This window comes from Micromonospora sp. NPDC049359 (assembly GCF_044466585.1).
Classification (GTDB): Bacteria; Actinomycetota; Actinomycetes; order Mycobacteriales; family Micromonosporaceae; genus Micromonospora.
The window spans coordinates 343,444-401,004 of sequence record NZ_JBITMW010000006.1 but is presented as its reverse complement, the minus strand read 5'-3'; the positions used below and the strand labels follow the sequence as shown (position 1 = coordinate 401,004).

At 71.0% G+C, this 57,561-nt stretch carries 48 protein-coding genes; 31 read left to right on the top strand and 17 right to left on the bottom strand.

Annotated elements, in window-relative coordinates:
* Positions 1–371: 371 nt before the first annotated feature.
* Complete coding sequence (locus tag ACIBTX_RS17255; RefSeq protein WP_357133201.1) at positions 372–4,778, bottom strand: S8 family serine peptidase; 4,407 nt, start codon at positions 4,776–4,778, stop codon at positions 372–374.
* 290 nt (positions 4,779–5,068) lie between these two features.
* On the opposite strand from ACIBTX_RS17255, the gene ACIBTX_RS17250 reads away from it, so the two are divergent.
* Both ACIBTX_RS17250 and ACIBTX_RS17245 read left to right on the top strand, forming a co-directional pair.
* Positions 5,069–5,623, top strand: a complete 555-nt coding sequence (locus ACIBTX_RS17250; protein WP_357133199.1) for a winged helix-turn-helix domain-containing protein — start codon at positions 5,069–5,071, stop codon at positions 5,621–5,623.
* Between the two features lie 178 nt (positions 5,624–5,801).
* Positions 5,802–7,358, top strand: a complete 1,557-nt coding sequence (locus ACIBTX_RS17245; RefSeq protein ID WP_357133197.1) for an OFA family MFS transporter — start codon at positions 5,802–5,804, stop codon at positions 7,356–7,358.
* A 37-nt stretch (positions 7,359–7,395) separates the two neighbouring features.
* On the opposite strand, the gene nrfD is transcribed toward ACIBTX_RS17245, so the two are convergent.
* The 4 genes from nrfD to ACIBTX_RS17225 all read right to left on the bottom strand — a co-directional run bounded on the left by nrfD (position 7,396) and on the right by ACIBTX_RS17225 (position 13,604).
* On the bottom strand, positions 7,396–8,346 hold the full coding sequence (gene nrfD, locus ACIBTX_RS17240; protein ID WP_357133195.1) for an NrfD/PsrC family molybdoenzyme membrane anchor subunit: 951 nt from the start codon (positions 8,344–8,346) through the stop codon (positions 7,396–7,398).
* Entirely contained in the window at positions 8,343–9,386 is a 1,044-nt protein-coding gene (locus ACIBTX_RS17235) for a 4Fe-4S dicluster domain-containing protein (protein ID WP_357133193.1), read from the bottom strand. Before ACIBTX_RS17235 ends, nrfD begins: the two co-directional genes overlap by 4 nt.
* 3 nt (positions 9,387–9,389) lie before the next feature.
* Positions 9,390–12,665 carry a formate dehydrogenase gene (gene fdh / locus ACIBTX_RS17230; RefSeq protein WP_396832709.1) on the bottom strand — a complete coding sequence of 1,092 codons (3,276 nt, stop codon included), beginning with the start codon at positions 12,663–12,665 and terminating at the stop codon, positions 9,390–9,392.
* A gap of 147 nt (positions 12,666–12,812) precedes the next feature.
* Positions 12,813–13,604: a PrsW family glutamic-type intramembrane protease gene (locus ACIBTX_RS17225; protein ID WP_357133189.1), complete on the bottom strand. Its 792-nt coding sequence runs from the start codon at positions 13,602–13,604 to the stop codon at positions 12,813–12,815.
* 59 nt (positions 13,605–13,663) lie between these two features.
* Between ACIBTX_RS17225 and ACIBTX_RS17220 the strand changes: the two genes are divergently transcribed.
* Positions 13,664–14,860 carry a low temperature requirement protein A gene (locus ACIBTX_RS17220; RefSeq protein WP_357133187.1) on the top strand — a complete coding sequence of 399 codons (1,197 nt, stop codon included), beginning with the start codon at positions 13,664–13,666 and terminating at the stop codon, positions 14,858–14,860.
* Positions 14,861–14,973: 113 nt separating this feature from the next.
* Positions 14,974–15,384: an NUDIX domain-containing protein gene (locus ACIBTX_RS17215; protein ID WP_357133185.1), complete on the top strand. Its 411-nt coding sequence runs from the start codon at positions 14,974–14,976 to the stop codon at positions 15,382–15,384.
* A gap of 42 nt (positions 15,385–15,426) precedes the next feature.
* On the opposite strand, the gene ACIBTX_RS17210 is transcribed toward ACIBTX_RS17215, so the two are convergent.
* Positions 15,427–15,987, bottom strand: coding sequence for a dihydrofolate reductase family protein (locus ACIBTX_RS17210; protein WP_357133182.1), 561 nt, complete (start codon positions 15,985–15,987; stop codon positions 15,427–15,429).
* Positions 15,988–16,113: 126 nt separating this feature from the next.
* Here ACIBTX_RS17210 and ACIBTX_RS17205 point away from each other — a divergent pair, with 126 nt between their 5' ends.
* The 3 genes from ACIBTX_RS17205 to ACIBTX_RS17195 all read left to right on the top strand — a co-directional run bounded on the left by ACIBTX_RS17205 (position 16,114) and on the right by ACIBTX_RS17195 (position 20,080).
* Positions 16,114–17,133, top strand: coding sequence for an RNA polymerase subunit sigma-70 (locus ACIBTX_RS17205; RefSeq protein ID WP_357133180.1), 1,020 nt, complete (start codon positions 16,114–16,116; stop codon positions 17,131–17,133).
* An 18-nt stretch (positions 17,134–17,151) separates the two neighbouring features.
* Positions 17,152–17,865: a permease-like cell division protein FtsX gene (locus tag ACIBTX_RS17200; protein WP_357133178.1), complete on the top strand. Its 714-nt coding sequence runs from the start codon at positions 17,152–17,154 to the stop codon at positions 17,863–17,865.
* A 685-nt stretch (positions 17,866–18,550) separates the two neighbouring features.
* Positions 18,551–20,080, top strand: a complete 1,530-nt coding sequence (locus ACIBTX_RS17195) for a TROVE domain-containing protein (protein WP_357133176.1) — start codon at positions 18,551–18,553, stop codon at positions 20,078–20,080.
* A 39-nt stretch (positions 20,081–20,119) separates the two neighbouring features.
* Here ACIBTX_RS17195 and ACIBTX_RS17190 read toward each other — a convergent pair whose 3' ends face one another.
* Positions 20,120–21,004, bottom strand: a complete 885-nt coding sequence (locus ACIBTX_RS17190; protein ID WP_357133174.1) for a LysR family transcriptional regulator — start codon at positions 21,002–21,004, stop codon at positions 20,120–20,122.
* A gap of 81 nt (positions 21,005–21,085) precedes the next feature.
* Between ACIBTX_RS17190 and ACIBTX_RS17185 the strand changes: the two genes are divergently transcribed.
* Complete coding sequence (locus ACIBTX_RS17185) at positions 21,086–22,333, top strand: MFS transporter (protein ID WP_357133172.1); 1,248 nt, start codon at positions 21,086–21,088, stop codon at positions 22,331–22,333.
* A 40-nt stretch (positions 22,334–22,373) separates the two neighbouring features.
* Here the strand turns inward: ACIBTX_RS17185 and ACIBTX_RS17180 are convergent, their stop codons facing one another.
* A complete protein-coding gene (locus ACIBTX_RS17180; RefSeq protein WP_357133170.1) occupies positions 22,374–23,123 on the bottom strand; it encodes a glyoxalase in 750 nt (249 codons plus the stop codon).
* Between the two features lie 163 nt (positions 23,124–23,286).
* Between ACIBTX_RS17180 and ACIBTX_RS17175 the strand changes: the two genes are divergently transcribed.
* Genes ACIBTX_RS17175 through ACIBTX_RS17160 form a run of 4 tightly spaced genes read left to right on the top strand, consistent with a single transcriptional unit; the run spans position 23,287 to position 26,529 of the window.
* The gene (locus tag ACIBTX_RS17175; RefSeq protein WP_357133168.1) at positions 23,287–24,210 is read left to right on the top strand and encodes a hypothetical protein; all 924 of its coding nucleotides are present in this window, start codon (positions 23,287–23,289) and stop codon (positions 24,208–24,210) included.
* Positions 24,207–24,659, top strand: a complete 453-nt coding sequence (locus ACIBTX_RS17170; protein ID WP_357133166.1) for an ABA4-like family protein — start codon at positions 24,207–24,209, stop codon at positions 24,657–24,659. Before ACIBTX_RS17175 ends, ACIBTX_RS17170 begins: the two co-directional genes overlap by 4 nt.
* A 5-nt stretch (positions 24,660–24,664) precedes the next feature.
* A complete protein-coding gene (locus ACIBTX_RS17165; RefSeq protein ID WP_357133164.1) occupies positions 24,665–25,906 on the top strand; it encodes a histidine kinase in 1,242 nt (413 codons plus the stop codon).
* Complete coding sequence (locus ACIBTX_RS17160; RefSeq protein WP_357133162.1) at positions 25,903–26,529, top strand: response regulator transcription factor; 627 nt, start codon at positions 25,903–25,905, stop codon at positions 26,527–26,529. The genes ACIBTX_RS17165 and ACIBTX_RS17160 overlap by 4 nt, the downstream gene beginning before the upstream one ends.
* A gap of 10 nt (positions 26,530–26,539) precedes the next feature.
* Here ACIBTX_RS17160 and ACIBTX_RS17155 read toward each other — a convergent pair whose 3' ends face one another.
* The 5 genes from ACIBTX_RS17155 to nhaA all read right to left on the bottom strand — a co-directional run bounded on the left by ACIBTX_RS17155 (position 26,540) and on the right by nhaA (position 37,453).
* The gene (locus ACIBTX_RS17155; protein ID WP_357133160.1) at positions 26,540–28,330 is read right to left on the bottom strand and encodes a gamma-glutamyltransferase; all 1,791 of its coding nucleotides are present in this window, start codon (positions 28,328–28,330) and stop codon (positions 26,540–26,542) included.
* Between the two features lie 60 nt (positions 28,331–28,390).
* On the bottom strand, positions 28,391–32,425 hold the full coding sequence (locus ACIBTX_RS17150) for a discoidin domain-containing protein (RefSeq protein WP_396832708.1): 4,035 nt from the start codon (positions 32,423–32,425) through the stop codon (positions 28,391–28,393).
* Positions 32,426–32,574: 149 nt separating this feature from the next.
* Positions 32,575–34,359: an alpha/beta hydrolase gene (locus ACIBTX_RS17145; RefSeq protein ID WP_396832707.1), complete on the bottom strand. Its 1,785-nt coding sequence runs from the start codon at positions 34,357–34,359 to the stop codon at positions 32,575–32,577.
* Positions 34,360–34,471: 112 nt separating this feature from the next.
* Positions 34,472–35,458 carry a LuxR C-terminal-related transcriptional regulator gene (locus ACIBTX_RS17140; protein ID WP_396832706.1) on the bottom strand — a complete coding sequence of 329 codons (987 nt, stop codon included), beginning with the start codon at positions 35,456–35,458 and terminating at the stop codon, positions 34,472–34,474.
* Positions 35,459–35,521: 63 nt separating this feature from the next.
* On the bottom strand, positions 35,522–37,453 hold the full coding sequence (gene nhaA / locus ACIBTX_RS17135; RefSeq protein ID WP_357169361.1) for a Na+/H+ antiporter NhaA: 1,932 nt from the start codon (positions 37,451–37,453) through the stop codon (positions 35,522–35,524).
* A 139-nt stretch (positions 37,454–37,592) separates the two neighbouring features.
* Between nhaA and ACIBTX_RS17130 the strand changes: the two genes are divergently transcribed.
* Genes ACIBTX_RS17130 through ACIBTX_RS17115 form a run of 4 tightly spaced genes read left to right on the top strand, consistent with a single transcriptional unit; the run spans position 37,593 to position 39,812 of the window.
* Positions 37,593–37,991 carry a YbaB/EbfC family DNA-binding protein gene (locus ACIBTX_RS17130; RefSeq protein WP_396832705.1) on the top strand — a complete coding sequence of 133 codons (399 nt, stop codon included), beginning with the start codon at positions 37,593–37,595 and terminating at the stop codon, positions 37,989–37,991.
* A complete protein-coding gene (locus ACIBTX_RS17125) occupies positions 37,978–38,298 on the top strand; it encodes a type VII secretion target (protein ID WP_357392687.1) in 321 nt (106 codons plus the stop codon). The genes ACIBTX_RS17130 and ACIBTX_RS17125 overlap by 14 nt, the downstream gene beginning before the upstream one ends.
* Positions 38,295–39,578: a WXG100 family type VII secretion target gene (locus ACIBTX_RS17120; RefSeq protein ID WP_396832704.1), complete on the top strand. Its 1,284-nt coding sequence runs from the start codon at positions 38,295–38,297 to the stop codon at positions 39,576–39,578. Before ACIBTX_RS17125 ends, ACIBTX_RS17120 begins: the two co-directional genes overlap by 4 nt.
* A 3-nt stretch (positions 39,579–39,581) precedes the next feature.
* Positions 39,582–39,812, top strand: a complete 231-nt coding sequence (locus tag ACIBTX_RS17115) for a hypothetical protein (protein WP_357392685.1) — start codon at positions 39,582–39,584, stop codon at positions 39,810–39,812.
* A gap of 185 nt (positions 39,813–39,997) precedes the next feature.
* Here the strand turns inward: ACIBTX_RS17115 and ACIBTX_RS17110 are convergent, their stop codons facing one another.
* Entirely contained in the window at positions 39,998–40,444 is a 447-nt protein-coding gene (locus ACIBTX_RS17110) for a hypothetical protein (RefSeq protein WP_396832703.1), read from the bottom strand.
* 338 nt (positions 40,445–40,782) lie between these two features.
* Between ACIBTX_RS17110 and ACIBTX_RS17105 the strand changes: the two genes are divergently transcribed.
* Positions 40,783–41,040, top strand: a complete 258-nt coding sequence (locus tag ACIBTX_RS17105; protein WP_357133142.1) for a hypothetical protein — start codon at positions 40,783–40,785, stop codon at positions 41,038–41,040.
* 45 nt (positions 41,041–41,085) lie between these two features.
* Here ACIBTX_RS17105 and ACIBTX_RS17100 read toward each other — a convergent pair whose 3' ends face one another.
* Positions 41,086–41,337 carry a hypothetical protein gene (locus ACIBTX_RS17100; protein WP_363660715.1) on the bottom strand — a complete coding sequence of 84 codons (252 nt, stop codon included), beginning with the start codon at positions 41,335–41,337 and terminating at the stop codon, positions 41,086–41,088.
* A complete protein-coding gene (locus ACIBTX_RS17095) occupies positions 41,334–41,636 on the bottom strand; it encodes a DivIVA domain-containing protein (protein ID WP_396832702.1) in 303 nt (100 codons plus the stop codon). The genes ACIBTX_RS17100 and ACIBTX_RS17095 overlap by 4 nt, the downstream gene beginning before the upstream one ends.
* 230 nt (positions 41,637–41,866) lie before the next feature.
* On the opposite strand from ACIBTX_RS17095, the gene ACIBTX_RS17090 reads away from it, so the two are divergent.
* The 12 genes from ACIBTX_RS17090 to ACIBTX_RS17035 all read left to right on the top strand — a co-directional run bounded on the left by ACIBTX_RS17090 (position 41,867) and on the right by ACIBTX_RS17035 (position 53,389).
* Positions 41,867–42,754 (top strand): helix-turn-helix domain-containing protein, encoded by an 888-nt coding sequence (locus tag ACIBTX_RS17090; RefSeq protein WP_396832701.1) that lies wholly within the window; start codon positions 41,867–41,869, stop codon positions 42,752–42,754.
* Positions 42,747–42,950, top strand: a complete 204-nt coding sequence (locus ACIBTX_RS17085) for a DUF397 domain-containing protein (RefSeq protein ID WP_357169343.1) — start codon at positions 42,747–42,749, stop codon at positions 42,948–42,950. Before ACIBTX_RS17090 ends, ACIBTX_RS17085 begins: the two co-directional genes overlap by 8 nt.
* Before the next feature lie 267 nt (positions 42,951–43,217).
* Positions 43,218–43,721 (top strand): hypothetical protein, encoded by a 504-nt coding sequence (locus ACIBTX_RS17080; RefSeq protein WP_357392681.1) that lies wholly within the window; start codon positions 43,218–43,220, stop codon positions 43,719–43,721.
* A 67-nt stretch (positions 43,722–43,788) separates the two neighbouring features.
* Positions 43,789–44,124 carry a nucleotide pyrophosphohydrolase gene (locus tag ACIBTX_RS17075; RefSeq protein WP_357169337.1) on the top strand — a complete coding sequence of 112 codons (336 nt, stop codon included), beginning with the start codon at positions 43,789–43,791 and terminating at the stop codon, positions 44,122–44,124.
* A gap of 140 nt (positions 44,125–44,264) precedes the next feature.
* Positions 44,265–46,172, top strand: a complete 1,908-nt coding sequence (locus ACIBTX_RS17070; protein ID WP_396832700.1) for a DNA/RNA helicase domain-containing protein — start codon at positions 44,265–44,267, stop codon at positions 46,170–46,172.
* A 227-nt stretch (positions 46,173–46,399) separates the two neighbouring features.
* Positions 46,400–46,876, top strand: a complete 477-nt coding sequence (locus ACIBTX_RS17065) for a hypothetical protein (RefSeq protein WP_357133072.1) — start codon at positions 46,400–46,402, stop codon at positions 46,874–46,876.
* Positions 46,877–46,904: 28 nt separating this feature from the next.
* Complete coding sequence (locus ACIBTX_RS17060) at positions 46,905–48,707, top strand: glycoside hydrolase family 15 protein (protein WP_396832699.1); 1,803 nt, start codon at positions 46,905–46,907, stop codon at positions 48,705–48,707.
* A 46-nt stretch (positions 48,708–48,753) separates the two neighbouring features.
* Positions 48,754–49,422, top strand: a complete 669-nt coding sequence (locus ACIBTX_RS17055; RefSeq protein ID WP_363660711.1) for a response regulator transcription factor — start codon at positions 48,754–48,756, stop codon at positions 49,420–49,422.
* A gap of 43 nt (positions 49,423–49,465) precedes the next feature.
* A complete protein-coding gene (locus ACIBTX_RS17050; RefSeq protein WP_396832698.1) occupies positions 49,466–50,617 on the top strand; it encodes a sensor histidine kinase in 1,152 nt (383 codons plus the stop codon).
* 92 nt (positions 50,618–50,709) lie between these two features.
* A complete protein-coding gene (locus tag ACIBTX_RS17045) occupies positions 50,710–51,204 on the top strand; it encodes a DUF2231 domain-containing protein (RefSeq protein WP_357133064.1) in 495 nt (164 codons plus the stop codon).
* Positions 51,205–51,270: 66 nt separating this feature from the next.
* A complete protein-coding gene (locus tag ACIBTX_RS17040) occupies positions 51,271–52,107 on the top strand; it encodes an aldo/keto reductase (RefSeq protein WP_363660709.1) in 837 nt (278 codons plus the stop codon).
* Positions 52,108–52,153: 46 nt separating this feature from the next.
* Positions 52,154–53,389, top strand: coding sequence for a hypothetical protein (locus ACIBTX_RS17035; RefSeq protein ID WP_357392662.1), 1,236 nt, complete (start codon positions 52,154–52,156; stop codon positions 53,387–53,389).
* Between the two features lie 272 nt (positions 53,390–53,661).
* On the opposite strand, the gene ACIBTX_RS17030 is transcribed toward ACIBTX_RS17035, so the two are convergent.
* Entirely contained in the window at positions 53,662–55,731 is a 2,070-nt protein-coding gene (locus tag ACIBTX_RS17030; RefSeq protein WP_357133058.1) for a phosphocholine-specific phospholipase C, read from the bottom strand.
* 117 nt (positions 55,732–55,848) lie between these two features.
* Here ACIBTX_RS17030 and ACIBTX_RS17025 point away from each other — a divergent pair, with 117 nt between their 5' ends.
* Together ACIBTX_RS17025 and ACIBTX_RS17020 are read left to right on the top strand one after the other, a co-directional pair.
* A complete protein-coding gene (locus ACIBTX_RS17025) occupies positions 55,849–56,862 on the top strand; it encodes an SEC-C domain-containing protein (protein WP_357133056.1) in 1,014 nt (337 codons plus the stop codon).
* Positions 56,863–56,962: 100 nt separating this feature from the next.
* Positions 56,963–57,448, top strand: a complete 486-nt coding sequence (locus ACIBTX_RS17020; protein WP_357133054.1) for a DUF2231 domain-containing protein — start codon at positions 56,963–56,965, stop codon at positions 57,446–57,448.
* The last annotated feature ends 113 nt before the right edge of the window (positions 57,449–57,561 follow it).

Sequence of the window (57,561 nt, the reverse complement as noted above, 5' to 3'; positions counted from 1 at the left end):
GGCCTTCCTGCATCACTACAATCACCACCGACCCCACACCGCCACCGGCGGCCTACCACCCATCACCAGGTTGACCAACCTCCCTGGACAGCACACCTAGGCAGTGTCCTCAAGGTTCACCACCATTGGAGTGGCTCTGCGACCAGCGCGGTCGGGGCGGGGTGCTGAGCGGCGGCGGTAATGCTGATGAGCGTGATGCCGGTGAGTCATCTAGATGACTCACCGGCATCACGCTCATCAGGTGGTGTCGCCGTCGGTCGCCTGGCGTGGCGGTCGCGAAGACGCGCGGCGTGGCACTGCGTGAGCCGGTTAAGGCCGGCCCGCCTGGTCGAGGACCAGGCGGGCCGGATCACTGCGTCAGCGCTTCGGGGTCAGCACCGAATCGGCGCCAACCCGAAGTTCTCCACCGTGGGAGTGGTGGTGCTGATCTTCGTCTGACGGGTCTGGGGCTTCCAGCCGTCCTTGGCGACGATCAACGTGAGCGGGTTGTTCCGGCGGTCCATCCAGTAGGCGTAGTTGCCGGCGGCGTCGGTCGCGAAGGTGAACGACATCGCCCACGAGTCGACCTGCACCACCGCACCGGCGATCGGCGCGGTCGCGCCCGCGCAGCTCGTCCCGGTCACCGTACCCATCAGCTTGCCCCAGGTCTTCGGGGGCGTCACGATCATGGTCACCGCCACCGGCGGCACCGAGTACGGCGTGTTCTCCCGGATCGTGACTCCGGCCGAGTAGGTGCCCGGCTGGTCCACGTTCGCGGTCAACCCGACGGTGACCGTGACCTTCTCCCCCGGCGCGAGGGTGGCCGTGGTCTTGTCGATCGTCATCCAGCTGACGTCGGCCGCCGCCTCGGCGCACCCCTCGAAGCCCGGCAGCGCCTCGCTGTCCGGCGCCGCGTCGAAGCTGCCGGACGAGCCACCGATCTTGTAGAAGCCACACGCCGCGCCACCCCGGTACCGGGCGGTGTTGGCGTTCGGCAGGTTCGACCACGAGCTGGTGGCCGGGTCGAAGGCGAAACCGGCGTTGGTGATGGCGCCGCCCTGCGAACCGCCCACGACCAGCAGCTTGCCGCTGGCCACCGCGTACGAGCTGGCCCAGTTGTCGGTCGGCGCGTCCGCGATCGCGGTCCAGGTGTTGGCGCCCGGGTCGTAGGCGTAACTGGCCTTCTGCGCCGCGGTGCCGTCGTTGCCACCCGTGCAGTAGAGGACGCCGTCGATCCCGCCGCAGGAGGCGAAGGCCACCGACTTCGGGTAGTTGGCCACCGTCTCCCAGGTGTCGGTGCCGGGGGTGTAGCGGACCACGGTGTTCGACATCGGCACGCAGGCCGCGGTCGTGCACCCGCCCACGGCGTAGAGCTTGCCGTCGACGACCGCCTGCCCGGCCGCGGCCCGTGGCGCGGGGTTGTCGGCCAGCTCGGTCCAGGTGTTGGCCGCCGGGTCGTACGACCAGGTAGCGGCGTCCGGACCGGAGTCGCCCCAACCGCCCGTTGCGATGATCTTCCCACCGACCACGCCGACGGTCAGCGCGTTGCGGGCGCCGGGAAGGTCGGCGGCAGCCGTCCAGGCCTGCGCGACCGGGTCGTAGGCGTAGGTCTTCGCGGTGGAGGCGGTTCCGTCACCACCACCGATCGAGTACACCTTGCCGTCCAGGGTGACCACCCGGTTGTCCATGATGTTGCCCGGGTAGTCGGCGATGTCGGTCCACGGCGCGGCCTGCGGACCGGCCGCCGCGGGCGTCGCCGTCGCCGCCTTGCCGGACGACCTGGCCGCGACCGACGTCGGGACCGTCAGCCGTTGCTCGGCCGCACCAGCCGCGCCGAGCGCCTGCTGCCGGGTCACCCGCGAGCCGTCGGCCCGCAGCAACTCGAAGCCGTCGTCCCGCTCACCGAAGGCGACCTCCACGGGCGCGCCGCCCGTGTTGGTCACGGTGAACGTCCTGGTCGCCTTGCCGCTGGGCATCTGGAGCGTCGCGCTCAGCGCGGCGGGTGCCACCGACAGGCGGCCGGCCGCGAGGACGAAGTTCGCGGTCGTCGCCCAGTCAGGCTCGACGTCGACCTGCTTGCTCTGGCTGACGTAGCTGCCGGCCGTCGCGGTGAACTTGTGGGTACCGGTGAGCGTCGAGTAGATCCAGTAGAACCCGTCCGGCAGCCCCGGGTCGTCCGGGGTCGCCACGGTCACCGCCTTCTCGGCGGGCCGGTCGTTGCTGGTGACGGTGGCGCCGTTGAGGTAGCTGTCGTCGTTCTTGTCGCGGACGTTGCCCACGACCAGGCCGCCGTCGACCGGCACGCAGGTGACCTGGCTGCCGATCAGGACGTTGTCGACCTCCCACCACCAGTCGTACTTGGCGTCGTAGTAGTGGAACCGCACCTGGACCTGCGACTTGCCGGCCGCCTGCGGGATCGGGATCTCGGTGAGCTTCGGTCCCCGGACGTCGGTCTCCTGCCGCAGGACGTTCGTCCAGGTGGCGCCCCCGTCGATGCTCAGGTCGACATCGGCGGTGTCGTCGTTGAGCTGGTTGAAGTCCTGGTTGAACCGGATGACCGGGGCGCTGACGGCGGTCAGGTCGACAACCGGGCTGACCAGGGAGCTGTCCTGGGTCTTGCCCGCGCCGTAGTCGTCACTGTCGATCATCGCGAAGTTGCCGGCGCCACCGGTCAGGTTGCCCCGGCCACCGTCGTCGGTGAACTTCCACACCTGGCCGCCGCCGACGTTGTCCACCACCGACCAACCGGCCGGGGTGGTCGTCGCGTCGAAGGTCTCGTACTCGCCGTCGGAGCCGAACGTGTAGCCGGGGGCTGTCGTGCACCTGGTGGTGTCCACCGGCACCGCGACGTTGGCCGTCACGTTGCGGGTGCCGACCACGACCTCCTTGGTGACCTTCTGGTAGCCCGGGTACTGCACCTCGTACGTCAGGGTGTACGTCTGCCCGGCCGGCACCGTGATGCTGTAGCGGCCGTTCGACGGGGTCGTGTAGTCGTACACGCCCGCCGGGCCGCTCACGGTCACCTTCGCGTATAGCGGCCAGCCGTGGCCGGAGCCGTCGGTGACCGAGCCGGTGACGTTGACGCGCGGCACCGCCGTCAGGGCGACGTCGAGCGTCGTGGTCGTGCGGTTGGTGACCGTCGCCGTCTTCGTGGCGCTGCCGTATCCGAACGCGGACACGACGACCTGGTAGTCACCGGTCGGGAGGAGGGTCGAGTACGTGCCGTCGGCGCCCGTGGTGATCTCGCGCGAGGTCGGGCCGGTGAGCGTCAGGGTCGCGCCGGCGATCGGGGCGCCGGTGGCCGCGTCGGTGACCGTGCCGGCCAGGGTGCCGACGTCGCCGGTGGGGGCGGCGTTGAGCAGCGCGAGGGCGTCCAGCCGGCCCTCACCCCAGACGTTGTTGTCCGCGGCGGTGCCACCGCACTGGTCGTCGGCCTTGTCGATCGCGGTGCCGTTGAGCAGCGCGCGCGTCGCGTCGACGTCACCGACCAGCGAGGGTGCCGCCGAGTACAGCAGGGCGATCGCGCCCACCAGGTGCGGTGCGGCCATTGACGTGCCGCTGGCGGTGCCGTACCCGTTGCCGGGGACGCTCGACCGGACGTTCACGCCGGGCGCGGAGATGTTGGGCTTGATCTCGCCGTTCTGCCCGACGCCCCGGGCCGAGAAGCTGGCGATGTTGTTGTTGACGTCGTACGCGCCCGCCGAGTAGTTGCTGGCCAGGCTTCCCGGCGAACCGCTGGTCTGGCACGCCGGTCCGCTGTTGCCGTTGGAGAACACCCCGAAGATGCCCGAGGCGGCCCAGGCCAGGGTCACGTCCTCCATGAACGGCTCGTTGGACGGCAGTCGGGTGCCCCACGAGTTGTTGATGATGTTGGGGCGCTTGCTGGCGTCCGGGTTCTGGCCGTTCGAGTCGGTCGGCTCGAGCATCCACTGACCGGATTCGATCAGCGCCTCGTCGGTGGGGCAGCAGCCGTTCGCCGCGATCCACTTGACGCCGGGCGCGACACCGATCTGGTTCGCGCCGGCGGAGCCGGCCATGGTGCCCATGGTGTGCGTACCGTGGCCGTCGTCGTCGCAGGGCGCGCCGTCGCACGTCCCGGCGGCGTCGAACCAGTTGTAGTCGTGGTCGAACGTGCCGTCGCCGTTGTTGCCACGGTAGGAGTTCACCAGGGCCGGGTGGTCGTACTGCACACCGCTGTCGATGCTCGCGATGGTGACGCCCTCGCCGGTGACGCCGTACTGGGACCAGACGTCGTCGGCGTTGATGTTGGCGACGCCCCACTCGACCGCGTTGACGGTCTTCTCGTCGGTCCCCTTGGTCAGTTTCGGCAGCTCGTAGGCGACCGGGGCGTAGAGGCCCTCGACCTCGCTGCGGGCGGCGAACTGCTGGGCCATCGCCAGGGAGCCGCTGTTCACCTTGATGGCGTTGGTGGCCCAGAAGCTCTGGTACTTCGTACCGGAGCTGTCGAGTTCGGCGCGGACCTTGCTCTGGCTCCCGGCGGCGCTGTCCCGCAGCGCCTGCGCCACGGCCGCGCCCCGCTTGGTCCAGTCCTTGATGGCGCTGGCCTTGCTCAGGTCCGCGCGGTCCTTGAACCGAATCCAGAAGTCCCCTGCGCTCTTGGCCTCGAACTGCTTGGCGAGTTCCGGCCGGATCTTGTCCCCGACGGCGGTACCCGTCGAGCCGGGCGCGGCCTGCGCCCCGGAGCCGAAGCTGGCCAGGCACGTGGCGGCGAGGACCAGCGCCGCGCCGGCGCTTACCGCCGATCTGGCCGTGCGTCTCCATTGTGGACGTCTGAACATCGGTGCCGCCTTCCTCAGAACGACCCAGGGGTGTACGTGGGCCATGGTGGGAAGTGCACGAGATCCACTCGACGGAACCGAGCGAACGGACCCCTTCATGCCTCCCCCATGCACCGCGCGGGTCACGCCGGTTGCCCGAGTGGACACTATGATCGAGAGGAAAGGACGATCAAGAACTTGCTGTGAGCATCTTGTCGCTACCGGTTGCCCTGCTGGTGACGCGCTTGCCAAACATTGTCAGGACCATGACGATAGGTGGGCAGGGATGCCCATCGATTCCAGGCGGTGCGGTGGCGGAGACCGACGACGCGGCGTTGGACGGGGGCGACCCGGCCGACGAGGAGTTTCCGCTGCTGATCGCGGTAACGCCGTCACCGCGCGAGCGCATTCGACTCGCGGAGCGGCTCGACGGCGTCGCGCCGCTGCTGCTGGTGGCCGACCTCGACGAGCTGCGCCGGCTGATCGGAGCGCCGCAGCAGCGGACCGGGCCGCCGAGCGAGCCGTCGCCGGGTCGTCCGCCGACGGCCGAGTCCCACCCCGCCCTGGTCGTCGACTCGGCCCGCTCCACCGCCCGCTACGCGGCGCGCGAGGTCGGCCTGACCCGGTTGGAACATGACCTGCTGATCTGCCTCACCACCGAGCCGGTCCGGGTGTGGAGCTACGCCGAGCTGCACCGGTCGGTGTGGCACGACGAGGGGCGCGCGCAGCGGGCGGACGTCCAGTCCCTGGTGAAGCGGCTGCGGCGCAAGCTGGTGGTCCTCGGCACCGGCGCCACGATCGAAGTGGTCCGTGGCGTCGGGCTGCGGCTCACCGACCGGCAGGACCCGCGGATCGGGCGTGCCTGACTGCCGCCTGATTCAGGCAGTTCGTCAGCACGGGCCGACCGCCACGGCCCGGGTCAGCGTGTTTTCCCGTATCCGGGAGGAGCGCCGTACGGGCACGTAACGTGAACTACAGCCGATCAACGGCGAACGCCGGACGCGCCCGCCGCCTGCCCGCTCAGCCGCAGGAGGTGAGAGTTCCATGCTGTCGGTATTCGATCCCCGGCACACCGTCGCTCCCCCGGGATACAGCCGCTGGCTCATCCCGACCGCGGCGTTGGCCGTGCACGTGTGCATCGGTCAGGTCTACGCGACGAGCGTCTACAAGAACTCGCTCATCGCGCACTTCGACGCGAGCCAGACGGCGATCGGGGCGATCTTCAGCATCGCCATCGTCATGCTGGGATCGTCGGCGGCGGTGGGCGGCCGGTGGGTGGAGCGCAACGGCCCGCGCCGGGCGATGTTCGTCTCCGCCTGCTTCTGGGCCACCGGCTTCCTGGTCGGCGCGCTCGGCATCGCGACCCAGCAACTCTGGCTGCTCTACCTCGGCTACGGCGTCATCGGCGGCATCGGACTGGGCATCGGCTACATCTCGCCCGTCTCCACGCTGATCAAGTGGTTCCCGGACCGGCCGGGACTCGCCACCGGCCTGGCGATCATGGGGTTCGGCGGTGGCGCTCTGGTCGCCGGTCCACTCGCGCGCCAACTGCTGTCGCTCTACGACCCCGACTACAACCCGGCCAACCCGGCGGCGGTGGCGTCCGGGTCCGCCCTCGTGGGACTGTTCGTCACGTTCGGCATCGGCTACTTCGTGATCATGATGTTCGGTCCGTTCAACGTGCGGGTGCCACCGCCCGACTGGCGGCCCGCCGGGTTCGACCCCGATCGGGTCGCGGCCCGACCGCTGGTGACGAGGGCGAGCGTCTCCGCGTCCAACGCCGTACGCACCCGCTCGTTCTGGCTGCTGTGGATCGTGCTGTTCTGCAACGTCACGGCGGGCATCGGCATCCTGGAGCAGGCCAGCCCGATGATTCAGGACTTCTTCCGGGACAACGGGTCCACCGCCGTGTCGGTGTCGGCGGCGGCCGGCTTCGTGGGTGTGCTGTCGCTGTTCAACATGGCCGGCCGGTTCGTCTGGTCGACGACGTCCGACGTGATCGGCCGCAAGCCGATCTACCTGGTCTACCTCGGTGTCGGCATGGTGCTCTACGCGCTGCTAGCGGTGGCCGGGCACGCGGCGACGGCGCTCTTCGTACTGATCGCCGCTCTGATCATCTCCTTCTACGGCGGCGGCTTCGCCACCATGCCCGCGTACCTGCGGGATCTGTTCGGGACCTTCCAGGTCGGCGCCATCCACGGGCGGTTGCTGACCGCCTGGTCGGCGGCGGGCATCGCCGGCCCGCTGATCGTCAACCGGATCCTCGACACCCAGGGCAAGCCCGGGACGCTCACCGCGTCGGCGTACCGGCCCGCTCTGTTCACCATGGTCGGCGTGCTCGCCATCGGCTTCGTCGCCAACCTGCTGGTCCGTGCCGTCCCCGACCGGTTCCACGAGCCGGACCGGGGGTCGGCCTCGCCCGTGGCCCGGGCGAGCGTCACCGAGCCGGTCGCCCTCGGCCCGCAGAGCACACCACCCGTGCCCGAACACGTCGGCGATCAGACCGGGCGGCTCTGGCTGTCGTGGCTGCTCGTCGCGGTGCTGCTCGGCTACGGCATCGTCGAGACCGTCAGCACGGCCGCGAAGCTCTTCACCGGCTGAGGCGGCCGGAGCGGCCGGCGCTCACCGCGCGGGGCGGTCAGCGCCGGCCGGCGCCGGCGAGGCGTTCCCGCTGGGGTACGACCGTGTATCTCGGATCGCGCGCGGACACCGATCCGGCCTCGAAGATCCCGAACCGGGTGGCCACCGACGAGGCCACCAGGGCCGCGCCGGAGAGCACCGACAGGAACCGGCTACGTCGGGAGAGCAGCGCGGCGACCGCGCCAACGCTGATCAACACGTTGCCCGCCCGGACCAGGCGACCGCTGTGACCGCTGCGGTAGGGCTCGCCCGTGACCGGCAGCCGCTCCATCCGGTGACCACCGACCAGCTTGAGGGCCGCGCCGGCGACGGCGAGCCGGCGCAGCGGGGCGGTCTGGGCGGGGGGCGCCACGATGAGGCCGACCCCGGCGGCCGCGACGAGCGCGCTGCCGCCGAAGACGAACGGCAGATCGGGGTACGCGTCGTGCCAGGCCGGTACGGCGGTGTCGGCGAGCAGGACCCCGGTGTACGTGGCCAGTGCCGGAGCGGTGGCCGCCGCGGCGAGACCGGCGATGTCACCGACGCCGGGCGCCAGCCGACGGGCGAGGCCCAGCACACCGTGCCGTGGCAGCCGTGGCGCGAGTTCGGCGACCGCGGCCACCCCGGCGGCCGGGCCGAACGCGGTGAGGATCCAGGTGCCCATCGACATGGGCGAGGTCGGTTTGGCGACCCGGAGCATGTGGTGGAACCGCGCCGGCCGACCGAGGTCGTGCACCAGCAGGTACGCGCTGGCGAGGGTGCCGCCGAGAGCCGTCCAGCGGCCCACCCGGCGCAACTCGGGACGTCCGGTCAGTTGGGCGCCCGCGCCGATCAGGGCGCCGCCGGCGGCGAGGCCCCCGGTGAACAGGTATCCGGCGATGTCGCGCTTCCACACCGGCGCCTTGAGGATCGGCCGACCGTAGTAGGAGCTGAAGTCGGCCGGTGGCACGGTCAGCTGCTCGCGCGTCATGACCGCCTGCCGAGGAACGCGCCAACCGTGACGGCGGCCATCGTCAGGGCGGCGATGCCGGCGTGTTTCCACATGGCCGGTAGGTCCCGGGTCGTCACCACCGGGTCCGGCGGCAGCCCGTACACCTCCGGCTCGTCCAGCAGCAGGAAGAACGCCCCGTCACCACCCACACCATCGTCCGGGTCGTGCCCGTACAAGCGGGCCTCGGGAACACCCCGGCCGTGCAACGTCGCCACCCGCACCGCCGCCCGCTCCCGCAACTCGTCGAGGGGCCCGTACTGGATCGACTCCGTCGGACACGCCTGCGCACACGCCGGCGTCATCCCCACACCCAGACGGTCGTAACACAACGTGCACTTCCACGCCCGACCATCACCCTTACGCTGATCAATCACCCCGTACGGACACGCCGAAATGCAGTACCCACACCCATTACAGATGTCCTCCTGCACCACCACCGTCCCGAACTCCGTCCGGAACAACGACCCCGTCGGACACACATCCAAACAAGCCGCATGCGTGCAGTGCTTACACACATCCGACATCATCAACCACCGAAAATCCGACCGACCCTCCGCGCCAGAACCACGCCCCGGCGGCTGCGCCCCCGGCATACCCAGGAACTCCGGGCCGCCCGACATGCGGGTCGCCGCAGCGGGCTCGCCAGGTGCCAGACCCGGGTCGGTGCCGGTGTCGGCGGCGGTCCGCGCCCCGACGGCCGCCGTCGCCGGGCTGACCGCCGGCCCGTCCGGGTACCCGGCGAACGCCGGGGTGGTCCCACCGAGTGGGCGCGGCTGCTCCACGAACGCCACATGCCGCCACGAGTTCGCCGTCAACGCACCCGTGTTGTCATACGACATCCCCAACAGATCCAGACCACTTCCCGGGACGTCGTTCCACTCCTTGCACGCCACCTCACACGCCTTACACCCGATACACACACTCGTATCGGTGAAGAACCCCATCCGCTGCGGCGCGTCCACATAACCCGCGTCCGGCGCCGGATCGAGCGGCCCGTACAGGGCGTTGGCATGCGGCATCGCTCAGTCCTCCTGGTCGCTGCTGCTGTCGGCGACGTCGGTCGTGACCAGCGGCGGATAGCGGTGGCTCAGGTTGCCCGACCGTCGCCGGTAGTCCAGGACAAGATCCAGCAGGTCCTGTCCTCTCGGTCGCCGGCCGGGCCGTACGTCGCACGTGCCGACCTTGCTCTCCTGGATGAGGACGTTGGGGTCGAGGGTGATGCCGAACAGGTCGTTGGCCGAGTCGCCGGTCACCAGACCCTCGAACCCGAAGTGGTACGGCAGCCACACCTGGTGCAGGATCCGACCGTCAACCCGCAGGGGTGTCACGCGGTCGGTCACCAGGACCCGTGCCTCGATGGCCGCGCGGGTGGTGACCAGGTGCGCCCAACCCAGGTGAGTCAGTCCCCGGTGCGCGGCCAGCTCGGGCGACACCTCGACGAACATCTCCGGTTGCAGCTCGGCGAGGTGCGGCACGGTCCGGCTCATGCCGCCGGCCGTGTGGTGCTCGGTGAGCCGGCTGACCGTGAAGACGTACGGGAAGACGTCGCTGTGCTGCTCCGGTGGGCTCGGGTTGAGGTTGTTGATCGGATGGATGTAGACCTTGCGGGTCGGGTTGGCCTGCTGGCGGTAGAGCGGGTTACGCACCGGCGACTCGACCGGCTCGTAGTGGGTGGGCAGCGGCCCGTCCAGGACGCCGCTGGGCGCGTACAGCCAACCCTTGCCGTCGCCCTGGAGGATGAACGGGTCGTCGCCCGCGATGCCCGCGACGCCCGAGGTGTTCGGCGGGGGCCGGTACGAGGGCGCCTTGGTCTTCTCGAAGTCCGGCACGTCGTAGCCGGTCCACTCGGATTTCTCCGCGTCCCACCAGACGTACTTCTTGCGTTCGCTCCACGGGCGGCCGTCCGGGTCGGCGGAGGCACGGTTGTAGAGGATGCGCCGGTTCGACGGCCAGGCCCAACCCCATTCGGGCGCCACCAGGGACTGTTCCGCGCCGGGCTTGCGGCGGGCGGCCTGGTTGACGCCGTCGGCGTACACCCCCGTGTAGATCCAGCAGCCCCCCGCCGTGGAGCCGTCGTCCTTCATCTCCGTGTAGCTCGCCAACGGTCGGCCGGTCGTCACGTCGTACCCGTTGATCTCGCGCAGCACCGACTCGGCGCTGGGCTCCGCGTGCGGACCGTGCGTGGGGTAGTCCCAGGTGAGGTCGAGCAGCGCCCGGTCGCGCGGTCGGGTCGAGCGCGCGAGGCGTTCCCGGATGATGCGACCGAGGTGGTAGAAGAACCACAGCTCGGAGCGGGCGTCGCCCGGCGGCTCGACGGCCTTCTCCCGCCACTGCAACAGCCGCTGGGTCTGCGTGAACGTGCCCTCCTTCTCCACGTGCGACGCGGCGGGCAGGAAGAACACCTCGGTGCGGCACTCCTCGGGCACGATCTCGCCGGTGGCCACCTCGGGGCCGTTCTTCCAGAACGTCGCGCTCTCGATCATGAACAGGTCCCGCACGACCAGCCAGTCGAGGTTCGCCATGCCCAGGCGCTGCGCCCGGCCGTGCGCGGACCCGACGGCCGGGTTCTGACCGAGCAGGAAGTACCCCTTGATCTTCCCGTCGATCATGTCCAATACCTGCTGGTACGTGCCGTGGTCGCCGGTCATCCGGGGCAGGTGGCCGTAGCAGTAGTCGTTCTCGGCGGTGGCCGCGTCACCCCAGTACGCCTTGAGCAGGTTTACCCCGTAGGCGCGCGCGTTGCCCCAGAAGCCCTTCTGCTCGGGATGGGCGATGCTGCCGATCCACTCGTCGAGGGTCGGGTGGTCGGCGTGGTGAGGCATGGGCAGGTAGCCGGGCAGCAGGTTGAACAGGGTCGGGATGTCGGTCGAGCCCTGGATGCTCGCGTGCCCGCGCAACGCCATGACCCCGCCACCCGGACGGCCCACGTTGCCCAGCAGGAGCTGGATGATCGCCCCGGCACGGATGTACTGCACGCCCACGCTGTGCTGCGTCCAACCCACCGAATAGACAAGCATCCCGGTGCGTTCCCGGCCCGAGTTCTCCGTCCACGCCCGCGCCAGCTCCAGGAACTTCTCCTGGGGAATACCGCAGACCCGCTCCACCATCTCCGGCGTGTAGCGGGCATAGTGCCGCTTGAGGATCTGATAGACGCAGCGCGGATGGTGCAACGTCTCGTCCCGCTGGGTCTGCCCACCCACCGGCGCACCGTGCGACTCGTGCTCCAGCCCCGCCGCCGTCTCCCGCTGCGTCTCGGTGTCCCGGGTGGAGATGTTCTCCGGGGCGCCCTCGTACTGCCAACTGCTCTGGTCGTAGCTGGCGTTGGCCTCGACGAAGCCGGAGAAGAGCCCGTGCAGGTCCTCGGTGTCCTGGAAGTCGTCGGTCACGATGGTGGCGGCGTTGGTGTAGGCGAGGACGTACTCGCGGAAGTCCAGCTCGTTGTCGAGGATGTACCGGATCACCCCACCCAACAACGCGATGTCCGTCCCCGCCCGGATCGGCAGGTACGCGTCCGCCACCGCGCTCGTGCGCGTGAACCGCGGGTCGACGTGGAACACCTTCGCGCCCCGACGCTTGGCCTCCATCACCCACTGGAAACCGACCGGATGCGCCTCGGCCATGTTCGAACCCTGGATGATGATCACGTCGGAGTTCGACAGGTCCTGCTGGTACTGGGTGGCGCCGCCGCGACCGAAGCTGGCCCCCAGACCGGGGACGGTGGCGGAGTGTCAAATACGCGCCTGGTTCTCGATCTGCAACGCCCCCATCGCCGTGAACAACTTCTTGATGAGGTAGTTCTCCTCGTTGTCCAGCGTCGCCCCACCCAGGCTGGAAATCCCCAGCGTCCGGTGCAACGGCCGGCCCTGCTCGTCCACGTCCTCCCAGGTCTCGTCCCGGGCGGCCAGGACCCGGTCCGCGATCATGTTGAGCGCCGTGTCGAGGTCCAGGTCCTCCCACTCGGTGCCGTACGGACGGCGGTAGCGGACCGTCGTCTGGCGCAGCGGACTCGTCACCAGGCTCTTGCTCGCGGACCCCTTGGGACACAACCGACCGCGCGAGATCGGACTGTCCGGGTCACCCTCGATCTGCGTGACCTGCCCGTCGGCGACGAAGACCCGCTGACCGCACCCCACCGCGCAGTACGGACACACCGACCGCGCGACACTCTCGGCGGTCTCGGTGCGGGCGGTCAGCGACCGGGATCGGGCCGACTTGGCGGCGGCGCCGCGACCGAGCGGGTCGGTGCCGCTGAGCTGGCGATAGAGCGGCCAGCTCTCGATCCAGCGGCGCACCCCCATCGCTGCACCTTCCCGACGAAAGACCCAAAATATGAATACTCCGACAGTAGCTGAGCGGACGGGCCCGCCGCAGCGAGATCAGCAGAGCGATGCCTCCCCCGGCCGGGTCACGGCGGCCGAGGGAGGCATGGTGGACGGGGTCGTCGACTACGGATGCCCGGCGGCCAGATGGTCGCCGAAGGTCCGGTAGCGGCGCAGCTCCCAGAGCAGCCAGCCGATGCTCACGATCGCCACGGCGACGAAGACGAACGAACCGGTGAAGGTGTCCCAGAGCGTGTGCAGGACGACGACGCCCACGAAGGTGCCCAGGAACCCGAACAGGCGGCGGACGCTCGGGGTGGCCAGCAGCGCCCACAGCGCGCCGGCGGTCAACCCGGTCCAGGCGGTGTGCCCGGCGGGCGCGGTCAGCCCCCGGATGAACAGGGTCTGCTCCACCGCGCCGATGTTGCCCTTCGAGCTGAGCAGGGCGGTGAAGGCGTACCCCATCGTCTCCAGCGCGGCGAAGCCCATGCCGGCCGCCACGCCGATGACCAGACCGTCGGACGGCACCCGACGGCGATGCTGGGCCAGGGCCGTGAACAACAGCACCACGGGGACGATCAGCTTGGCCGACTCCTCGATCAGCGCCACGAACAGCATGGGCAGCCCACCGAGGCCGCGCAGGGTGTCGTACTCCAGGGTGCCGGCCACCACCGTGCCGATCACCCCACCGAAGAACGCCGACGTCACCAGCACCGACGCCGGCACCTGCCACCGCCCGGTACGGGCCTGGGCGAACGTCAGGAACGTCAGGGGCGCCAGGGTCGCGCCGAGCAGGATCAGCGCCGGCACGAAGTTCGGATTCTGGGTGCGGACCAGGGTCCGCAGCACCGCCACGTAGAGGATCAGCCCGACAAGGAGGACACCGACCCACGCCCACCGGCGAGAACGATCACGCATACCGGGGAGTCTGGCGGATCCAGGTTACGAAGACCAGCGCGGGTGCTGAGATGACTGCGATGAATCGCCACGCACCGCAGCGGCCACTGCTGCGCGACCGGACGGCTCCGAAGCAGCCGGCGTTCATCGAGCTCTTCTTCGACCTGGTGTACGTCTTCGCCCTGACCCAGCTCACTCACCTGCTGGTCAACGACCTCACTCTCAAGGGTGGGTTCGAGGCGCTCGTGCTGCTGCTGGCGCTGTGGTGGGTCTGGATCCTGACGGCGTGGATGACCGACCAGTTCGATCCGCAGCACGCGTCGGTCCAGTGGTACGTCGTGCTGGTCATGTTCGGCGTCTTCCTGATGGCCATCCAGGTGCCCGAGGGATTCCACGGCAACGGCCCGTTCTTCGCCGCCACCTTCGCCCTCATCAATTTCGGGCGCTTCCTGTTCGTCATACGGGCGGCCCGCAAGACGCCCGTTCTGAACCATGTGCTGCGGGCCCGGTTCTGGTCCCTGATCTCGACGCTGCTGTGGATCCCCGGAGCATTCGTCGACGGTTGGGCCCGCGGCATCCTGTGGCTGGGGGCGCTGACCGTGGACTACGTCGCGGCGGCACTGCGCTGGCCCACCCCGAGCCGGCTCGGACACGAGCGGGGAGCGGCCCTGGAGATCACCGCCACCCACATCGCCGAGCGTTACCGGCAGGTCTTCATCATCGCGCTCGGCGAGATCGTCCTGGCCATGGGCATGACCTTCACCGCCACCAGTTCCTACGGGTTCACGCCCCGTCGTACCGTGGCGCTCGTCCTCGCCTTCGCCAGCGCCGCGCTCATGTGGCGGCTCTACATCTACCAGGCGGGGAGCCAGCTCGGGCCAGCCATCAACGCCGCCCGCGATCCCCACCGGCTCAGCCAGTGGTCGGCGTACGCCCACATGACCATGGTCGCCGGGACCCTCCTCGCGGCGGTCGGCTTCACGCTGGCCATGGACCGACCCGCCGCCCACACGCCAGCGCCCTGGAGCGTCGGCATCATTGGCGGTCCCGCCCTGTTCCTGCTGGGCCGCGTCGGCTTCGAATACGTGATCTTCGGCCGGGTGACCGTACCCCGGTTGATCGCCATCCTCGTGCTGGCCGCCCTGTCTCCCGTTGCGGTCCACCTGCCGCCGGAGGTGCCATTGGCCTTCACGACGCTCGTCCTCGCGGCGCTCGCCGCCGAGGACACGGCGCGCGGCCGGCGCAGCCCTCCGAACCAGGCGATGCCACCCGCCTGACAGCGGCCCACCGTCCACCGCAAGCCCTGCCGGTCACGGTCACGGCGGACGCGGTGGGCAGCAGAGCGGAAGAGCAGCGTGACAGGAGTCGGGCAGGGTGAAATGGTCTCGTGGTGGCCACCTACGACGTCGCCCTCGTTCTGCTCGTCGATCCGTCCGGAGCCGTGCTCATGCAGCATCGCGATGAGCACGCGCCCGTCTCGCCGAACCAGTGGAGCCTTCCTGGCGGCCACGTTGAGCCCGGCGAGTCGCCCGAGCAGGCGGCCCGCCGCGAGCTGCTGGAGGAGACGGGCCTGACAGCCGGTGAGCTGCACCTGCTGTGGAGCGGTCCACGTCCGTACGAGGCCGCTTTTCCCCACACCGTGACGGTGCACGTGTTCCGTGGCGCCACCACCGCGCGGCAGAAGGACGTGGTGCTTGGCGAGGGGCAGGCCATGGTCTTCGTGCCGCGCGACGAGGTGTTCGATCGTGAGCTGGCGGTCTCGACCGTGGCGGCGCTGTCGATGCACCTCGGGGACGCCTGATCCAGGGTTCGGCCAGGCATCCCCGAGGCTCTGGAACGGTGCTCAGCGCTCGCGGCGCAGCACGGTGAACGCGCCTGCCTCGACGGCTTCCACCTCCTTGAAGCGAAAGTCGGCCCGCGCCCCGGGCGCGAACAGTCGCTCGCCCGCACCGACGATCGTCGGGAACGTGATCAGCCGGTACTCGTCGATCACGTCCGCGGCCGCCAGCGTCCGGACCAAACTCAGGCTGCCGATCACCACGACGTCGCGCCGCGTCCGCTCGTCCGCCGCCCAGGCCACCGGGTCGCCGTCGATCGGGGCCGAGTTTGACCAGGCCGCCGCGTCGATGCCGGTGGTGGTCGCCACCCGCTTGGGCACGGCGTTCATCAGCGAGGCGTAGCCTCCATCGCGTTTCGGCCACAGTTGGGCGAAGTGCTCCCAGGTGCGCCGGCCGTAGAGCTGGACGCCCTGCTCCATCCGGGCGCCGAGGCGGAACTTGTCGTCGCTGACCGGCCCTGGCCCGTACCGGAACGCCCACCCACCGTGGTCGGTGCCCCAGCGCCCGTCCGGGTCGGAGACCACGCCGTCCAGCGTGGCGAACTGAATGACGATGATGTCGCCCATGCGGATTCCTCCCGCCGTGGCGGTCCACCGCGGACCGCTCCTACCGCACACCTACCGACGCCGCGCCCCGAACTCATCGGCCTCGGCTGGGAAATCTCGACGGTGGTGCGGCGTACGCTCTGCGGCGTGGTCGAGGCGGCGGCGCAGGACCGGGACGAACGGTACGAGGCGTACCGCGCCGATCTGCTGGCGCACTGCTACCGGATGCTCGGATCCGTCGACGAGGCCGAGGACCTCGTGCAGGAGACGCTGCTGCGCGCCTGGCGGGCGACCGACCGGTACGACCCGCAGCTGTCGTCGCCGCGTACCTGGTTGCACCGGATCGCGACGAACGTCTGCCTCACGGCGCTGGCGGGACGCGCGCGCAGGCCGCTGCCGAGCGGGTTGGACCCGGCCGGCGATCCGGAAGCCCCGCTGCTCCCCCGCCTCGACATCCCCTGGTTGCAGCCGTTCCCCGATTCGCGGCTCGGCGATCCCGCCGACGCCGTTGAGCAGCGGGCGGGTCTGCGGCTCGCCCTGGTCGCGGCGCTGCAACTGCTGCCCGCTCGGCAACGCGCGGTGCTGGTGCTGCGGGAGGTGCTGCAACTGTCGGCCGTGGAGGTGACGCAGATCCTCGGCGGCAGTGTGGCTTCGGTGAACAGCGGTCTGCAGCGGGCCCGAGCGACGCTGCGGGCCGCCGGTCCGACGCTGGAGGAGTTACGCGAGCCGGCCGACCCCGACGAACGTGCCGTGGTCGAGCGCTATCTGGCGGCGTTCGAGGCCGCTGATGTGCCCGGTCTGGCCCGCCTACTCGCCGACGACGTCGTGTTGGAAATGCCTCCGGTGGCGCTCTGGCTCGCCGGCAGATCGCACTATCAGCGTTTCCTGGAACGCGTCTTCGGCATGCGGGGGACGGGGTGGCATCTTCTGCCGGTGGCGGCGAACAGCTCCACGGCCCTGGCGGCCTACGCGCCCGACCCGGACACCGGTCGCGTCCGCGCGCACTCGCTCCAACTCTTCAGCGTGACGGACGGCCTGATCCGGCGATGCGTGACGTTCGTCGACCCGGCGCTGTTCGGCCTCTTCGGACTCCCGCCGAGCCTGCCCTGCCGTGCACCGGTGCGGCAGGGGCATCGGCCGACGACGGACAGCGGCGCCCGCGGTTGATCGTTACGATCTCCGCCCATGCGTCGCCTCGCTCCACCCCTGGCACTGGTCCTCCTGCTCGGCGTCTCCGCCTGCACCTCGAAGCCCTCGAAGCCGGCGGAGTTCACGAAGGTCGCCCTGACCGTCTTCCTGGAACACGACATCACGGCGGACCGGAAGACCACCGTGGAACAGCGGCTGAGGTCGATGCCCAGCGTCGAACAGGTGACGTTCGAGAACCGCGAGCGGGCGTACGCGCGAGAGAAGGAGGCGCTGAAGGACAGCCCCGACCTGTTGGCGGAGATCAAACCGGAGTACCTGCCGGAACTGTTCCACGCCACGGTCACCGACGCGCCGATCGCCGAGGCGGTCGAGCTGGTGATGGCCGACGTCGCGGGCGTCACGGATGTCGTCCTCAAGGTCGCGGACGTCGATCCCCTGCCCTCGCGGATCGGCATCGTCGTCCGGGTGAAGCCGACCGTGACCGACGGGCAGCGGACCGCCGTGGAGCAGGCGGTACGGGCGCTGCCGACCGCTCGGTCGATCGCCTTCGAGGACCGGGCCGCCGCGTACGAACGTCTGCGTGAGCGCTGCCAGGGCAAGGGCGACCTGACCACGCAGCTCGATCCGCAGATGGGACACGAGTCCTGGCGGTTCGAGATGCCCTTGGACAAGAAGGGCGCGGGAGTGTCCGAGCTGAGGAAACTCGACGGCGTCGACACCGTGCAGCTCGTCCCGCTGGCGATGCTGTAGCCACGTGCCTCCCTCGACAAGGCTGCGAAATGGGTTGTTGGTGTGGCGACGCGGGCCTACCGTCGTGGGGCACTTCCCGGTGCGCAGGCAACGGCTACTTCCGCTTCAAACGGGGAGACGTAGGTTCAAATCCTACCGCCACTTCGGGTGGCGTCGACCAGCGGCCTAGGTCACCTTGGCCCGCGAGGGCCGGTCGCCGTCGCCGCTTCGATCTCGGGAGGTGCGCTCGCCGCACGCCCGGTGCGACGGATACGGCTACTTCTGGTAACGGCCCGGCAAGGGCCTGCGGTTCGAACCCGCGAAGCCGTGTCCACCTTTGATCTCGGGCGTGCGGCGCGTACGCAGGGCGCTCGTAACGTGATCACAAACTCCGTTGCCCGCCCGGCGCCACCGCCGCTACGGTCGTGACCGCACTTCCCGGTGCGTAGGCGACGGTTACATCTGGAGGGGTTCCGGCCCCGGTGAAGGACCTCCGTCGCCGACCTCGATCTCGGGAAGCGCGACCACACGCACACCCGGTGCGCAGGCAACGGTTACTTCGGGATCCGCAGATGGGGGTTCGAATCCCCCGACACCTTCGGGTGGGTAGTTCAACGGACAGAACGGCGGACTGTTCCGTGGCCGACTCTGATCTCGGGTGTGCGCGGTGGTGGCGCCTTCTCGGCCGACCGACGTGGGGGACGTCATGGCCAAGTTCAACCTCAAGCCGCGCACGAGCCAGCAGCGGCCGGTGACCACCGAGGGCGCCCCCGGTTTCGTCCGTGAGCCGCGCCTCGAACTGTTCCTTCTCGGTGTCTCGAACATGGTTGGCGAGGCCACCTTCTACGAGGGCTCCACCGATCGGGACGCTCGTTTCCGGGACCTGGTCGCCACCGTCGCCGTCGCTGATCCCGACTGGTTCGGCCGGTTCGTGTCGTGGCTGCGGACGGGCGCGATGATGCGCTCGGCGTCCGTGGTGGCGGCCGTCGAGGGCGCCCGCGCCCAGGTGGCGGCCGGCATACCGGGTTCGCGCGCGGTCGTCGACGCCGCGTTGCAGCGTGCCGACGAGCCGGGCGAGGCGCTCGCGTACTGGCTGGCTCGTCACGGCCGGGCACTGCCCAAGCCGGTGAAGCGGGGCATCGCCGACGCGGCGGTCCGGCTCTACACCGAGCGGAGCCTGCTCAAGTACGACTCCGTCGGCCGCCAGGTGCGCTTCGGTGACGTCATCGACCTGACCCACCCCACCGCCAGGGACGAGCGACAGGGTGACCTGTTCCGGCACGCGCTGGATCGGCGGCACCACCGGGACAACCCGGTCCCGGAGTCCCTGCGGATGCTGAGGGCGCGGGACGCGCTCATGGCGATGCCGGTCGAGCAGCGCGGGGAGGTCTCCGACCGGGCCGTGCTGGACGAGGCGGGTATGACGTGGGAGGCCCTGGCCGGCTGGCGACAGCGGGCGATGGACGCGGCCGCGTGGGAGTCCGTCATCCCGACGATGGGCTACCTGGCGCTGCTGCGTAACCTGCGCAACTTCGACCAGGCCGGGGTCGGCGACGCCGTCGCGGAGACGGTGGCGGCCACGCTCTCCGACCCGGCGCGGGTGGCGACTTCGCGGGTACTGCCGATGCGCTTCCTGTCGGCGTACAACGCGGCACCGAGCCTGCGCTGGGCGTACCCGCTGGAGAAGGCCTTGCAGCACGCCCTCGCGAACGTTCCCGCCCTGGACGGACGGACGCTGATCCTCATCGACACGTCCGGCTCGATGGAGAGCGCGTTCAGCAAGGACGGCACGCTGCGCTGCTGGGACGCCGCCACGGTGTTCGGTCTCGCGCTGGCCGCCCGCGCGCAGGCGGCCACCGTGGTGTCGTTCTCCGATCACAGCCGGGTGTTCCCCTCGGTGGCGGGCGAGTCGGTCCTCGCGGCGGTGCGGCGGTTCAGGGAGGGCGGCTACTTCCTCGGCCGGGGAACCGACACCGAGAAGGCGGTCCGGGAGCACTTCGGCGCACACGACCGGCTGATCATCCTCACCGACGAGCAGGCGCACTGGCACGGGTCGGCGGATGTGGCCGCGTCGGTGCCGGCGGAGGTGCCCGTGTACACCTGGAACCTGGCCGGATACCGGGTCGGGCACACATCGACGGCGACCAGGCGACACACGTTCGGCGGGCTGTCCGACGCGGCGTTCGCGATGATCCCGCTGATCGAGGCCGGGTCCGACGAGCAGTGGCCCTTCTGATTCGCGCCGCGCGGGGGCACGACTGCCCCGCGGCGCGAATCAGGGCAGGAACTCGCCGGTCAGGGCGATGAGGGCGCGGGCTGCGGCGCCGACCGGGCGGTCCACGGGCGTGGCCAGCGACGCGGTCCAGTCCAGGTCGGCGTCGGTGACGGTCAGGGTGCGGACTCCGGGAGCGTCGGCGACGACGAAGCGGGGCAGCAGGGCGATACCGAGACCGTGCCGGACGTGGTCGGCGCCGGTGGCGATGTCGGGGATCTCGATGGTGACGCGCCGGGACAGGCCGGCGGTGGCGAACGCCCGGTCGGTCACGGTGCGGTTGCCGTAGCCGATCGGAGAGTCGATGAAGTCGAGACCGGCGAGGTCGCGCAGCGACACCGCCTCGTTCGCGGCGAGCGGGTGACCGTCCGGCACAACGAGGTCGATCACCGACCGGGCCAGCTCGGTGAGGTGGATCTGCGCCGGTGGCGTGCCGGGCAGCGAGACGAAGGCGAGGTCGAGTCGGCGCTCGGTGAGCGCGTCGATGAGCCCCTGGGAGCCGGACGGCGCGACGCTGGTGTGCAGCAGCACTCCGGGGTGCCGGCGGTGGAACTCGCCGAGCAGGGCCGGCAGGTGCAGGAGCCTGATCGAGGTCATGGTGCCGATGCGCAGGGTGCCCCGGAGGCCGCCGTGCACCTCGGCGACCGCGTCGCGGGCGTCGCGGGCCGCGTCGAGGGCGATGCGGGCGCGCGGCAGCAGCGCGACGCCGGCGTCGGTCAGGAGTACGCGTTTGGAGTTGCGGTCCAGCAGGGGTGCGCCCAGTTCACGTTCGAGCGTCTTCACGGCCGCCGAGACGGCGGACTGGACGACGTGCAGGCGGGCGGCGGCGCGGGTGAAGTTCTGCTCCTCGGCCACCGCGACGAAGTACTCGAGCTGACGCAGTTCCACGCCCCAAGTATCACTCGCAGCGATGGTGACTAGCGTCAACTTTCGTTGGACGTGATGATCGAGTGGGGTGACAGTGGGCTCATGTCGTCAACGACCCTGCCCTCCCGTCGGCCCGTCGCCCCGGCTGGCCCCGGCGAAGGATCATCCCGCCACGGCCGTGGCTTCTGGGCGATCGCCCTGGCGTTCCTCACCGCGATGGCGTTCTGCACCGTTCCGTCCCCGCTGTACCCGCTCTACATGGCGCGGGACGGCTTCTCCACGTTCACGGTCACGATCGTGTTCGCGGCGTACGCGGTGGGTGTGGTGATCAGCCTGCTGCTCGCCGGGCACGTGTCGGACTGGGTCGGCCGCAAGAAGATCCTCATCCCGGCGCTGGCCCTGGAACTGGTCGCCGCCGCGCTGTTCCTGGGCGACGCGTCCCTGCCGGTGCTGCTGGTCGCCCGCCTGGTGAGCGGGCTGGGCATCGGCATGATCACCGCGACCGCGACCGCGTACCTCCAGGAGTTGCACGCGGCGCACCGCCCCGGCGCGTCCCGGCAGCGCTTCGAGGTGGTCTCCACCGCCGCGAACATCGGCGGCCTCGGCGTCGGCGCGCTGGTCGCGGGCGTCCTCGCCCAGTACGTCGACGCGCCGCTGCGCACCCCGTACCTGGTGTTCGCCGTGCTGCTGGCCGTCAGCCTCGTGGCGGTCGCGGCGACACCGGAGACCGTGTTGGAGCGGCCGGTCCGGCCCACCTACCGGCCGCAGCGGATCAGCGCCGACCACGGCGACCCCGCCGGGTACGTGGCGGCGACCGCCGCCGGCTTCGCGTCGTTCGCCGTGTTCGGCCTGTTCACCTCCGTGGCGCCGGGCTTCGTCGCCGGCGCCCTGCACCTGCCGTCGCGGGCGCTGGCCGGCGCGGTCGTGTTCGCCGTGTTCGGCGGCGCGGCCGTGGCGCAGAGCCTCACCACCCGGCTGCCCGCCCCGGCGAAGGTACGGCTCGGGTTGCTGGCGCAGGCCGTCGGCGTGCCCGTCGTGCTGGTGGGGATGCACACCGCGAGCCTGACCGCGTTCCTGCTCGGTGGCGTGCTCGCCGGCGTCGGCGCGGGTGTGCTGTTCAAGGCCTCCGTCGGCACGGTCGCGGCGATGGCCGCGCCGGCCCGGCGCGGTGAGGCCCTGGCCGGGCTGTTCCTCATCGCCTACCTCGGGATGAGCCTGCCGGCCCTCGGCATCGGGATCGCCACCCGCACGGTCAGCACGATCACGGCCATGAACTGGTTCACCGGCCTGCTTCTCGTCCTGCTGGCCGGCGTGACGGCGCTGTTCCGCCGCAGCTCCGCGAGCCGCTGACCGGACCGGGGCCGGGCCGGGCCCGGCCCGGTCCGCCGCGTCACCGTGGATCGGACCAGAACGGTTCCAGCAGGGCCGGGTCCGCGACATAGGCCGCCACCTGGGTACGCTCCGACTCCGTCAACGTGAGCGCGCGCAGCCGGGCCCCCCACTCGGGCACCCGGTCGGTCTTGCCCAGCGCCACCGACAACTCAACGAGCGCGGCCAGCGCCATCGCCTGCTCGACCACCGGGGCGTCCTCGGCACGGCGGCGCATCCCCGAGTCGAGCGCCCGGTAGGCGGCCCGGTCGTCGGTCTTGAACTCGCGCAGGATCCGCGCGTTGTCCAGCACCCGGGCCAGCCCCTGCAGCTCGGACGACCCGCCGTACTCCACGTCCTTCGGCTCGTCGCGGCGGATGAAGACGATGGTGTTGCCCGACGGGTCGACGATGCTGAACCGCGACGCTCCCGCCCGGAAGCGGGTCATCCGGGGCAGGCCCTTGACGAGCACCTTGCCGTACACGCGGCGCATCGCGTCGGCGAACGCCGCGTGGTACGGCGCGACCGCGTCGACCATGACCAGGGCGCCGCCGGACTGCTCCCGGGCCGGGTCGAGGTCCTTCGGCGCGGGGCCGTAGTGCAGGTCGAACCCGCTGAACCGGAACGCCAGATAGACGTACGGTCGCAGTTGCTCGTAGGTCACCTCGAAACCGAGGGCCCGCCAGAACGCCAGGGTCTCCTCGGGCGCTGGGCAGGGCAGCAGCGGCACGGTGGCCTCGTTCGGCTGGACACGGTCCTCGCTGGTCGTCACGGTCACTCCCCCGGTCGGCAGGCCGGCCATTGTGCCAGCATCGGCGGCGGATCGCGCCCGATCTCACCTCCTACCCAGGGAGGAGGCGGGCTCCGACCCGGGGCCGCGACCGGGGCCCGAGGTCGGACGCGTACGGCACGGGCGGCCACGAGCATCTACAGGCATGACTACCGTTCTGCGCCGGGCGGCGCGCTGGAACCGCCCGCTGACCCTCTTCGTGGCCGCGTCAGCGGTGCTCGCCGTCGTCGCCGCCGTCGGCGTCCTCGTCGACCCCCGCGTCCTCACCGGGGCGCCGATCTGGCTCAAGCCGTTCAAGTTCGCGGTCTCCTTCGTCGTCTACGGCGCGACGCTCGCGTGGATGCTGTCGCTGCTGCCGCGTCGCAGCCGGGCCGCGGAGTGGGCGGCGGCGACCATCGTCGCGCTGGCGCTGGTGGAGATGGTGGTGATCGTCGCTCAGGTGATCCGGGGTACGACCAGCCACTTCAACGACACCACCGCGCTGAACGCGATCCTCTTCGCGGTGATGGGCGCAGCGATCATGGTGCTGTTCGTCGCGCACCTCGTCCTCGCGGTCGTCCTGCTGATCCGGCGGATTCCCGACCGGGTCGCCGCGACCGCCGTCGGGTGGGGGCTCGGCCTGTCCCTGCTCGGTATGCTCGCGGCCGTGCCGATGGTGCTTCCGACGCAGGACCCGGGCATCGAGGGCGTCTCCGGGGCGCACAGCGTGGGCGTGGCCGACGGTGGGCCGGGGCTGCCCGTGGTCGGTTGGAGCACCACCGGCGGCGACCTGCGGATCGGGCACTTCGTGGGGCTGCACGCCCTGCAGGCCCTGCCGCTCCTGGCGATCCTGCTGACCCGGTACGCGTCCCGGCTCGACGCGCGTACCCGCGTCCGGCTGCTGGTCGTCGCGGGCACGGCGTACGGCGTACTCACTCTGGTGTTGACCTGGCAGGCCCTGCGCGGGCAGCCGCTGCTGCGCCCGGATGCCCTCACCCTGGCCGTCGTCGCGGCCCTGGCGGTCGCGACGGCGACCGCCACCGCCCTGGTGCTCGCGCGCCGCCGCCCGGAGCTGGCGCTCGCGGCATGACCGGGGCGCTGTTCTCGCTGACGTTCGCGCTGGCCGCGCCGTTCTGGGCGCTGATGATCCTGCTGCCACGCTGGTCGTGGACGGCCCGGATCGTCGGCTCGCCGCTGATCGTGCTGCCGGTCGTGGTGATCTACGCGCTGCTGGTGGTGCCGGCGTTCGGCACGGTGCTGCCCGCCGTCGCGTCGCCGACCCTCGACGGGGTGCGCGACCTGCTCGGCACACCCGACGGCGCGGCGGCGGGCTGGGCGCACATGATCGCGTTCGACCTGTTCGTGGGCCGCTGGGCGTGGTTGGACAGCCGGGAACGGGGGGTACCGGCGCTGGTCATGGCCCCGGTGCTGCTGCTGACCATCCTGCTCGGGCCGCTCGGCCTGACCGCCTACCTGGGCGTACGGGCCAGGTGGCGGCGGCCGGCGGTCGCAGCCGTCGACACCGGGCACCTAGGCTGACGAGCGTGGCGTGGTGGGGGCGGCTGTTCGACGCGCGGGACGCGCGCGGGCGGATGCTGCTGCTCGACCTCAGCGGATTGGGCTACCTGCTCTTCGTGCCCCACTCCGCTTCCGTGCCCTCGCCGACACAGTGGACCCTCGCGGTGGCCGCGTTCGCCGTGGCGGTCGTGGCGTACCGCCGGCCGGTGGTCAACCTGGTGGCGCAGACGGCGTTGCTGGCGGTCGCGATCTGCCTCGTCGACGACGTCACCATCAACCAGGTGGGCGCGAGTTGGGCTCTGCTCGAGGTCACCATGCTCGCGGGTCGCGCCCGCACGATCTGGCTGGCGGCCGGGCTGCTGACCGTGGTCGACCTGACCACCAGCATCGGTGCCCCGCTGCGCCAGGTCGGCTCCGGCGTCGTCGGTCTGGGCCTGGAGGTCGGCGTCCCGGTGCTGCTCGGCCTGGTCATCCGGGCCAACCGGGAGGTGGGCCGGCAGGCGTTGGAGCGGGCGCTCGCCGAGCAGCGACGCCGCGAGTCGGAGGGCCGGGCGGCGCGCGCCGACGAGCGCGCGGCCATCGCCCGCGAGCTGCACGACGTCGTCGCCCACCACGTGGCGTCGATGGTGCTGCGGGTCGGTGTGGCCCGGCACGTCCTGACCGACCTCGATCCGCGGGTGGACGAGGTGTTCGACGACGTGCACGGCACGGGCACCGCGGCGCTGTCGGAGCTGCGCCGGCTGGTCGCGGTGCTGCGCGACCCCGACGGGGTACGCGGCGACGCCGCGCTGACCGCGATCGAGCCCGCGGCGCTCCCCTCGGCGCTCGGCGCCGCCGTCGACCGGGCCCGCCAGAGCGGCATCACCGTGGAGGCCGACGTCGACGCGGCGATCGGCTCACTCGACGCGGTACGGGGTCTGGCGGTGCTGCGGCTGACCCAGGAGGCGTTGACCAATGTGGCCCGCCACGCGGGGACGTCCGCGCGGGCACGCCTGGTGGTGGCGGTCCGCGACGGGGCCGTGCACTGGGAGGTCACCGACGACGGGGGTGGTGTCGACGGCGACCGCACGTCGACGGCGGTGCCGGCCGGCGGCGGTCACGGCGTCACCGGGATGACCGAACGCGTCGAGGTCCTCGGCGGCCGGCTGGAGGCGGGTCCGACCGGTACGGGCTGGCGGGTGCGTACCGTCCTGCCGAACACCCTGCCCACGCCGGCTCCCCGGGCCCGCGCGGCCCCGCCCGGAACACCCACCCGGAGGCCGGCGTGATCCGTGTCCTGCTCGTCGACGACCAGCACCTCATCCGGGCGGGCCTGCGCATGCTGTGCGACGCGCAGACCGACATCGAGGTCGTCGGCGAGGCCGACAACGGCCGCGAGGCGGTCACCCTCGCGGCGCGGCTCGTCCCCGACGTCGTCGTCATGGACCTGCGCATGCCGGGCGTCGACGGGATCACCGCGACCGGGCGCATCCTCGCCGAACGTCCCGCCACCCGGGTGCTGGTGCTGACCACGTTCGGCGACGACGACCACCTTTACCCCGCCCTGAGCGCCGGCGCGTGCGGTTTCCTGCTCAAGGACGCGCCGCCGGCCGAGCTGTTGGACGGCATCCGGCGGGCCGCCGCGGGCGACAGCCCGTTCAGCCCGGAGGTGCTGCACCGCCTCGTCCAACGCGCGGTGCGGGCCCGCGTCACGCCGCCCCGGCAGCATGACGGGCTCACCGCCCGCGAGCAGGACGTGCTGACCCTGGTCGCCGAGGGCCTGTCCAACACCGAGATCGCCGAGCGGCTCCACATCGGCGTGACCACCGTCAAGACCCACATCACGAGCCTCATGACCAAGACCGACAGCCCCAACCGGGTACGCCTCGCGCTGTTCGCGCGCGGCGCCTGACCGGCGTCTCCTACCGGCCGCAGGCGTAGCCCTGCATGCCCCTCGGGTTCGCGCCCGCGGCGAGCACTCCGGTGGCCGGGTCCCGGGACACGGCGCAGAGCCGACCGAGGCTCCACGCGTCGGCGAGCCGCACCTCGTGCCCGTACGCCCGCAGGGCCGTCACCACGGCGGCGTCGAGCCGGTCCTCCACCAGCAGCACGCCGGGCTCGCGGTCGCGGGGGTAGAACGACGACGGCACGCCGAGGCTGTGCCAGGCGGGCGCGTCGATGGCCTGCTGGAGGTGCTGACCGCCGACGAGGTGGCGCAGCAGGAAGGGCAGCTGCCACTGGTCCTGCTGGTCGCCGCCGGGCGTGCCGCACGCCAGGACGGGTTGCCCGTCGCGCAGCACCAGGGTCGGGCTGAGCGTGGTGCGTGGCCGGCGGCCCGGGGCGAGCGACGCGGGCAGTCCCTCCTGAAGCCAGCACATCTGCAACCGGCTGCCCAGCGGGAACCCGAGCTCGGGGATCGTGGGTGAACTCTGCAACCACCCACCGCTCGGCGTCGCGGAGATCATGTTGCCCCACCTGTCGACGACGTCGACGTGGCAGGTGTCGCCCCGGGTGACCCCGTCGGACCGTACCGTCGGCTCGCCCGTGGTGGGGTCCGGCACGTCGGCCCGGTGGGTGACGCCCGACCGCAGGTGGTCCGGCAGACGCGGTTGGGCACCGCCGGGGCTTCCGGGTCGCAGCTCGCTCGACGCGCGGTCCCCGATCAGGGCCGCCCGGTCCCGCGCGTACGCCGGGTCGAGCAGCGCCGGGGCGGGCACGTCGGCGCTGTCGCCGTACCACGCCTCGCGGTCGGCGAACGCGAGCGTCAACGCCTCGGCCTGGGCGTGGATGCCGGCGGCGGTGGCCGTGTCGTACGCGCCGTCGTCGTCGAGCGCGTCGAGCACGGCGAGGGTCTGCAGCAGCACCGGGCCTTGGCCCCAGAAGCCGGTCTTGGCGACCGTCCAGCCCTGCCAGTCGAGGGTGGTCGGCGTCTCCCAGGTCGCCGAGAACGCGGCCAGGTCGTCGCCGGTGACCAGCCCGGCGTGTGCGCGTCCGCTGGAGTCGCGGAACGGCCGTCGGCTGAACGCGTCGATCGCCTCGGCCACGAAGCCCGTGCCCCAGGCTCGGCGGGCCGCCTCGATCTGCGCCTCCCGGTCCCCGCCGGCCGTCTGCCCCGCCTCGACGAGTCGGCGCAGTGTGCACGCGTACACCGGGTTGGCGAACCGCTCCCCCGCGACCGGCGGCCGGCCGCCGCGCAGCCAGAGCTGGGCGGAGGTGGGCCAGTGCTCCTCGAACAGCGATCGCACGGCCGCCACCGTCGCGCCGACCGCGCCCACCAGGGGGTGGCCGGCGGCGGCGTAGCCGATCGCCGGTTCCAGGACGTCGGCGAGGGAGAGCGTGCCATGGTCGCGCAGCAGCAGGAGCCACGCGTCCACCGCGCCGGGCACGGCCGCCGCGAGCGGGCCGGCGCCCGGGACGAGGTCCAGGCCGAGCGACCGGAAGTGGGCGATCGTCGCGCCGGCCGGCGCGGGGCCCTGCCCGCACAGCACCGTCGGACGCGGATCCCGGGCGGTGGCGACGATCGCCGGCACCTCACCGGCCGGGCCGTTGAGGTGGGGTTCGACGACGTGCAGGACGAACCCGGCGGTCACCGCGGCGTCGAACGCGTTGCCGCCGCGTTCGAGGATTCCCATCGCCGACTGGCTGGCGAGCCAGTGCGTCGACGACACCATGCCGAAGGTGCCCTGCAGGGTCGGTCGGGTGGTGAACGACATGACAACACCTCACTGGGGGCCGGGAGGCGGCCCTCGGCGGCCGCCTCCCAGCGGGCAATGTTAGGCCGCGTTGTACGCCTGGGCGGTCACGGTGGCCTTGCGGGGCAGGCCCGGCCGGGCCGGCCAGGAGATCCGCACCTGACGCGTCTCCCCGGGCAGCAGCCAGAGATAGTTGTCGTCGAAGCGGGCCGGAAGGATCCGCTTCCCGTGCTCGTCGCGCACGGCGAGCCGGACCATGGCGGCGACCGTACGGCCCTGGTTGCGGACCGTCGTGGTGACGGTGTTCCGGCCGTCCACGATGCGTGCGGTACTCGTCGACGTCGACAGTCGCGCGCCCGCCAGGGTGGTGAGCGCCCGCATCTGCTCGGCCTTGTCGTAGCGCCAGTAGGTGTTCTCCGCGAGCAGCCGGTCCCGGCCGTCGCGCAGCTCCAATCGGACCAGGTGCAGCCCACCGCCGTCCGCCGACGCCACGGCGAACGCGGGCGTCGTCGACGAGCGCGGCACGTCCACCCGCTGACGCTGCGCGGCGCCCAGCGACCGGCCGTTGAGGTCGTACCGGCGGGCGGTGACCGTCACGCCGGTGAGCGCGGCCGTGGTGTGGTTGACCACCCGCGTCTGCCAGGTGCCCGGGTCGGCCTGGACGTGCACCGGCTCGCACCCCTTGCGGGCACCGAAGTAGGCGCCGTTGACGTCCAGGTCGTAGTCGTACGTCTGCCAGACCGTGCTGTGCCACGCCGGGTGCGACATCCACAGCAGCAGGCCGGTGGCGTCCTGCCACAGGTTGGCGTTCCACGCCTCGAACATGGCCCGGTGGCTCTCGTAGTTGACGAACTGCGCCCGGGCGGCGAACTCGTCGAGCGAGCCGGACGCGCCGAGCCGCGTGTCGATCGCGTCCTGGTACGTGCCGACGCGCTGGTTACCGATGGTCGACCAGTCGTGGTAGTTCCACACCTCGCCGATCGGCCACTCGGGAGCGTCGCCCACCAGGTTGCGCATGCTCTCGGCCACCGACACGACGGGCATGCCGATCTCGGTGTGGAAGCCGAACGAGTCGGCCTCGTAGATCGTCGCGTCGGTGTAGGTGGTCGGGTCGACCCAGCCGTACGGTCCGCGTCCGCTCACGATGCCGCTGGCGGAGTTGGGGATGTACAGAATCTCCGGGTGCTCGGTGGCAACGGCCTGCTTGAGGCCGGCGTCGACGATCGGCGGCGGGTCGCCCTCGTTCGCGCCGCACCAGACGACGATGCTCGGGTGGTGCCGGAACCGCCGGATCGTGTCGGCGGCGATGTCGACGTAGCCGGGCGGGTTTGGCAGGAAGCCGCCGGCCTGCCAGAAGTCGTTCCAGACCAGGATGCCCTGCTCGTCGCAGGCCCGGTACAGCTCCTCCCGGTTGCTGCTGCCCAGCCAGTTACGGATCATGGTGAAGTTCATGTCGCGGTGCATCTCGACCGTGTCGGCCAGCCGGTCCGGCAGCACCCGGCGCAGCAGCTCGTCCCAGCCCCAGTTGCCGCCCCGGACGAACACCGGCACGCCGTTGACGCTGATCTTCAGCTCGGTGATCTTGTTGCTGACCGCCTTGACGTCGGTCCACGACTGCCCGTCGTCGGACACCTGGATGACGAAGTCGCGGGCGTACGCCTGCTCCCAGACGATCGTCACCTGGTCGAAGGCGACCGGAGCACCGAGGTCGACGGCGATCCACTGGTTGTCCTCGAACGCCGACGACCACCGGGTCCGCGGGTTGCCGTCGACGGCCCGGTCCGGCCCGTTGGAGTCGCCGTCGGACGACGACGCGGTCGCCGTCCGGTGCAGCGCCAGGTCGACGTTCGGCTCGGCCTGCCGTTGCACCGACAGCCCCCACATCGAGACGCCCCACGAGGTCACCCGCGCGCCGGTCCGGACGCGCAGGTGCCGGGCGGTCCGGCTGGCGAACGTCTCGACCTGGGTGGCGCGGCTGCCCAGCGGGGTGTCGTTGCTGACCGACGTGACGTCCGTCCACTCCTGCCCGTCGGCGGAGACCTGGACGCGGTAGTCCAGGGCGTACGCCTGCTCCCAGACGATGGTGACCCGGTCGAAGTCGACGGCGGCGCCGAGGTCGACCTGGATCCACTGGTCGTCCTCGGCCTGCGAGGCCCAGCGGGTCGACATGTCACCGTCGACCGCCTTGGCGGGCACGTTGCTGTCGTTCTCCGCCGACGAGGCGGTCGCGTCGCGGCGCAGCGCGAGGTCCGGGCCCGAGCCGTCGGCCACCGACAGCGCGTACATCGAGATGCCCCAGCCGGTGGCGCGCTGGCCCGCCTGGATACGCACGTGCCGGGCGTGCTGCCGGTCGAACGTGACGGTCTGCGTGGCGGCCCCGTCGACGAAGTCCAGCGGCGGCTGGCCGGGTGGGGAGATCACGACCGGCTGGTGCCAGTCGTAGCCGAACTGGCGGACACCGAAGCGCAGCTCACGCCGGTCGCTGACCGCGCGCCCGACGGTGGCGGTGAGCGTCAGGTCGTAGAGGTGCGGCTCGCCGTAGCCGTTTGGCCACCACAGCCGGGGCTGGGCGAGGCGCAGCGCCCGGAAACGCTCGGGCGCGAAGGTGACCGTCGTGGAGGTGTGGGCGGCGATGGTCACCGTCGACTCGACGCGTACCTTGTCGAACTCCGCGCGCACGGTGACGGTGGTCGCGGTGGCCGTGGCGTTGCGCACGGGCACCCGGATGGTCACCTCGGCCGTGCCGGTGTCGGGCAGTTTCGGCAGCGTGGTCTCGACGTGCGGGTCACCGACGACCACGGCGCCCGTGCTGCGCAGCCGCACGTGGTCCCACAGCCCGGTGACGCGGTCCCGGACGGCGGGCATCCAGTCCCAGCCGGACACCGCCAGGTAGGTCGGCGCGTCGAGGTAGTGGTGGGCGGACTGGAGGAAGGTACGGCCGTCGGGGCCCTTGTCTCCGGGGGTGCCGACGTGTGGCATCGGGGTCACCCGGACGGCCAGGACGTGGTCGCGGTGGCCCGCGAGGGCGTCGGTGATGTCGAAGGCGGCCCGAGCGAACGGGTGTTTGACGCTGCCGACCTGCACGCCGTTCACCCAGACGGTGGCCTCGTGGTTGATGCCGTCGAACTCCAGCCAGATCCGGCGGCCGGCGGAGGTGTCCAGGCCGCGCGGCAACCGCAGCGCCCGCCGGTACCACCAGGTGTGCCGCGACAGCGCCTCGGGGATGCGCAGGTTGTTGAAGCCGGCGACCGGGTCGGGCAGGTGGCCCTGCTCGACGAGGGTGCCCAGGACGGTGCCGGGCACGGTGGCCGGCAGCCACGAGCCGACGTCGACACCGGCCCGGGACAACTCGGCCCCGTCGGTGGTGCCCGCGAAGTCGTCCATCGTCAACGACCAGCCGGATTCCAGCGCGACCGTGCCGTTCGGGGCCGCCGTCAGCTCGGGCGGCCGGCCGGTGTTGCCGCCCTCCCAGCTCGTCCAGCCGTCCGCCTTCGGGCGAGGTGCCAGAGCGACGCCGTAGACCTGGAAGCCGTTCAGGCCGACCGGATTGGTGTTCGACCGTTTGGTGACCGTCATCCGGACCCAACGCGCGGTGACCGGCTCTGGGAGCTTGATGGCCTGTACGCCGCCCTGGCCGTCGGTGGTCTCGTACACCGACCGCCAGTCGCGGCCGTCGGTGGAGACCTCGATGCGGTACGCCGTCGCGGCGCTGGAGAGGATCTCGTCGCCGTCGGTGTCGGTGTAGTTGCCGTCGAACGGCCCGTCGGCGAGGGTCGCCTCGAAGACCAGGGTGACGGCCTCGACGCGGCACGGTGCCTGGAGGTCCACCGAGATCCACTGCGGATCGCCGTTTGCGGCCCGCCATCCGCTGCCCCGGACTCCGACCTGGGGCAGGCCGTCCACGGCGAACGCGGCGGGCGTCGGCGCGTAGTCGGTCGAGGAGACCGCCACCGGCCGATATCTGGCCAGGTCAGTGGTGGTCGACGGGCCGCCGGCCGACGGCGCGGCGGCGGCAGCGACCGCGTCCGGCAGGACGGCGGTCACCCCGACCGACGCCAGCAGCGTCGCTCCGGCGGAGAGGAAGGTACGCCGCGAAACGGGCGATGGCTCGGACATTGCGCCTCCAGGGTGGCAACGTTGTCAGAAGGGACGGGGGTATGTGACAACGTTGTCAGATGGTGGCCCGATGTTTCCCGGGAGTCAAGAGGCGGTGTCCTATCCACTGGGGAGCGGGCGTCAGGTCGCCGCCCGCTCCCCGAGGAGCGTCACTCCGGGTACGACGGTCCCGGCTCGGTGCGCAGCATCCGCTTGAGCATCCGGTTGGCGGCCCGCATGTCGTCGGTGATCAGACGGGTCCGCACCGTCCCCTTGCCGGTCAGCTTGCCGCCCACCTCGAACACCGCGTTCTCGCCCGGCAGCGGCACCGCCTGGCAGCCCGTGTACGTCTCGGCGGGCAGCCGACCGTCCAGCAGGTAGGCGTAGACCGGGTCGTCCACGCACGGGGTGTAGTACGGGAAGACGCCGTGGCTGCCCTCGTTGTCGACGCTGATCATCGACGCGCCGGGCAGCTTCTTCGAGGCCGCCAGCGCGCCCTCGTACGCGGTCGCCACGTCGAGCTCGTCCTGGAGCATCAGCACCTTCGGGAACGTCCTGCGGTCGAACTTCGGCATCCGGTTGCTGGTCGGCCAGTACGCGCACGCCGGCGGGTTCTGCAGGTACGGGGCGACCAGCGGCGCGTCCCGGGTGAGGCGTCGGCTGAACGCGTTCCAGTGCGCGATGCTGTCGTTCCACTGCCCGTCCTGGCAGCGGATCACCTCGAAGACGTAGTCGATGTCGTACGTGTACTCGTCCGTGCCCTGGGCCAGCAGGGACCGGTCACCCTGGGTCTTCAGCGTCGCCTGGGCGGCGACGCGGGACTGCTCGATGTACGCCCGGTCGTCGGCCGTGATGCCCGGCGCGGCGAGCAGCTTCGCGGTCGCGGCGCTGAGGATCTGCTCGGGCGTCCAGCCGTTCCACTCCTCGTAGTACTGGATGACGGTGTTCACCGCCGCCGCGGCCGTCGGATAGTTCTGGGTGTCGTAGAGCGCGCCGAGAATGAACCAGCCGAACATGAACGGTCCCATGCCGACGCGGGTGCCGCCGGCCCGCTCGAACATCTCCCGGATCTTCATCGGGTCGCTGCCCCGGCCGTACAGGTCGTCGTGGCGGGCCATGTACGGCAGCAACTGCTCCTGGAACGCCCGGTCCCGGGTGAACGGTTGCAGGTCCCAGGTCTCCTGCAGCGTCGGCGAGCCGACCGCCGCCACCGAGTCGAGCACCATCCGGCCCGTCCGGCTGCCGAACGTCGCCGCGTACCAGGTGCCCAGCCAGGTGCCGTACGAGTAGCCGAGGTAGTTGAGCTTGCGCTCGCCCAGCAGCACCCGGATGAAGTCCATGTCGTACGTGGTCTGCTCGGTGGTGATGTACTTCGTCAGCTCGGTGCTGCGGCACCCGCGCACGTTGGCCTGGGTGATCAGGTCGTTGGTGTTGTCGGTGTCGCGGTAGGTCACCGTGCAGAGCAGCGGGGTGCTCTGCCCCACCCCGCGCGGGTCGAAGCCGATCACGTCGTACCGCTCGGCGAGGGCGGGCGCGGACCGCGCCACGTACGGCGCCAGCGACAGGCCGCTGCCGCCGGGGCCACCCGGGTTGACCAGCAGGATGCCCGCCCGGTCGGGGCCGGACGCGGCGGTGCGACTGATCCGGACCTGGATCGTCTCTCCGTCGCGCGGGTGGTGCCAGTCGCGCGGCACGGTGACCGTCGCGCAGGACAGGCGTAGCTGCGCCTCGTCCTCGGGGCTGACCTCGGTCAGCCCGCACGGCTCCCAGGCGAGCCGCTGGGTGGCCAGGGACGCGGCCAGGGCGGCGGTGTCCGGCTCGGTGGCCGTGGCCGCGTTGGCGGCGGTGCCGGCCGCGCCGCTGGTCAGGGCCGCCGCGACCAGGGTCACGGCGAGCAGGGCGGCCGGCCGGCGCACGCGGCGTGGGTGGCGCGACCCGGTCGTGGGATGGGGCATCGTCCCGTCCTCTCAGACAGCGATTGATCGAACGGACTTCACCCTGGCCCAGGAGTGTTTCGCCGCCGCCGTCCCGCCGTGACGAAGACCGGTCATGGCAGGATCCGGCCAGTTACAACCAGCCGCGGCGGGTGGCCTGCACGCCGAGTTGGAACCGGCTGCGCGCGCCCAGCAACTCCTGGAGGCGGCTGACCCGACGGTGCACCGTACGGTTGCTGACACCCAGGTCACGGGCGATCGCCTCGTCGGTCAGGCCGGCGGTGAGCAGCGCGAGCAGCCGCTGGGTGGCCACCGTCGGCTCGGCGTCCGGTTCGGCGGTGTCGGCGGTGGCGTGGATCGGCGCTCCGAGCCGCCAGAACACCTCGAACAGCTCGGACAGCCCCTCCAACAACCGGGAGCGGTGCACCAGCACCGCGTCGGCCTCGTCACCGCTGGCCCGGGGCAGGACGACCAGAGCACGCTCGGCGTCGGCGAGCATCATCTTCAGGGGCAGCTCGGGAAAGACGCGCGCCTGCTCACCGGCGGCGACCGTGGCGCGCACGGCCGCCAGCATCGCCTCGTCGTGCAGCAGCTCGCCCTCGTACACGCAGCGGTACCGCCGCCCGCGCCGCAGCGCGTCGTACTGCACCTCCTCCGGCACGCGGGTGGTGTCGCGCAGGTACGGCCCGCGTTCCAGACCGCGCACCTCGGCGTGGGCGCCGGCCTGCAACTGGCGGAACAGCTCGCGGACGGCGTCCTTGCCCTCGATGACCTCGACGAACGCGGCGCCCGCTCCGTGCACGGCGGTGTAGAGCCTGGAGAGCGTCTCGGCGGCGGCGCGCGCCCGGGCGGCCTCCATCTCCCGCAGCGCGGCCCAGTTCTCCAGGGCGGTACGCGGTGGCCGGACGTGCAGCACGCCGGCGTCGTCGCGGTGCACGGCGCCGCTGCTCAGCAGGCCGGCGAGCGCGCGCGTGGCCCGTGGCGAGGCGGTGGTCAGGAAGGTCCGCTGCGCCACCGGCGCCACCCGCAGGAGATTTTGGTAGACGTCCACGGCGTCCGCCGTGAGCGGGAGCGATTCCACGTCCAGGGCGGGCGTCACGGCGGGGGGACCGATCCGCATGCCGGCGATCGTAGAGCGCGTCGATGTCGACGGTTCACGCAGGTCGGAGGGCATTTATTGCGATCATTCCGGGGCCGCGTCCCCGCCCTGGCCGGGCTCGCGACGGTACTCGGGTTGCAGCCGTGCGCTCGTGAACGCCGACTTCACCGCCGCCGTGAGCGCGGCGATGTCGTACGCCCCATGGTGGCGCTGGCCGTTGACGAAGAAGGTCGGCGTGCCGGTGACGCCGCTGAGGTCCGCCGACTCGACGTCCTCGGCGATCCGGTCGACGCCCATCCGCTTGACCATGTGCTCCCGGAACTCATCGAGATCCAGGCCGAGCTGCTCGGCGTACCGCAGCAGGTCGGCGGGGTTGAGCGCGTCCTGGTGGGCGAGCAGCAGGTCGTGCATCTCCCAGAACGCGCCCTGGTCGCCCGCCGCCTCGGCGGCCTCGGCGGCGACCTGCGCGTGCGGGTGGACGTCGGTGAGCGGCAGGTGCCGCCAGACGTACCGGACGTTGGCGAAGTCGGCCAGCAGCTCCCGGACCGCCGGCTCGGCCTGCCCGCAGTAGGGGCACTCGAAGTCGCCGTACTCCACCACCGTCACCGGCGCGTCGAGCGACCCGCGCAGGTGGTCGCGCTCCGGGTCCACCGGAAGTTTCAGGTCGACGATGCCCATGGCCATGCCGAGCAGCGCACGGGCGCGGCGGGTCGGCGAGAGCCGGGCGACGATCCGGAACAGCAGCCAGGTGAGGACGGACGCGCCCACCGTCGCGACGAGGATGCCGAGCTTCGCCTCGTCCAGCGCCGGGCCGTGCAGGGCGTGGTTGGCGATCAGGAGCGCCACGGTGAACCCGATACCGGAGACCGTGCCGACCCCCACCACGGCGACCCAGCCGACCGGCGGCCGGAACCGCTCGCCGCTGAGCCGGGTCACCAACCACGAGGTGATCACGATGCCGACCGGCTTACCGACGACGTACGCCGCCACCACGCCGAGCGTCACCGGTGAGGTCACGGCCCGGCCCAGCAGCTCGCCGTCGATGACGATCCCGGCGTTCGCCAGCGCGAACAGCGGCACGATCACGTAGCTCGCCCACGGGTGGTAGAGGCTCTGTAGTCGTTCGTTCGGTGACAGCGCGGCGGTGAGCCCGGCCTGGGCCATCCGGGCGAGCTTGGGGGTGGGCTGCTCCCGGAAGAGGCGGAACTGGTCGCTCGCCCACTGCAGGTCCTTGCGGCCCGGGTCGTACGCGTAGGTCAGCAGCCCCATCAGCAGGCCCACCACGACCGGGTCGACGCCGGACTCCGACACCGCGAGCCAGGCCGCCACCCCGAGCAGCGTGTAGAACCACCCGTGCCGGATCTTCCAGACCCGCAGGAGCAGCACCACGGCGAAGATCAGAGCCGCGACGAGCAGCGCCCTCGGCGAGGAGTGCGACGGGTAGGCGACCGCCAGCACCGCGATCGCCACCAGGTCGTCGACGACCGCGACCGTCAGCAGGAAGGCCCGCAGCCGGTCCGAGAAACGCGGCCCGAAGACGGCCAGCGCGCCGAGCGCGAGGGCCGTGTCCGTGGCCATCACCGCACCCCAGCCCACGGCGGTCGACCGTCCGGCGTTGATCGCCAGGTAGATCCCGATCGGCAGCAGCATGCCGCCGAACCCGGCCAGCATCGGCAACCACAGCCGACGCCGCTCACGCAGCTCACCGATGTCGAACTCGCGGCGCAACTCCAGGCCGGCGACCAGGAAGAAGAACGTCATGAGGCCGCTGTTGACCCAGGTACGCAGGTCGTGCGAGACGGGCCAGTCGCCGAGCCGGACCGACAGGCTGGTGCGCCACACCGACTCGTACGACGACGGGTGCAGGTTGGCCCAGGCCAGGGCCACCACGGCGGCGAGCAGCACCACCCGCGCGCCGCCCGTCTCGGTGCGCAGGAACGCGCGCAGCGGGGCGTTGATCCGCCCCTGCCAGGCCGTCCGGGCGGACCACCCCCGGTGCGCGTTGTCGCTCGTCACGGAGGCAATCTTCCTCGGCCTGACCGACTCCCGGCGCGGATTCGCGATCGTCTCGGGCATGCACGGAACGCGACTGGTTGGTAGCGTACCGGTGATCTCGCTGGCGGTGGCCGGCCGTGGTCCCCTGGGGAGGGTCAGCATGTGGGCGGACGACGCCGCGCTCGACGCGGCGGAGCGCCGGCTCGACGAGTGGGAGTCGTCGCTCGCCGAACGGGCGGAACGGGCCAAGACGCTGTCGACGCGGATGCGGGAGCTGACCGGCACCGCCCACACCCCCGATCGGACGGTCCTGGTCACCGTCGACTCGGCGGGCCTGCTGATCGACCTGCGGCTCGACGAGCGCACCCGGCACCAACCCGCGGCACGCACCGCCGAGCAGATCGTGCACACCACGAGAGCCGCCCGCTCCGACCTGCTGCGGCAGGTCACCGAAGTAACCACGGAGTCCCTCGGCGACAACGCGGGCGCGCGGGCCATCATCGACTCCTACCGCAGTCGGCTGCGCCACGATCCGGGGCCGAACGATGCCCCGCGGTGACGGCATCCAGGTCGACCCCGACGACCTGACCGCCCACGCCGCGCGCCTCGATCGCTGCGCCGGCAGCCTCGACACCGCCCAACAGGCAGGCCAGCACGTCCGGTTGGGCACCGACGCGTACGGGCAGCTCTGCGCACTGATGCCGACACTGCTCGACGGCCTCCAGCGGACCCTGGTCGACGGCATCGGCGTCGCCGCGGGCTCGGTGCGGGACACCGCCGGAAAGCTGCGGACCAGCGCCGACCGCTACCGACACTCCGACGCCCACGCCAAGCACCTGCTCGACGGGGTGCGGCAACGCCCGTGACGTCCAACCCGCTCGTCGCCACCGCAGCGGACACCCCGCCCAGCGCCTGGGCGGGAGTGTGGATCTGCGAGGACATCGAACTCATCGCGCAGGGCATCCGCAGCGGCAGTTGGATCGACGGCAGCCTCGGCGTCGTGAGCGCCGGCCTCGACGCGCTCGCCTTCGTCTCCGACCCGGTCGGCGCCCTGCTCCAGTACGGAATCGCCTGGCTCATCGAACACGTCAAGCCGCTCAGCGAGGCGCTCGACTGGCTCGCCGGCGACCCGGCGCAGATCACCGCACACGCCCAGACCTGGCGCAACGTCGCCACCTCGCTCCGCGACGAGGCAGCCGAGCTGACCCGGGCCGTCCGCGACGACGTCGCCGGCTGGGGCGGCAGCGCCGGCCCCGCCTACCGCGCCTGGACCGCCGAACAACACCAGGCCATCACCGGCCTCGCCCAGGGCGCCGACACCATGGCCGCCATCACCGAAGGCGCCGCCGGCCTCGTGGCCGCCGTCCGGCTCCTGGTCCGCGACGCGATCGCCACCTGCGTCTCCCGCCTCATCACGTACGCGGGCGAACTCGTCTTCACCGGCGGACTCGCCACACCGCTGGTGGTGGAACAGGTGACCACGCTGGTCGCGTCGTGGGGGGCGCGGATCGCGCGGATGCTTCGTGCACTGCTGGCCAGCCTGCGACGGCTGATCCCGGAGGTGCGCCGACTCGGCGACCTCATCGACAAGCTCAAGCAGGCGCTGGGACGACTGCGCGATTCGCCAACTGCGCGGCCGGGGAACGCGGGAGAGGGGGCATCTGGCTTTCATGGCGGCCATACCACTCGGCCTCGTGATCTGGCGGACTATGGTCGGCAGGATCGTTGGGCAGAAGAGGCATACGACGCCATCCGTAGGCAGGATGATGCTGACCTCGTAGCTCGCCAGGTCGCGGATGCCCCCCGCCTTGACGGTTCCCAAGGGTTTTCACGCGAGGAGATAGAACAGATCCGTCGACACATCTTCGTTGACGAGCACCCGATGGACGACTACGCAGGCGGGATCATCCATCAACGATATGATCCGAGCCCGCCCATGGCTGAGGCATGGTTACGCTTGCGACGAGGCGGCGCGTTACCCGAGGATTACGCCCTACTGGAGCACGAACTGGCGGAGCTGCGGTACTACCGGGCACATCCGCAGGCGGCATACCGCGAAGCACATCTTGCCGCCAACCAGGTGTCCAACTGGGAGTCGTCCATACCCAGGCCGACCTACGAGGACTACGCGGACATGGGAGGCTAGGGCATGGGAATGATGGTGACCGCCCGACGTGTCGAAGCGACTGCCGGCGAGGTCCGATACGAGTTCGGCTTGGATGACAGGTTCGACCGAATTCTGACGATCGATCCAAGCACCCTCGACGCCCGTGTCGAAGATGGCGATTTCAACTCGGCCGCCGGCGCGATCACGGCAAAGATCGTGAAGGCCTGGCGGTCCAGCGGCGAATTCCCGACGCGGATGCTGTTCGCAAGCTGACCCCGTCGGCGTGCGCAAGCGGCGGGTGAGTGTCGCTTCAAGCGAGGTCGGCGGGCACCAGGAGTCGCTGGAACGTCCGCCAGAGCGAGCGGGTACCCGGGCTATGTTCACCAGGTCCGACAAGCTCGCCGTCCGACACCGGGCCACACTCTCGTCGTGGCCAACAACGGATGACTTGAAGAGGCCTACATCTCCTCGGTGATGCTGCCATCCGGGTCTATCCGACCGAAGAACACGCGTCGCTCTGTTGGCGGCTTGGCCCTTTCGGCTTCGTACCAGGGCACTATTCGAGCCCATGCCTGAGTCTGCTGCTCGACCTGCGCCTGCAGCCAGTCGGTGAAGCGTGGGTAGCTGATGACCGGCACGCCAACCGTCGTGCCTTCGCAGTAGGACCAGACCTCGGGATCCGGGCCCGCACCCCGGAGGAAGTCGAACTGATAGCCCTGATGCATCAGGATCACTCGATCCTCTGCCGTCCACACGAACGGGACCCGGTTTTCCTCCAACAGCTCGCGAGCGGCTCGACCCAGACCCAGCGCAGAAGGGTAGAACACGTCACTGCCCTGCAAGAAGTGCCCGGCACTGCGCCCCACCAACTCCAGGAACCGCCGGTAGCTCTGGACGAGCGGCACCGCCTATCGGTCTCGATCTCATCGATCTCGGACTGCGTCAAACCCTGCAACTGCTCACGGGAGGCCGTGACCCCGTCGGCAATCGCTGCCACCAGCCCGAGAACGCGCTCGCCATCCACGCCCCAGCCTAACCCCCGAGTGGGTTGTCGCCCGTCAGGGGGCATTCTCCTCGACCCGGTCGCCTCCCGGTCCGGATTCGAGCGCACTCCTGCGTCACCCGTTCGGCCCGTACTACGGAGGCCGCCCCAACGGATAGCCTGACACTCACCAGCTTCGATGTCCTGGTCTCGACTCGGCGCGGAGCACGTGCACTGTGGACGGTGACGGAAGGAGACTCCATGCGCGGACGCAGATGGGCGACGCTGGCGGTGGCGGCGACGCTCGCAATCGGTGGACTCGTCGGAACCGGCGCCGCCGCGGCGGCAGCCGACCCGCAGGGCGGCACACTCCGCGGCGTCTACTCCGATGGCCAGTTCTGCAACAGCTACGGCAGCGAGGGTGCCCGCACCGGCCAGTGGAGCTGGTACTACTGCGAGTACCGCCAGTACGGTCCCAACGCACCCGGGTTCTACTTCCTCTGGACCTTCACGTACTGAGCGTTGGTTCCGCCGCCGGCCCCGCTCGGCCGGCGGCGGCTCCCCTCATCTGCGTAGGCGGCGGGAGCATTCGCCGTCGTGGCCGTCGCGCAGGAGGCAGCGCCGGCCGCCGGGCAGCCGCAGGTCGCAGAAGACCCGGTGGCGCAGGAACTGCTGGTCCTCCTCGGAGACGGTGGTCTCCCCCGGGTCCGTCATCGGCAGCACCAGCATCCATCGACCGATGACCCGGGCCAGGCGTTGCGCGGCGGGCAGGTCGGTGGCGACGACGGGCAGGTGGATGACGTACCGCTGGCTCACTGGGCCTCGTCCCGTTCGTTGCGGGCGCGGGCCTGATCAGTCTGCCAGCGACGCAGCCCGGCCTTGATCCGGACGGTCTCGCGGCGACTTTCGGCGAGAGCGGCGTAGACGGCGGCCATGTCGACGGCGACCCGGTCGAGGAAGGCGTACACGTCGTCGGGGTTCAGACCGCGACGTCCGAGCCCGGCCGGCGTGAAGCGGCGCTCACGCACCTGCCAGGGCAACAGACTGGCGTACGCGCCGGAGCGGTAGGTCGCACCACCGCGCGGCGGGTCCGGTCGCTGGTTTCTGGCGTTCATGTCTGCCTGCCTTCCTGACGCGGAGGGGCGAGGGTGTTCGGGGAGCACGGCGGCCGTTCGGGGGGACCGGCCGGCCGCCGTGCTGTGATCAGCCTGCGACAGTCCGCATCGGAAATGCAACGTTCAATACCGCGATTTCCCCGTCATGCATTGACTTTCTTTGCTGAAACCCGTAGGAGTTGCAGGAGCAGGTAACGCAGTGTTGCGTGTTGGAACCAGGGAGTGTGCGGATGCCCGACGACATCGGATCGACCGTCCCGCGCCGGCAACTCGGTCGGCTGCTGCGCCAGTTCCGCAACGAGGCCGGCGTGACACTCGACGCCGCCGCCGAAGCGCTCGAATACAGCCGGCAAAAGATCTGGCGTCTCGAATGCGGCCAGGGCTCGGTGCGGGTGCTCGACGTCAAGGCGATGTGCGAGCTGTACGGGGTGTCGTCCGAGATGACCGAGGCGATGCGCGGACTGGCCGCCGAGACGAAGTCGAAGGGCTGGTGGCACGCGTACGGCGATGCGGTGCCGAACTGGTTCGAGCTGTACGTCGGCCTGGAATCCGCCGCCGCCCACCTCCGTGAGTATGGCGAGAACTTGATCCCCGGGCTCCTCCAGACCCGCGCCTACGCGCTCGGCCTCTTCCGGCCCACGAGCCGGCTGAGCATTGAGGAGCGCGAGCGGGCGGTAGAGGTGCGGCTGAAACGTCAGAGTCTGCTCACGCGCCGACTTCCACAGCCGCCGCGTCTGGACGCCGTTCTCTCCGAAGCGGTGCTTCGTCGTGTCGTGGGCGGCCCTGCCGTGATGGCTGAACAGCTCGCTCGCTTGCTCGAAGCATCGGAGCTGCCGAACGTCTCCGTCCGCATTGCGCCGCTCGCGGCAGGGCCACAGCCCGGTGCGGTCGCAGGCTCCTTCGTGCTGCTGGACTTCCCGGCCACGAAGGGCGGCCGGGCCGTCCCGGAACCGTCGGTCGTCTACAGCGAGTCACTGACCGGGGCGCTCTACCTGGACAAGCCCGACGAGCTGCGGGCCTATGAAGACGTCTGGAAGGGTCTGGATGCACTCGCACTCGATCAGGCAGACTCAAGGGACATGATCAAGCAGATCATCGGGGAGATGCGGCATGACTGACCTGACCGACGCTATCTGGCACAAGAGCACCCGCAGCGGCGACAACGGCGGCAACTGCGTCGAGGTCGCCACCAACATCCCCGACATCGTCGCCGTCCGCGACTCCAAGGATCCGGCCGGACCGGCTCTCACCTTCCACCCAACCGCTTGGTCCGCCTTCGTCGGCAGCACCCGTGAGAACGCGCTGATCCGCTGAACTCAGATGCAGACGCGCCGGCGCTAATGACCGTCGCGGTGCAGAGCCACTGATTGTCGCCATCGGGACCGGTCCCATGCCAATTGCCTCTGCGGGAATTGCGGATCGAGGATCGCGATTAGTCACGGCTGTCCAAAAAGTCGGCGAATACTTGTCGAACATGCGACCTCGGGAATTCGGGCCGGATAGACGACAGCGTGCTTCTTCGCCCACCGGGCTAGCCTCCTCTCGTCCGTCCAATAAGGCAGCGAGCCGGAGGTGCATGTCATGTTCATCGTGGCGACCCAGGACCCGAATACCCGCCGTCAATCGGAAGGGGCCGAATCGGGCGCCGCCGCATGGGGTGCACTTCTGCCCATCGACGCCGGACTCACGCAGGCCGAGGCGGATCGGCAGTTGGCCACCTACCTGGCTGGGGTGCAGGCAGGGGAGCCGCTGTGCATCCGCGCCCACGGCAACGACGAGGAGATCGGTGACGCCGAGGCAGGTGCCAAGGACTGGGGGTGGACCTACAAGAAGCTGGCCCGGATGCTGGCAACCCACCTGACCGCCACCCCGAGCGTGGTCCTGATCCGGTCGTGCGCCGAGAAGGTGACCAACTTTCCCACTCGGATGGCGGTCCGCCTGGAGTCGGACTGGCCGGGCGCGAACCACCTCGACGGAGTGGCCATCTACGGCTACAACCTGTCTGTCAACATCAGCACGCCTGTCCCCTCGCCTGAGCAGCTGACCAAGAACGTCCAGGTCCAACCGGTCGTCGTCTCGTTGTGACCGGCGAGCATCGCGCCATTGGTGTCGGCATCGCATACCAACCGGGACTTCTGCGATGCTGCCCACCATGAAGGACCTGACGAGTCATGTACGGGCGTTCGCCGAGGAGCGCGACTGGCAGCAGTTTCACACGCCGAAGAACCTAGCTATGGCGCTCGCCGGTGAGGTCGGCGAATTGATCGCTGAATTCCAGTGGCTCACACCTGAACAGGCCGCAGCCGTCATGACCGACCAGGAGGCGGGAGCGCGGGTCAAAGCCGAGATCGGCGACGTCATGATCTATCTGACCCGGCTCGCCGACGTCCTCGGCATCGACTTGGTCGAGGCGGCTTCGAGCAAGCTCGAGGAAGTGGCTCGTCGCTACCCGATCGACCAGGCTCGCGGGTCGGCGGCGAAGCGGTAACCGCAGGCAGCACCACCATGGCGCTGAGTTGATCTCTTCGCTACAGTCCATCACGTAGGAGCGCGTCACGACGGGCTTCCGGCGGCTGCCGGACACGCCCCCCATGCGCACGATCACTTCGTGCTGCCCGGGGGCAAGTGTTGTCAGCGTTCCGTACGTCCGCCGATGGTCTGCTGCGGCTGGTCGGCAGCGGCACACTCGCGGACCGGATCGTCGAGCAGATCGGCCGCAACGTGAGCCCGCCGGAACGCCGTTCCTGGTCGCGGAGCCTTGAGGTGCTGGGTCAGGATCTGACCGACGCAGGGTTGGGCCAAGTCGAGATGCTTGTCGAGTACCAGCTACCGCTGACCAGCAAGCGGGTCGACGTGGTGCTCGCCGGTGTGGATCCGAGGACGTCCGACGACTCCTACGTGGTCGTTGAGCTGAAGCAGTGGTCCTACGCCGAGTCCTACGAGGGTTCCGACACCCTCGTGGCGATCGAACACGCGCATGGCCCGCGGCTGCATCCCGGAGTCCAGGTCGAGCAGTACTGCGAATACCTCACGGATTTCCTCGGCGTCCTCGCCGGGCGTCCCCACCCGGTGCATGGGGTCGCGTACCTACACAATGCGGTCGACCGCGACATCAGTGACCTGTTCGACCGCCCGGTGACCGAGCAGAGCCGCATCTTCACGAAGCAGCGGCGTGGCCAGTTCCTCGACTACCTGCGCAGCCGCCTGGCTCCGGCATCAGGCGCAGGCGCCGCCGACCGTTTCTTGACCAGCGCGGTACGACCCAGCCGCCATCTCCTCAGGTATGCCGCGCAGGAGCTGAAGGACCGATCACACTTCACCCTGCTGGATGAGCAGCGTGTGGCGTACGAGTTGGTCTTACACGCCGTTGAGCGGGCACGATCGGCGGACCGCAAGTCGGTAGTGGTCGTCGCCGGTGGACCGGGCAGCGGCAAGAGCGTGATCGCGCTGTCGGTGCTCGGTGAGTTGGCGCGCCAGAACCGCTCCGTCATGCACGCGACGGGCTCGCGGTCGTTCACCCAGACCTTGCGCCGGTACGCCGGCAAGGGGTCGACCCGGCTGAAAAACCTTTTCGGCTACTTCAACAGCTTCATGTCCGCCGAACGCAACGGGCTGGACGTGCTGATCTGCGACGAGGCGCACCGCATCCGCGAGACCTCTGTCAACAGGTTCACGCCGAAGGCCAAGCGGGAGAAGTCTCGTCCACAGATCGACGAACTGATCGCCGCCGCCCGGGTGCCGGTGTTCCTGCTCGACGAGCACCAGGTCGTGAAGCCGGGTGAGCTCGGCAATGTCGAGGTCATCTCGTCCCACGCGAGGCAGCTCGACCTGGAAATCGAAGTCGTGTCGCTCCACAGCCAGTTCCGCTGCGGAGGCAGCGAGACGTACGAGCAATGGGTTGTCGACCTGCTCGGCCTCGGCGGCGATGAGCCGTCGGTCTGGACCGGCGACGGCAGGGTCGACCTGCGTCTCGCCGAGTCGCCGGAGGAGATGGAAGCCTTCCTCGCCCGCAAACAGGCGTCCGGGGTCACTGCCAGGATGTCCGCCGGGTACTGCTGGCCGTGGAGCGATCCGCGTCCGGACGACAGCCTGGTGTCCGACGTCCAGATCGGCGCGTGGTCGCGGCCGTGGAACGTCAAGAGCGACCGCAGCGTCGGAGACGCGCCGGGCAGCGCGTTCTGGGCCACCGACCCGAACGGGTTCGGCCAGGTGGGTTGCGTCTACACGGCGCAGGGCTTCGAGTACGACTGGTCCGGTGTCATCATCGGGCCGGACCTGGTAGCCAGGGACGGTCAGCTGGTGACCCGACGCGAGGAGTCGAAGGATCCAGCGTTTCGCAGTCGCAAGTCGGTCAGTGACACCGAAGCGGACCTGCTGATTCGCAACACCTACAAAGTCCTCCTCACCCGTGGAATGAAGGGCACGATCGTCTACTCGACCGATCACGAGACGCGGGAGTACCTCGCCTCGATGGTCAAGGTGGTCCGGCCAGTCGAGACGGTCTACGAGACGGCGGTCGGAGACGACCTCGGCTGACCACGGGTGGACTCGCGGCAGCCCGGACACGCACGAAAAGGATTCGCCGCTCGGCGGTCGAACTCGTCAGGAGACGTCTGGGCGAGCAGGCCAGCGCGACAGCTCCAGTGGCTTATGGTGATAAACCGGACGCCTGGTGGGTGAGCGTCCGGTCGCAGCTCGCGCGCCGTTTCAGCCGAAGGGTGGACCGATGACTGAGCACGCCCGCGACGTCGACGACTGCTGAGATGGACTGGGCCGGATGGGCGTTGTTCGGGTTGGTCGCCACCGCGGCGCTCACCGCGGCGATGATCACCGCTCAACTGGCCGGCCTCACCCGGCTCGATCTTCCTCTGGTGCTCGGGACCTTCGTCACCGCCGATCCCGACCGGGCTCGGGTCGTCGGGTTCTTCCTGCACCTGTGCGCCGGTCAGGGGTTCGCCCTCGGGTACGCGGGCACGTTCGCGCTGTTGTACCGCGCCACCTGGTGGATCGGAGCGCTGCTCGGGATCGTGCACGTCAGCATCGCCCTGACGGTGCTGCTGCCGCTGCTTCCTGGTGTCCACCCCCGCATGGCGTCGCAGCGGGCGGGACCGGCCAGCACGGCGGTGTTGGAGCCACCCGGGCTGTTCGCCCTCAACTACGGCGTCCAGACTCCCCTGGTCACGGCCGTCGTCCACGTCGTCTACGGGGTCGCTCTCGGGGTACTCCTGCAGGCCCGGTGACCCGGCGCTCGTCGCGGGAGCGATCGCCGTGACCGGTGAGCGACCGATCAGTGACTACGGGCTGCTCGGCGACACGCGTACCGCCGCCCTGGTCGCCAGTGACGGCGCGATGGACTGGCTCTGCGTGCCGCGCTTCGACGGTGAGCCCCTGTTCGGCAGGCTGGTCGGAGGCCCGGACGCCGGAACGTTCCGGATCGGCCCGGCGCGGTCGGCCACGGTCCTCGAACGGCGGTACCGGCCGCACACCGCCACCCTGGAGACCATCTGGGCGGTGGGCGGCGGCCGGCTCTGCCTCACCGAGGCGATGGTGGCCGAGGTCAGCGGTCGCCTGCTGCCCACGACGCTGGTCGTGCGCCGGCTGTCGGCCGAGGGGGCGGCGGTCGACGCGGTGGTGGAGTTCGATCCCCGCCTGGGCGTCCGGCACCGCCGGCCCCGCGTCCAGCACCGGCGTCAGACCCTGGTGTGTGAGTGGGGTGCGCTGGCGGTCGCGCTGGACAGCACGCCCTCGTTCCGGATCGAACCGGGCCGACCCACTCCCCTCACGGTCCGGCCGGGTCGTCCGGTCACCCTCGTGCTGGCCGTGGCCCACCGTGAGCCGATCGTCCACGTCGAGCCGACGGCCGCCTGGGACCTGCTCGTCGCGGACGAGGCCCGCTGGCGCGCCTGGACCGCGGAGATCGACGAGCGGGTGCCCTTCCGGGAGCACGTCGTACGAAGTCTGCTCACCATGCGGCTGCTCACCTACTCGCCCTCGGGCGCGCCGGTGGCCGCGCCCACCACGTCCCTGCCCGAGGATCCGGGTGGGGTACGCAACTGGGACTACCGCTACGTCTGGCCCCGGGACGCCAGCATCGGTGTCAGCGCCTTCCTCAGCGTCGGCAAGGCCGACGAGGCACAGGGCTTCCTCGCCTGGCTGTTGCACGCCAGCCGGCTGCAACGACCACGCCTGCCGGCGCTGCTCACCCTGCACGGCCGGCGCGTACCAGCGGAACGGGAACTCCCCTCATGGCCCGGCTACCTCGGCAGCAGGCCGGTACGCGTGGGCAATGCCGCCGCCGGTCAGCACCAGCTCGACGGCTACGGCTGGGTGATCGACGCCGCCTGGGCGTTCGCTCAGGCCGGACACCGCCTCCATGCCGAGACGTGGCGGGCGGTGCGCGGTTTCGCCGACGTGGTCTCCCGATGTTGGCCGGAGCCCGATGCCGGTATCTGGGAGGTACGCGAGCCCGCACAACACGTCCATTCCAAGCTCATGGGCTGGCTCGCCCTGGACCGTGCCCTGGCCATCGCCGACACGCATCCCCTGCCGGACGGTCAACGTCGACGCTGGCAGCGATCCCGGGACGCCATCGCCGCCGAGGTCCGGACGCGTGGCTTCGACCCGACGACGGGCAGCTACGTTCGCACGTACGGCTCCCGGGACCTCGACGCGGCTCTGCTCGTCCTGCCGCTGCTCGGCATCGACCGGACCGGGTCGCCCCGGATACGCGGCACCATCGACGCCATCGGGGACCGGCTGTCGGCCGGCGGTCCACTGCTCTACCGCTACCCGCCTGGGCGGGACGGCCTCCCCGGCACCGAGGGCGCGTTCCTGCCCTGCTCGTTCTGGCTCGTGCAGGCCCTGGCCCGCACCGGGCGTCGGCGCGAGGCCGTCGAGCTGTTCAAGGCCATGGTCGACCACGCGAGTCCCCTCGGCCTGTACGCCGAAGAGGTGGACCCGGCGACGGGCGCCCACCTCGGCAACTACCCCCAGACGCTGACCCACGCCGCGCTCGTCCAGGCCGCGCTCGCCATCCGCGACGCCCCCGTTGGTGATCCCGGCCCGGTCTGAGGGGAGTTGCACGGCCAGCGCCCCCGCACCCCGTGATACTGGGCCGGTGGAGAGTGCCCGCCCCCGCCTGCTGCTGGTCGAGGACGACCGTGCGCTGACCGCGCTGCTCACCGACCTACTCACCGACGAGGGGTACGAGGTCGACCTGGCCGCTGACGGGCAGAGCGGCCTGCACCAGGCGTTGGCCCGCGACTACCAGCTCATGGTCATCGACCGGGGGTTGCCGGTGCTGGATGGCCTCGGCCTGGTCACCGCGCTGCGCGGACGCGGTGTGACCGCCCCGGTGCTGATGCTCACCGCCCGCGGCGCCCTCGACGACCGGGTGGAAGGGCTCGACGCGGGCGCGGAGGACTACCTGGTCAAGCCGTTTGAGGTACCGGAGCTGCTGGCCCGGCTGCGCGCGCTGCGCCGCCGCCATCAGGACGTGGCGAGCCGACTGCCACTGGGTCCACGGCGCTGGTTGGACGTGGGTAACCGGCGGGTGTTCGACGACGGTCAGGAGATCCCGTTGTCCGCCCGCGAGTTCGCCGTGCTGCGGGCGCTCGCCGGCCGGCCCCTGAAGGTCTTCACCCGGGCGGAGCTGCTCAGCACCGCGTTCACCCATGCCGACGCCCCCGGCAGCGTCGACGCCTGCGTCCATCACCTGCGCCGCAAGCTCGGTCGGGGCGCGATCCGTACGGTGCACGGGCTCGGCTACCGCGTGGGTACGGGCTGACAGCGTGAACGAGGCCCGGCTGACTCGTGCGCGTCGACGCAGCGTGGCCCAGACCGCGGGGGCGATCGGCGTCGTGCTGCTGCTGGTCGGCGCGTTGATGTTCGTCCTCACCAGCCGTCAGGAGTCCCGGGCGCTGAATTCCGAGCTGGGTCAGGTACTCGCCATGGCCGAGGACGTGGACGACCCACCGCCCGGCCAGGTCCTCGCCCAACGGACAGCCGGGACCGACGCGGTCGAGGTGACCCCGAGCGCGTCGCCGGAACTGGTGCGCGTTCTCGACGACGCGCTGCGGCGGCAACCGGGGCGGTTCGACACCGACGCGGGCGACGACCACCCGGTCCGTGTGCTGGTCGCTCATCGGCCCGACGGCAGCCGCTGGGCGGTCGCCGCCGACCTCGCGCCCCTGCGCGAGCGGCAGGGGCAGCTCGGCGTCGCGCTGCTCGTCGCCGAACTGGCCGGTCTGGCCGGAGCGTTGGTGGCCGCCGCTCTGCTCGCCCGCCGAGCCGTCGCTCCCCTGGCCGCCGCGCTGACCCTGCAACGCCGCTTCGTCGCCGACGCCTCGCACGAGTTGCGCACCCCGCTCACCGTGCTGCACACCCGGGCGCAGATGATCGCCCGTCGCGCCCGGGCCCAACCGGTGGAGCAGCTCACCGACCAGCTCGACCAGCTTGTCGCGGACACCCGGGCGCTCGGTGAGGTCGTCGACGATCTGCTGGTGTCGGCTGCGGCCGAGCAGAAGCCGCCCCCGGACACCGTCGTCGACCTGGCCGAGGTGGCCCGTGAGGTGGTGGCGAGCATGTCGGCGTACGCGCGGGAGCGGGACGTCGAGCTGCGCGTCGAGGTCGAGGCGACGGCGCCGGTGCGGGGCGCTCAGGTGGCCCTGCGGCGGGCGCTGACCGCTCTGGTGGACAACGCTCTGGGCCACGTGAGCGCGGGTGGGCACGTGCGGGTGCGGGTGCGTCACCGACCGGGGTGCGTCGCCGCCGAGGTCGTCGATGACGGGGTCGGCCTGGACCCGGCCGAGGCGGATCGACTCTTCGAGCGCTTCGCGCATGGCACCGCCGGGACGGGTCGTCGGTTCGGGTTGGGCCTCGCGCTGGCGCAGCAGGTGGCGCAGGCGCACCGGGGCTCGCTCGAGGTGACCGGCGCCCACGGCCGGGGCGCCACGTTCACGCTGCTGCTACCCCTGGCCTGACCTGTCGGGTGCGAATTCGGCCCCGCAAGGACTTCGCAAGAATTCGGCTATAACGTCCCGCGCAGTGACATCCCGAGCGCCGAGGAGATCCTGTGCCTGACACCGTCAATGGCCTGCCGCTGCACCCCCTGGTGGTGCACGTCGTGGTGGTCCTGCTGCCGCTGGCCGCGATCGGCGTCGCCGCGCTGGCCGTCAAACCGTCGTGGCGCGGCCGGTACGGCACGCTCGTCGTCGTGATCGCCGCGCTGGCCACACTCGCTGTGCCGCTCGCCTCCTCCAGCGGTGAGGACCTTGAGCACCGGGTCGGTGACCCGGGGGTGCACGCCCAGCTCGGAGACACGTTGATCTGGTTCGCGATACCGCTGCTCGTCGCCGCCGTGGCGCTGGTCTGGCTGCACCGCCGCACGTCGCGGCCGGCGGAGAACCGGACCGGCACCGCGGGGAAGGTCACCGTGGTCGTCGCCGCGCTGGCCGTGGTCGTGGCCGCCGCGAACCTGGTGCAGGTCTACCGGGTGGGCGACTCCGGGGCGAAGGCGGTCTGGGGCAACACCCCGGCCGCGTCCGCCGGGCACGGCGACGACGACTGAGATTAGCCGGTGCCTGGGCTGCCCAGCCGACGGTGACGCGCCAGTCGTGCGAGTAGGGTCCCGATCATGACGATTCCGCACCTGAGCGCTGCCGACGGCACGACCCTGCCGGCGATCGGGCTCGGCACGTACCAGTTGAACGGCTCGGCGGGCGTCGACGCGATCGGGCACGCGATCCGGGCGGGCTACCGGCTACTCGACTCGGCGGTCAACTACGAGAACGAGGGCGCGGTCGGTCGGGCCGCGCGGGACGCGGGCGACGTCCGCGACGAACTGATCGTCACCTCGAAGCTGCCGGGGCGGCACCACGATCACGACGCGGCGCTGGCCGCGATCGAGGAGAGCGTGTTCCGCACCGGCCTCGACCGGATCGACCTGTACCTGATCCACTGGCCGAACCCGAAGGCCGACAGGTACGTGCAGGCGTGGCGGGCGCTGATCGAGGCGCGTGAGCGGGGTCTGGTGCGGCACATCGGGCTCTCCAACTTCCTGCCGGAGCACATCGACCGACTGGTGGCCGAGACCGGCGTCGCGCCGGTGGTCAACCAGATCGAGGTGCACCCGTACTTCCCGCAGCAGGAAGCGCTGGACTACCACCGGGAGCAGGGCATCCTGGTGCAGGGGTGGAGCCCGCTGGGCCACGGCAACGACCTGCGACAGCACCCGGTCATCGCCGAGATCGCGGCCGCGCACGGCGTCAGCACCGCGCAGACGATCCTGGCCTGGCACGTGGCCCGCCAGGTGATTCCGCTGCCCAAGGCCGCGTCGCCGCAGCGGCAGATCGAGAACCTGGACGTCTTCGACGTCACGCTCACCGACGCCCAGGTCGAGGCCATCACCGCGCTGGGCCGCCCCGACGGGCGGCTGTCAGATCAGGACCCCGCGGTGTACGAGGAGTTCTGACCGACCCGCCACGCCGAACTGTCATCGCGCCGGGAGAGCATGTGTCGTGCTCGACGGACTTGACGACATCGACTGGGCGCGGCTGGGCCACGCCTACGGGGCGGCCGACGACGTGCCCGGCCAGCTACGCGCCCTGCTCTCCCCCGATGCGACCACCCGGGACGAGGCCCTGGGTGAGCTCTACGGCAACGTGTTCCACCAGGGCAACCGGTTCGAGGCGAGCGCCTACGCGGTGCCGTTCCTGCTGGAGATGCTCAGCGATCCGGCCACCCCGGACCCGGCGTCGGTACTCGGGCTGTTGAGCGCCCTCGCCGTCGGGTACGACGAGGGTGTCCTACCCGACGGCTTCCCGGTGGCCGAGTACCGCCGGGCCGCCGAGGGCGGGCGCGCGCTGCTCGCGGCCAAGCCGCCGCCGTGGACCGGCAGCGACGAGACCCAGAAGGAGTACGTCGAGTACCTCTACCTCGAGTCACTGTCGACGACGGATCAGGGCCGACTGTGGGCGTACGTCGCGCTGGCGGCCTACGACGCGGTGCGCGTCGGGGTCCCCTTGTTCCGCGACCTGCTGGGTCACTCCGATCCGGATGTGCGCCTGGTCGCGGCGTACCTTCTCGCCTGGTTTCCCGAGGAGGCCGACGGCAGCGTGTCCGCGCTGGCCCGCGCCCTCGACGCCGCCTCGGGCGTCGCGGCGACGCCCGGCGAGGTGGCCACCATGCTGGTGTCCTCGGGGCTGCTCGGTACCGTGCCGGACGCCCGGTGGCTGACCGATGCGCGCCCGCTGGTCCGTTGGGCCGCCGCGATCGGTCGGACCCGGGTCCTCGGCGCGGCGGCCGACCCGGCGACCGTCGCGGAGCTGGTGGGCTGGGCGTCGGCGGCTTCCGGCGAGGCTCCGGCCGCGCCAGCGGAGGGTGAGTGGGTCCCGTTCCTCGGTGGCGATCTCGGCGGTTACGCGGCGCTCGCCCTGCGCCAGCTCGGTCCGCGGCACGCCGACCACGCGTTCGACGCGCTGCTCGAACGGTTGCCGACCGTCAGCGGCGAACGGTCGTTGACGGCGTTGGGCGCGGCGCTCCCGCTCGCGTTCCCGGACGGCCCGGCGACGGCAGGAACGGCGGCGGACGCCCTCACACCCCGCCAACGTCGGCTCGCGGAGACGCTGAGCCGGTCGGCCGAGCCATGGCTGATCGACGGTCAGAATTTCGGCAACGTCACCGAGCTGGTCTGCGGCTACGGCCTCCCGGGAACGCGGGAGGAGATGCGCGCCTACCTCGCCCGCACTCCGTAGCGGGGCGTCGAGGTCACCCGATTGATCGCTACCGTGGGTGACCTCGGTGGGGGCAGGCACCCGGCCGAGCGTGATGACTGTGTGGCATCAAGATGCCGCTGAGGCATCACGCTCGCCGGGGCACCCGGGCCCCACCGCGGGCATACGGCCCTCACCGCCGGGCACAAGCCGCCCACCGCGCCGACGCTGTCGGCCACCGCGCCCAGGTCGCCCACCGCCGGCTGCGGCGCGCGCCACCCGGGCCGAGAACGGCCCGGTAACGCCGGCACCAGCTAGACGAGCCCGCCCAGGGCCGGGTCGCTGATGCTGTCCTTGCCGTTCTCGATGTGGCCCGCGCAGCGGTACGTGAAGTCGGGGTCACCCGCGACGGCGACCGTCAGGTCGTACCAGCCGTGCGTGCGGGCCAGCTGCCAGGTGGCGCGCTCGGTGTGACCGGGGCGCAGCGACAGCGTGACCGCCCGCGAGTGGTAGCCGTCCCGAACGGTCACCTCGACCCGCTTCGGCCCACGGTTGGTGAGCGTGAGCTCGATCTTGTCGCCCCGCTCGTCGAAGGCGGGCGTGATGTCGAGATCCGAGCGACCGGCGGCGAACCGACGGAAGAAGCCGTTCGGTCCGTGCACCGACAGGTCGTACCCGGAGGAGACCTGCCAGGTGTCGGCCAGGCGCTTGCCCGGCTCGACCGTATAGCTGCGCGGCGCGGCCGTGCTGCCGGCCTGACGGACCTGGAAGACCGCTCCCGCGCCGCCGGTGTTGCGGAACTCGATCCGGAACTCGCCGTCGCTCCGCCGTCCGTCGGCGTGCAGGGCGTACGGGATCGCCCGCGCCGGGCGCACGCCGCGCTCCTGCTTGGGTAGCCGCCCCTCGGCCGGCGGCACCGGCACCTCGTCGGGGTGCCGGACCAGGTCGGCGGGCTTGAAGTCGTCGGTGTCCGGCAGCTTCACGTCGCGCGAGCGGTTCGGGTGCCGGAAGTCGAAGGCCGTGGTCAGGTCACCGACGACGGCACGCCGCCACGGGGTGATGTTCTTCTCGACCAGGTCCGGCCGGCCGTGCCCGAACCGCGTCTCCAGGAACTTGATCAGCGAGGTGTGGTCGAAGACCTGCGAGTTGACGTAGCCGCCCCGGGTCCACGGCGACACGATGATCATGGGTACGCGGATGCCGAGGCCGTAGGGGCCCGCCGGGTGGTCGGCGTCGCCGGGGAAGATCTCGTTGGTGGTCGGCACGGTCGACTGCCCGTGCTCGCGCGTCTGCGGAGGCGTCGGCGGGACCACGTGGTCGAAGAAGCCACCCTCCTCGTCGTACGTGATGAAGAGTGCCATCTTGCTCCACACCTCGGGATGCGACGCGAGGATGTCGATGACCTGCGAGACGTACCAGGAGCCGTAGGCCGGTTCCCAGTTCGGGTGCTCGGTGTACGCCTCGGGCGCGGTGATCCAGGAGACCTGCGGCAGGCGTCCCGCCTCGACGTCGGCCCGGAAGTCGGCCAGCAGCGCCTCGGGGTCGCGGCCCTGGGTACGGATCTCGGTGCCGGTCTTCGCGCGGTCCGCCAGCGGCGTGCCGGGCTGCGCGTTCTGGTACTGGTGGAAGTAGAGCAGCGAGTTGTCGCCGTAGTTGCCGATGTACGGGTCGTTCGTCCAACCCCAGGAGCCGGCGGCGTTGAGCCCGGTGCCGACGTCCTGGTAGATCTTCCAGGAGATGCCGTTGCGCTCCAGCCGCTCCGGGTACGTCGACCAGTCGTAGCCGGCCTCGGCGTTGGTGATGACCGGGCCGCCGCCCTTGCCGTCGTTGCCGACCCAGCCGCTCCACATGTGGTAGCGGTTCGGGTCGGTCGGCCCGATCAGCGAGCAGTGGTAGCTGTCGCAGACGGTGAACGCGTCCGCGAGCGCGTAGTGGTAGGGCAGGTCCTGCCGGGTGTGGTACGTCATCGACGTGACGCCCTTGTTCGGCACCCACCCGTCGAACCGGCCGTCGTTCCAGGCGGCGTGCCCGTCGTTCCAGCCGTGCGGCGGGTCCGGCAGGAAGGTCTGGCCGAGGTCCTTCACCTCGGGGCGGAAGGGCAGCAGCTCGTCGGCGCCGTCGGGCTGGTGCCACACGTCCTTGCCCGACGGCAGGGTCACCGGATGCGGGTCGCCGAAGCCACGCACACCGCGCATGGTGCCGAAGTAGTGGTCGAAGGACCGGTTCTCCTGCATCAGGATGATCACGTGCTCGACGTCCTCGATCGAGCCGGTCCGGTTGTTCGCCGGGATGGCGAGCGCCTTGCTGAGGTCCAGCGGGAGCGCCGCGCCGATCGCGGGAACTCCCATCGCCTTGAGGAACGTACGCCGATCCACCGTGCCCATAACTCCGCCTTTGTGTGCTCTGGTCGAGAAACTGGCGACCGGACGGTATCGGGGGCGGGTTGACGGCAGATGACCATAATTGGACCGGACGGGAGCCCTCCGACGTACCGTGAGATCGTGCCGACGAGAGACGTACTCACCAAGGCTGACCTCGCCGAACTGCGCCGCTCGGCGCTCGGTGCGGCCGACCCGCTCGGTGTCGCGGCCGACCTCGCCGAGGCGGTCGAGCAGGGCCGGTTGGAGGATCCGGACGATGCCGGGGACGCCCTGACGCTCGCCGCCGAGATCGCCCGGATCCGGGCCCGGACCGACGCGGCCCTGCGGTACGCGGATCAGGCGCTGGCGGCGTACCCCTCGGTCGACGACCCCCGGGCGGGCGTGGCCCGCGCGCTGCGGGCCCGGGTGATGTTCCAGGCCGGCGGCCGGGACGACGAGGCGATGGCCGAGCTGACCGCGCTGCGTCCGTTGCTGCTCACGCAGCCCGACGTGCCGGCCTACCTGAGCGCGGCGCTGGACGCGGCCGGTCGGTCGTCGACCGCCGAGACGTGGCTGAGCGAGGCGGTCGGCACACTGCTCGCCGAGCGCGACACCACGGCGGACCCGGAGGTCGGTCCGCCGGACGCCCCCGGTGTGCTGTTCCTGCTGCTGCAACAGCGCCACCGGGTACGCCGCAACCTCAACCTGACGCACGACCGGCAGGACGATCTGGCCGACCGGCTGGAGAACCAGCTCGTCCGCCAGGTCTCGGAACGCCAGGGCGGCGCGTCGGATCTGCTGCTCTGGCCCCGCGACGAGTTCGACGAGCTGCTCGCCGCCCACCCCGAGCTGACCGACGTGTACGGGCCGGACTGGGACGCGCACCGGGCCCGACTGGAGAAGGAGTTGGTACGGCTGACCGGCGCCGGCCGGACCGGGCTGGGCGTGTACCGGGCGACGGTGGCCGGCCTGGACGCGTTCGCCCGTGGACGCGACGGCGACCCGACCGACGCGGCGATCCGGGCCGGCTACGCGGCCGAGGTGTCGGCGCGGCCCGCCGCCCGCGTGCCCTGGCCACCCGAGCGCAACGACGCCTGCTGGTGCGGATCGGGCCTGAAGTACAAGAAGGACTGCCTGCCGCGCTCACGGAGCTGAGTGGTGGCTCCGCGTACGCGACTCTGGGCACGCCCGATCGGTACCGATAGCCTCCATGCCGCGGATCATCGAGATCCGCCATGGCCGGAGGAGTCGCCGAATGTTCGAAGAGTTCCAGGGCATCCCCGCCCACCCGCTCGTGCTGCACGCCGCGGTCGTGTTCGTGCCGCTGCTGGCGCTCCTCGCGATCGGCTACGCGCTCGTCGCGCCGATCCGGCCGCACACGCGCTGGGTGCTGGCGCTGCTCGCGGTGGGCGCGCCCATCTGCGCGCTGCTGGCGAAGCTCACCGGGGACGCCTTCTTCGAGCGGTTGCGCTCGGCGAACCGGGTGACGCCGGAGTTCGTCCCGAAGCTGGAGGCGCACCAGGATTTCGGGGACATGACCCTGTACGCGACGATCGCGCTGGGAATCGTGGCGCTGGCCCTGGTCCGCTTCGTCCCGCCGCGCGCCGTCGAGGGCGTACCCGCCAACCGGGCGGTGACCGTGGCGTTGCAGGTGCTGTCGGTGGTGGCCGCCGCCGTCGCCGTGTACTACGTGGTCCGTACCGGCGACTCCGGCGCGAAGGCGGTCTGGGAGGGTCAGTGACGGCGGTGGGGGGGGGGCCGGCCGCGGGCGCCCCCCCCCCCCCCCCCCCCCCCCCCCCCGGGGGGGCCCCCGGCCCCGGGGGGGGGGGGGCCCGGCCCCCCCCCGCCCCCCGC

Coding starts and splice junctions, on each gene's coding strand:
- ACIBTX_RS17195 (WP_357133176.1), top strand. CDS start 18,551: ATGGCCAAGTTCAACCTCAAGCCGCGCACGAGCCAGCAGCGGCCGGTG.
- ACIBTX_RS17145 (WP_396832707.1), bottom strand. CDS start 34,359: ATGCCCCATCCCACGACCGGGTCGCGCCACCCACGCCGCGTGCGCCGG.
- ACIBTX_RS17090 (WP_396832701.1), top strand. CDS start 41,867: ATGCCCGACGACATCGGATCGACCGTCCCGCGCCGGCAACTCGGTCGG.
- ACIBTX_RS17020 (WP_357133054.1), top strand. CDS start 56,963: ATGTTCGAAGAGTTCCAGGGCATCCCCGCCCACCCGCTCGTGCTGCAC.
- ACIBTX_RS17175 (WP_357133168.1), top strand. CDS start 23,287: ATGACTACCGTTCTGCGCCGGGCGGCGCGCTGGAACCGCCCGCTGACC.
- ACIBTX_RS17150 (WP_396832708.1), bottom strand. CDS start 32,425: ATGTCCGAGCCATCGCCCGTTTCGCGGCGTACCTTCCTCTCCGCCGGA.
- ACIBTX_RS17210 (WP_357133182.1), bottom strand. CDS start 15,987: ATGGGCGACATCATCGTCATTCAGTTCGCCACGCTGGACGGCGTGGTC.
- ACIBTX_RS17140 (WP_396832706.1), bottom strand. CDS start 35,458: ATGCGGATCGGTCCCCCCGCCGTGACGCCCGCCCTGGACGTGGAATCG.
- nrfD (WP_357133195.1), bottom strand. CDS start 8,346: ATGACGCGCGAGCAGCTGACCGTGCCACCGGCCGACTTCAGCTCCTAC.
- ACIBTX_RS17235 (WP_357133193.1), bottom strand. CDS start 9,386: ATGCCGCATGCCAACGCCCTGTACGGGCCGCTCGATCCGGCGCCGGAC.
- ACIBTX_RS17125 (WP_357392687.1), top strand. CDS start 37,978: ATGCCCCGCGGTGACGGCATCCAGGTCGACCCCGACGACCTGACCGCC.
- ACIBTX_RS17075 (WP_357169337.1), top strand. CDS start 43,789: ATGAAGGACCTGACGAGTCATGTACGGGCGTTCGCCGAGGAGCGCGAC.
- ACIBTX_RS17170 (WP_357133166.1), top strand. CDS start 24,207: ATGACCGGGGCGCTGTTCTCGCTGACGTTCGCGCTGGCCGCGCCGTTC.
- ACIBTX_RS17155 (WP_357133160.1), bottom strand. CDS start 28,330: ATGTCGTTCACCACCCGACCGACCCTGCAGGGCACCTTCGGCATGGTG.
- ACIBTX_RS17065 (WP_357133072.1), top strand. CDS start 46,400: ATGGACTGGGCCGGATGGGCGTTGTTCGGGTTGGTCGCCACCGCGGCG.
- ACIBTX_RS17105 (WP_357133142.1), top strand. CDS start 40,783: ATGCGCGGACGCAGATGGGCGACGCTGGCGGTGGCGGCGACGCTCGCA.
- ACIBTX_RS17040 (WP_363660709.1), top strand. CDS start 51,271: ATGACGATTCCGCACCTGAGCGCTGCCGACGGCACGACCCTGCCGGCG.
- ACIBTX_RS17185 (WP_357133172.1), top strand. CDS start 21,086: ATGTCGTCAACGACCCTGCCCTCCCGTCGGCCCGTCGCCCCGGCTGGC.
- ACIBTX_RS17225 (WP_357133189.1), bottom strand. CDS start 13,604: ATGCGTGATCGTTCTCGCCGGTGGGCGTGGGTCGGTGTCCTCCTTGTC.
- ACIBTX_RS17085 (WP_357169343.1), top strand. CDS start 42,747: ATGACTGACCTGACCGACGCTATCTGGCACAAGAGCACCCGCAGCGGC.
- ACIBTX_RS17200 (WP_357133178.1), top strand. CDS start 17,152: ATGCGTCGCCTCGCTCCACCCCTGGCACTGGTCCTCCTGCTCGGCGTC.
- ACIBTX_RS17080 (WP_357392681.1), top strand. CDS start 43,218: ATGTTCATCGTGGCGACCCAGGACCCGAATACCCGCCGTCAATCGGAA.
- ACIBTX_RS17095 (WP_396832702.1), bottom strand. CDS start 41,636: ATGAACGCCAGAAACCAGCGACCGGACCCGCCGCGCGGTGGTGCGACC.
- ACIBTX_RS17130 (WP_396832705.1), top strand. CDS start 37,593: ATGTGGGCGGACGACGCCGCGCTCGACGCGGCGGAGCGCCGGCTCGAC.
- ACIBTX_RS17245 (WP_357133197.1), top strand. CDS start 5,802: ATGCTGTCGGTATTCGATCCCCGGCACACCGTCGCTCCCCCGGGATAC.
- ACIBTX_RS17115 (WP_357392685.1), top strand. CDS start 39,582: ATGGGAATGATGGTGACCGCCCGACGTGTCGAAGCGACTGCCGGCGAG.
- ACIBTX_RS17030 (WP_357133058.1), bottom strand. CDS start 55,731: ATGGGCACGGTGGATCGGCGTACGTTCCTCAAGGCGATGGGAGTTCCC.
- ACIBTX_RS17220 (WP_357133187.1), top strand. CDS start 13,664: ATGAATCGCCACGCACCGCAGCGGCCACTGCTGCGCGACCGGACGGCT.
- ACIBTX_RS17255 (WP_357133201.1), bottom strand. CDS start 4,778: ATGTTCAGACGTCCACAATGGAGACGCACGGCCAGATCGGCGGTAAGC.